The sequence below is a fragment of the Promicromonospora sp. NPDC050880 genome (assembly GCF_044456525.1).
Taxonomy (GTDB): Bacteria; Actinomycetota; Actinomycetes; order Actinomycetales; family Cellulomonadaceae; genus Promicromonospora.
Genome location: NZ_JBITFV010000006.1, coordinates 1 through 56748 on the forward strand (window position 1 = coordinate 1; position 56748 = coordinate 56748).

General features: G+C 72.9%; 55 protein-coding genes and 1 riboswitch (1 of these 56 only partly in view). Of the genes, 23 read left to right on the forward strand and 32 right to left on the reverse strand.

The window, feature by feature from the left end; all coding sequences use genetic code 11:
• The 5 genes from ACIBBF_RS12275 to ACIBBF_RS12295 form a co-directional block, all read left to right on the forward strand.
• Positions 1 to 945 (forward strand): polymorphic toxin-type HINT domain-containing protein (locus tag ACIBBF_RS12275; protein WP_397413495.1); only part of this gene is annotated, 945 nt, incomplete at its 5' end.
• Complete coding sequence (locus ACIBBF_RS12280) at positions 942 to 1550, forward strand: hypothetical protein (RefSeq protein ID WP_397413496.1); 609 nt, start codon at positions 942 to 944, stop codon at positions 1548 to 1550. The genes ACIBBF_RS12275 and ACIBBF_RS12280, both read left to right, overlap by 4 nt.
• Before the next feature lie 60 nt (positions 1551 to 1610).
• The gene (locus tag ACIBBF_RS12285; RefSeq protein WP_397413497.1) at positions 1611 to 2834 is read left to right on the forward strand and encodes an SseB family protein; all 1224 of its coding nucleotides are present in this window, start codon (positions 1611 to 1613) and stop codon (positions 2832 to 2834) included.
• An 85-nt stretch (positions 2835 to 2919) separates the two neighbouring features.
• Positions 2920 to 3390, forward strand: coding sequence for a PPOX class F420-dependent oxidoreductase (locus ACIBBF_RS12290; RefSeq protein ID WP_397413498.1), 471 nt, complete (start codon positions 2920 to 2922; stop codon positions 3388 to 3390).
• 35 nt (positions 3391 to 3425) lie between these two features.
• Entirely contained in the window at positions 3426 to 4640 is a 1215-nt protein-coding gene (locus ACIBBF_RS12295; protein ID WP_397413499.1) for a pyridoxal phosphate-dependent aminotransferase, read from the forward strand.
• A 26-nt stretch (positions 4641 to 4666) separates the two neighbouring features.
• Here ACIBBF_RS12295 and ACIBBF_RS12300 read toward each other — a convergent pair whose 3' ends face one another.
• From ACIBBF_RS12300 to ACIBBF_RS12320, 5 genes are all read right to left on the reverse strand, one after another.
• Positions 4667 to 5611, reverse strand: a complete 945-nt coding sequence (locus ACIBBF_RS12300; RefSeq protein ID WP_397413500.1) for a phosphotransferase family protein — start codon at positions 5609 to 5611, stop codon at positions 4667 to 4669.
• The gene (locus tag ACIBBF_RS12305; protein ID WP_397413502.1) at positions 5611 to 7770 is read right to left on the reverse strand and encodes an intein-containing Rv2578c family radical SAM protein; all 2160 of its coding nucleotides are present in this window, start codon (positions 7768 to 7770) and stop codon (positions 5611 to 5613) included. Before ACIBBF_RS12305 ends, ACIBBF_RS12300 begins: the two co-directional genes overlap by 1 nt.
• Before the next feature lie 63 nt (positions 7771 to 7833).
• The gene (locus ACIBBF_RS12310; RefSeq protein WP_397413504.1) at positions 7834 to 8430 is read right to left on the reverse strand and encodes a hypothetical protein; all 597 of its coding nucleotides are present in this window, start codon (positions 8428 to 8430) and stop codon (positions 7834 to 7836) included.
• A 148-nt stretch (positions 8431 to 8578) separates the two neighbouring features.
• Positions 8579 to 9895: a histidine--tRNA ligase gene (gene hisS, locus ACIBBF_RS12315; protein ID WP_397413505.1), complete on the reverse strand. Its 1317-nt coding sequence runs from the start codon at positions 9893 to 9895 to the stop codon at positions 8579 to 8581.
• A 109-nt stretch (positions 9896 to 10004) separates the two neighbouring features.
• Entirely contained in the window at positions 10005 to 10655 is a 651-nt protein-coding gene (locus ACIBBF_RS12320; protein WP_397413506.1) for an MBL fold metallo-hydrolase, read from the reverse strand.
• Positions 10656 to 10857: 202 nt separating this feature from the next.
• Between ACIBBF_RS12320 and ACIBBF_RS12325 the strand changes: the two genes are divergently transcribed.
• From ACIBBF_RS12325 to ACIBBF_RS12340, 4 genes are all read left to right on the forward strand, one after another.
• The gene (locus ACIBBF_RS12325; protein ID WP_397413508.1) at positions 10858 to 11628 is read left to right on the forward strand and encodes a peptidylprolyl isomerase; all 771 of its coding nucleotides are present in this window, start codon (positions 10858 to 10860) and stop codon (positions 11626 to 11628) included.
• On the forward strand, positions 11625 to 13544 hold the full coding sequence (locus ACIBBF_RS12330) for a DUF349 domain-containing protein (RefSeq protein WP_397413509.1): 1920 nt from the start codon (positions 11625 to 11627) through the stop codon (positions 13542 to 13544). Before ACIBBF_RS12325 ends, ACIBBF_RS12330 begins: the two co-directional genes overlap by 4 nt.
• 68 nt (positions 13545 to 13612) lie before the next feature.
• Positions 13613 to 14224: a hypothetical protein gene (locus ACIBBF_RS12335; RefSeq protein WP_397413511.1), complete on the forward strand. Its 612-nt coding sequence runs from the start codon at positions 13613 to 13615 to the stop codon at positions 14222 to 14224.
• A 9-nt stretch (positions 14225 to 14233) separates the two neighbouring features.
• Positions 14234 to 15325, forward strand: coding sequence for a DNA polymerase domain-containing protein (locus ACIBBF_RS12340; protein WP_397413512.1), 1092 nt, complete (start codon positions 14234 to 14236; stop codon positions 15323 to 15325).
• 56 nt (positions 15326 to 15381) lie between these two features.
• Here the strand turns inward: ACIBBF_RS12340 and ACIBBF_RS12345 are convergent, their stop codons facing one another.
• Complete coding sequence (locus ACIBBF_RS12345) at positions 15382 to 15651, reverse strand: Rho termination factor N-terminal domain-containing protein (RefSeq protein WP_397413513.1); 270 nt, start codon at positions 15649 to 15651, stop codon at positions 15382 to 15384.
• A 113-nt stretch (positions 15652 to 15764) separates the two neighbouring features.
• Between ACIBBF_RS12345 and ACIBBF_RS12350 the strand changes: the two genes are divergently transcribed.
• The 3 genes from ACIBBF_RS12350 (at position 15765) to rox (ending at position 19054) form a co-directional block, all read left to right on the forward strand.
• On the forward strand, positions 15765 to 16328 hold the full coding sequence (locus ACIBBF_RS12350; protein WP_397413514.1) for a dihydrofolate reductase family protein: 564 nt from the start codon (positions 15765 to 15767) through the stop codon (positions 16326 to 16328).
• A 15-nt stretch (positions 16329 to 16343) separates the two neighbouring features.
• The gene (locus tag ACIBBF_RS12355) at positions 16344 to 17501 is read left to right on the forward strand and encodes an ATP-dependent DNA ligase (RefSeq protein ID WP_397413515.1); all 1158 of its coding nucleotides are present in this window, start codon (positions 16344 to 16346) and stop codon (positions 17499 to 17501) included.
• A 119-nt stretch (positions 17502 to 17620) separates the two neighbouring features.
• Positions 17621 to 19054 (forward strand): rifampin monooxygenase, encoded by a 1434-nt coding sequence (gene rox, locus ACIBBF_RS12360; RefSeq protein ID WP_397413516.1) that lies wholly within the window; start codon positions 17621 to 17623, stop codon positions 19052 to 19054.
• Between the two features lie 65 nt (positions 19055 to 19119).
• Here the strand turns inward: rox and ACIBBF_RS12365 are convergent, their stop codons facing one another.
• The 15 genes from ACIBBF_RS12365 to ACIBBF_RS12435 all read right to left on the reverse strand — a co-directional run bounded on the left by ACIBBF_RS12365 (position 19120) and on the right by ACIBBF_RS12435 (position 32866).
• Complete coding sequence (locus tag ACIBBF_RS12365) at positions 19120 to 21453, reverse strand: RelA/SpoT family protein (protein WP_397413517.1); 2334 nt, start codon at positions 21451 to 21453, stop codon at positions 19120 to 19122.
• Positions 21454 to 21529: 76 nt separating this feature from the next.
• The gene (locus ACIBBF_RS12370) at positions 21530 to 22102 is read right to left on the reverse strand and encodes an adenine phosphoribosyltransferase (protein WP_397413944.1); all 573 of its coding nucleotides are present in this window, start codon (positions 22100 to 22102) and stop codon (positions 21530 to 21532) included.
• Between the two features lie 23 nt (positions 22103 to 22125).
• Positions 22126 to 23217, reverse strand: coding sequence for a protein translocase subunit SecF (gene secF, locus ACIBBF_RS12375; protein WP_397413518.1), 1092 nt, complete (start codon positions 23215 to 23217; stop codon positions 22126 to 22128).
• The gene (gene secD, locus ACIBBF_RS12380; RefSeq protein ID WP_397413519.1) at positions 23217 to 25091 is read right to left on the reverse strand and encodes a protein translocase subunit SecD; all 1875 of its coding nucleotides are present in this window, start codon (positions 25089 to 25091) and stop codon (positions 23217 to 23219) included. The genes secF and secD overlap by 1 nt, the downstream gene beginning before the upstream one ends.
• A gap of 81 nt (positions 25092 to 25172) precedes the next feature.
• Complete coding sequence (gene yajC / locus ACIBBF_RS12385) at positions 25173 to 25616, reverse strand: preprotein translocase subunit YajC (RefSeq protein ID WP_397413520.1); 444 nt, start codon at positions 25614 to 25616, stop codon at positions 25173 to 25175.
• Between the two features lie 138 nt (positions 25617 to 25754).
• Entirely contained in the window at positions 25755 to 26846 is a 1092-nt protein-coding gene (ruvB, locus tag ACIBBF_RS12390; RefSeq protein ID WP_397413521.1) for a Holliday junction branch migration DNA helicase RuvB, read from the reverse strand.
• On the reverse strand, positions 26839 to 27465 hold the full coding sequence (gene ruvA, locus ACIBBF_RS12395; protein ID WP_397413522.1) for a Holliday junction branch migration protein RuvA: 627 nt from the start codon (positions 27463 to 27465) through the stop codon (positions 26839 to 26841). The genes ruvB and ruvA overlap by 8 nt, the downstream gene beginning before the upstream one ends.
• A 109-nt stretch (positions 27466 to 27574) precedes the next feature.
• A complete protein-coding gene (gene ruvC, locus ACIBBF_RS12400; protein WP_397413523.1) occupies positions 27575 to 28141 on the reverse strand; it encodes a crossover junction endodeoxyribonuclease RuvC in 567 nt (188 codons plus the stop codon).
• 45 nt (positions 28142 to 28186) lie between these two features.
• Positions 28187 to 28948 (reverse strand): YebC/PmpR family DNA-binding transcriptional regulator, encoded by a 762-nt coding sequence (locus ACIBBF_RS12405; protein ID WP_397413524.1) that lies wholly within the window; start codon positions 28946 to 28948, stop codon positions 28187 to 28189.
• Between the two features lie 82 nt (positions 28949 to 29030).
• Positions 29031 to 29666 (reverse strand): pyridoxal 5'-phosphate synthase glutaminase subunit PdxT, encoded by a 636-nt coding sequence (pdxT, locus tag ACIBBF_RS12410; protein ID WP_397413525.1) that lies wholly within the window; start codon positions 29664 to 29666, stop codon positions 29031 to 29033.
• A 41-nt stretch (positions 29667 to 29707) separates the two neighbouring features.
• Positions 29708 to 30214 carry a hypothetical protein gene (locus ACIBBF_RS12415; protein ID WP_397413526.1) on the reverse strand — a complete coding sequence of 169 codons (507 nt, stop codon included), beginning with the start codon at positions 30212 to 30214 and terminating at the stop codon, positions 29708 to 29710.
• A complete protein-coding gene (locus ACIBBF_RS12420) occupies positions 30207 to 30860 on the reverse strand; it encodes a hypothetical protein (RefSeq protein WP_397413527.1) in 654 nt (217 codons plus the stop codon). Before ACIBBF_RS12420 ends, ACIBBF_RS12415 begins: the two co-directional genes overlap by 8 nt.
• Complete coding sequence (locus tag ACIBBF_RS12425) at positions 30857 to 31507, reverse strand: signal peptidase I (RefSeq protein WP_397413528.1); 651 nt, start codon at positions 31505 to 31507, stop codon at positions 30857 to 30859. Before ACIBBF_RS12425 ends, ACIBBF_RS12420 begins: the two co-directional genes overlap by 4 nt.
• Before the next feature lie 17 nt (positions 31508 to 31524).
• A complete protein-coding gene (locus ACIBBF_RS12430; RefSeq protein ID WP_397413529.1) occupies positions 31525 to 32061 on the reverse strand; it encodes an alternate-type signal peptide domain-containing protein in 537 nt (178 codons plus the stop codon).
• A gap of 262 nt (positions 32062 to 32323) precedes the next feature.
• Entirely contained in the window at positions 32324 to 32866 is a 543-nt protein-coding gene (locus ACIBBF_RS12435) for an NUDIX hydrolase (RefSeq protein ID WP_397413530.1), read from the reverse strand.
• Positions 32867 to 32909: 43 nt separating this feature from the next.
• On the opposite strand from ACIBBF_RS12435, the gene ACIBBF_RS12440 reads away from it, so the two are divergent.
• Positions 32910 to 33812: a sigma-70 family RNA polymerase sigma factor gene (locus ACIBBF_RS12440; protein WP_397413532.1), complete on the forward strand. Its 903-nt coding sequence runs from the start codon at positions 32910 to 32912 to the stop codon at positions 33810 to 33812.
• Positions 33813 to 33891: 79 nt separating this feature from the next.
• Positions 33892 to 34806 carry an NADP-dependent oxidoreductase gene (locus ACIBBF_RS12445; RefSeq protein WP_397413533.1) on the forward strand — a complete coding sequence of 305 codons (915 nt, stop codon included), beginning with the start codon at positions 33892 to 33894 and terminating at the stop codon, positions 34804 to 34806.
• A 72-nt stretch (positions 34807 to 34878) separates the two neighbouring features.
• On the opposite strand, the gene hrpB is transcribed toward ACIBBF_RS12445, so the two are convergent.
• Positions 34879 to 37410 (reverse strand): ATP-dependent helicase HrpB, encoded by a 2532-nt coding sequence (gene hrpB / locus ACIBBF_RS12450; RefSeq protein ID WP_397413534.1) that lies wholly within the window; start codon positions 37408 to 37410, stop codon positions 34879 to 34881.
• Between the two features lie 43 nt (positions 37411 to 37453).
• Between hrpB and ACIBBF_RS12455 the strand changes: the two genes are divergently transcribed.
• The 3 genes from ACIBBF_RS12455 (at position 37454) to ACIBBF_RS12465 (ending at position 40485) form a co-directional block, all read left to right on the forward strand.
• Entirely contained in the window at positions 37454 to 38308 is an 855-nt protein-coding gene (locus ACIBBF_RS12455; protein WP_397413535.1) for a hypothetical protein, read from the forward strand.
• Positions 38305 to 39003 carry a hypothetical protein gene (locus ACIBBF_RS12460; RefSeq protein ID WP_397413536.1) on the forward strand — a complete coding sequence of 233 codons (699 nt, stop codon included), beginning with the start codon at positions 38305 to 38307 and terminating at the stop codon, positions 39001 to 39003. Before ACIBBF_RS12455 ends, ACIBBF_RS12460 begins: the two co-directional genes overlap by 4 nt.
• A 96-nt stretch (positions 39004 to 39099) precedes the next feature.
• Positions 39100 to 40485 carry a helix-turn-helix domain-containing protein gene (locus ACIBBF_RS12465; protein ID WP_397413537.1) on the forward strand — a complete coding sequence of 462 codons (1386 nt, stop codon included), beginning with the start codon at positions 39100 to 39102 and terminating at the stop codon, positions 40483 to 40485.
• 41 nt (positions 40486 to 40526) lie between these two features.
• On the opposite strand, the gene ACIBBF_RS12470 is transcribed toward ACIBBF_RS12465, so the two are convergent.
• Positions 40527 to 40658 (reverse strand): hypothetical protein, encoded by a 132-nt coding sequence (locus ACIBBF_RS12470; protein WP_397413539.1) that lies wholly within the window; start codon positions 40656 to 40658, stop codon positions 40527 to 40529.
• A gap of 375 nt (positions 40659 to 41033) precedes the next feature.
• On the opposite strand from ACIBBF_RS12470, the gene ACIBBF_RS12475 reads away from it, so the two are divergent.
• The 3 genes from ACIBBF_RS12475 (at position 41034) to ACIBBF_RS12485 (ending at position 44914) form a co-directional block, all read left to right on the forward strand.
• The gene (locus tag ACIBBF_RS12475) at positions 41034 to 42113 is read left to right on the forward strand and encodes a HesA/MoeB/ThiF family protein (RefSeq protein ID WP_397413540.1); all 1080 of its coding nucleotides are present in this window, start codon (positions 41034 to 41036) and stop codon (positions 42111 to 42113) included.
• Positions 42110 to 43342, forward strand: a complete 1233-nt coding sequence (locus ACIBBF_RS12480) for a hypothetical protein (protein WP_397413541.1) — start codon at positions 42110 to 42112, stop codon at positions 43340 to 43342. The genes ACIBBF_RS12475 and ACIBBF_RS12480 overlap by 4 nt, the downstream gene beginning before the upstream one ends.
• Positions 43343 to 43414: 72 nt before the next feature.
• Entirely contained in the window at positions 43415 to 44914 is a 1500-nt protein-coding gene (locus ACIBBF_RS12485) for an SDR family NAD(P)-dependent oxidoreductase (RefSeq protein ID WP_397413542.1), read from the forward strand.
• A gap of 109 nt (positions 44915 to 45023) precedes the next feature.
• Positions 45024 to 45141: riboswitch (TPP riboswitch) on the forward strand.
• Between the two features lie 157 nt (positions 45142 to 45298).
• On the opposite strand, the gene pdxS is transcribed toward ACIBBF_RS12485, so the two are convergent.
• From pdxS to ACIBBF_RS12525, 8 genes are all read right to left on the reverse strand, one after another.
• A complete protein-coding gene (gene pdxS, locus ACIBBF_RS12490; protein ID WP_397413543.1) occupies positions 45299 to 46213 on the reverse strand; it encodes a pyridoxal 5'-phosphate synthase lyase subunit PdxS in 915 nt (304 codons plus the stop codon).
• 147 nt (positions 46214 to 46360) lie between these two features.
• Positions 46361 to 46948, reverse strand: a complete 588-nt coding sequence (locus tag ACIBBF_RS12495) for a hypothetical protein (protein ID WP_397413544.1) — start codon at positions 46946 to 46948, stop codon at positions 46361 to 46363.
• Complete coding sequence (locus tag ACIBBF_RS12500) at positions 46945 to 48141, reverse strand: glycosyltransferase family 4 protein (protein ID WP_397413946.1); 1197 nt, start codon at positions 48139 to 48141, stop codon at positions 46945 to 46947. The genes ACIBBF_RS12495 and ACIBBF_RS12500 overlap by 4 nt, the downstream gene beginning before the upstream one ends.
• 23 nt (positions 48142 to 48164) lie before the next feature.
• Positions 48165 to 49118, reverse strand: coding sequence for a phosphatidylinositol mannoside acyltransferase (locus ACIBBF_RS12505; protein ID WP_397413545.1), 954 nt, complete (start codon positions 49116 to 49118; stop codon positions 48165 to 48167).
• On the reverse strand, positions 49118 to 49738 hold the full coding sequence (gene pgsA, locus ACIBBF_RS12510; protein WP_397413546.1) for a phosphatidylinositol phosphate synthase: 621 nt from the start codon (positions 49736 to 49738) through the stop codon (positions 49118 to 49120). Before pgsA ends, ACIBBF_RS12505 begins: the two co-directional genes overlap by 1 nt.
• Complete coding sequence (locus ACIBBF_RS12515; protein ID WP_397413547.1) at positions 49738 to 50304, reverse strand: HIT family protein; 567 nt, start codon at positions 50302 to 50304, stop codon at positions 49738 to 49740. The genes pgsA and ACIBBF_RS12515 overlap by 1 nt, the downstream gene beginning before the upstream one ends.
• Complete coding sequence (thrS, locus tag ACIBBF_RS12520) at positions 50304 to 52331, reverse strand: threonine--tRNA ligase (protein ID WP_397413548.1); 2028 nt, start codon at positions 52329 to 52331, stop codon at positions 50304 to 50306. The genes ACIBBF_RS12515 and thrS overlap by 1 nt, the downstream gene beginning before the upstream one ends.
• A gap of 127 nt (positions 52332 to 52458) precedes the next feature.
• Positions 52459 to 52644, reverse strand: coding sequence for a hypothetical protein (locus ACIBBF_RS12525; RefSeq protein ID WP_397413550.1), 186 nt, complete (start codon positions 52642 to 52644; stop codon positions 52459 to 52461).
• Positions 52645 to 52913: 269 nt separating this feature from the next.
• On the opposite strand from ACIBBF_RS12525, the gene ACIBBF_RS12530 reads away from it, so the two are divergent.
• Together ACIBBF_RS12530 and ACIBBF_RS12535 are read left to right on the forward strand one after the other, a co-directional pair.
• Positions 52914 to 54689 (forward strand): cation:proton antiporter, encoded by a 1776-nt coding sequence (locus ACIBBF_RS12530; RefSeq protein WP_397413551.1) that lies wholly within the window; start codon positions 52914 to 52916, stop codon positions 54687 to 54689.
• Positions 54690 to 54699: 10 nt separating this feature from the next.
• Positions 54700 to 55386, forward strand: a complete 687-nt coding sequence (locus tag ACIBBF_RS12535) for a tyrosine-protein phosphatase (protein WP_397413553.1) — start codon at positions 54700 to 54702, stop codon at positions 55384 to 55386.
• A 53-nt stretch (positions 55387 to 55439) separates the two neighbouring features.
• Here ACIBBF_RS12535 and ACIBBF_RS12540 read toward each other — a convergent pair whose 3' ends face one another.
• A complete protein-coding gene (locus ACIBBF_RS12540) occupies positions 55440 to 56336 on the reverse strand; it encodes a S1 family peptidase (RefSeq protein ID WP_397413554.1) in 897 nt (298 codons plus the stop codon).
• A gap of 338 nt (positions 56337 to 56674) precedes the next feature.
• Between ACIBBF_RS12540 and ACIBBF_RS12545 the strand changes: the two genes are divergently transcribed.
• Positions 56675 to 56748, forward strand: partial view of an MBL fold metallo-hydrolase gene (locus ACIBBF_RS12545; protein ID WP_397413555.1) — the 5' end (the start) only. Its footprint extends 757 nt past the window's final position; only the first 74 of its 831 coding nucleotides appear in the window; it begins with the start codon at positions 56675 to 56677; its stop codon lies beyond the right edge, outside the window.

Here is a 56748-nt window from a genome sequence, read left to right on the forward strand (position 1 = left end):
GCGAATATCACGTTGGCTGCCACGGGTGAGCGGTCGTGGGCGGAGGCGGGGATCGCGATCGCGGGTGCGGCGTTGTCTCTGATCGGTCTGGGTGGCGCGGCGAAGGCTGCGATGGGGTTGTCCAAGAGCATCGCCAAGGGTGCGTTCAAGGGCGGCTTCAAGCAGGCGATGAAGAAGGGGTGGTGCAAGCTCGGGTTCGGTGCCTGTTTCGTGGCCGGTACCCCGGTCCTCACCGTGGACGGGGTCAAGCCGATCCAGGACATCGTGGTCGGGGACAAGGTCTGGACCCGGAACCTGGACACGGGCCTGGACGAGCTGCAGCTGGTGGCCGAGACGTTCGTGCACCAGGCCCTGGCCCTGTATCACCTGACCATCGACGACCAGCGGGTCTCGACCACGGCCGAGCACCCCTTCATGACCGCCGACCGGGGCTGGCAGATGGCCGGCAACCTGCACCCCGGCGACCTGCTGGTCACCCCAGAGGGCACCACAGTCCTGCAGGCGGTGCAGGTCGAGGAACACGACCTCGCGGACATCGTCGAGGTCTACAACTTCCACGTCGAGAACACCCACACCTACTACGTCCTGGCCGGCGACACACCCCTCCTGGTTCACAACGCCCACGGCGACGACGCCGTCCGCGCACAGGTCAACAAGCACATCGACGACTACGTGGAGGGCGCCGTCGACAGCACAGACGCGGGTGCCCGGATGACGAACGTCAGGACGCCCGGCACGCACGACGAGTACGTCCGCAAGCTCACGGACGACGGATGGAGCAGTCGCACGACGGGGCGGGACAATGAGATCACCCTCCTGGAGAAGGACGGGCACAAGGCGGCCGTTCGCGAGAAGGCCGGCAGCTGGGAGGGGTGGACCTCTGAGTACACGACACCCGGCAACAAGAAAGCAGATCTCAAGATTCGATTTGGGGCGTCCGAGTGACCTACACCTTTGCGCGTGACCGAGCAGAGTACGACGCGGCCCTGGCCGACATGGCTCGGGTGGTCGATCCCGGGGTGCGACTGCCGGCCTGGCCGTTCCGGTCCAAGCAGGGCCAGGTCGACATCTGTGAGTACAACGAGTTCTCCGACGACGACTTCACGAAGGCACTCGAAGTCCTGGCCCGGGCCCATGGTGACGACCGCATCTCGATGGTCGTGGTGGACCCGGACCCGGAGGAATACCACATCCGGGACCACGGCCACTTCCCATGCTTCACCGTGCCGACCGACGACATCCAGGGCTCGTACTGGGACGCGGTGTCCTACGAGCCGCAGGACGATCCGGGTGCCGCAGTGCTGTACGCCGACACGTTCACCATCTTCGGCAACTCGGGACGATGGGCCGTATGGGGGCAGCGGGACTGGGAGGTCGCGGTCATCCACGCGGAGGGCACGGCGCGCCCCTGGCGCGAGGGTACCGACATCTTCGTCTCTCCCGAGACCGCGGTCTCCAGGTTCATCCAGCCCGACCTGGGTGGCTCGAGATGGTCACGGGACGAGACCGACAGCTTCGTGGCGCGGATGAGCGAGCCGGAAGTCAGATGAGCCGACGGCGACCCATGCCACAAGTTCGTTTCGTAGGGCCCAGGATCGAGGAGTCCGAGCATGACAGAAGCATCTGAAGGGCGGCCCACCGCTGACGAGGGTCCGGCCCCGGCTACCGTCGACCCCCAGTCCGACGTGGGCTCCCCCGCGCTCGCCCGGGCACTTGCCACCGGCGACCGCGCCGCCGTCGCACGATCGCTCCGGGAGGATGCCGTCGTCGTCCCCGTGCTCGACCGCGAGGACGGCACACCCCAGGTGCAGGTGTTCCCAGCCCCGGAGGGTGCGGACAAGCCGTACCAGGTGTGCCTGTTCTCCTCGACCGAGACCCTCGCGGCATTCCTCGGGGACGCCCCCGAGCGGGCCTTCAGCCTGCGCCGGCGGGAGTCCCTGGCCCCGTTCCTGACCCGGCACGGTGCGGCGCTCCACCAGGTGCACCTCGACCCGGCCGGGCCGCACCCGATGGTCGCCACCGTCGAGGAGATCCTGACCGCCCTCGACCCGCAGCCCCCCGCCGACGACCCCACCGGCCTCTTCGACGAGACCGGCACCGGCATCAGCGGCGAGGCCCTGCACGCCCTGGGCACGGTCGAGGAACCGGGCGGCTTCCGCGGCCTCGGTATCGAGCTGAACCTGCCCGAGCACTGGGCCATCATCGAGCTCGACGAGCCGGAACGGCGCGAGCGGCAGATCCGCGACATCGTCAAGCAGCAGACCGCCAAGCTGGGCGACCGCTCCGCTCCCCTGCGCCGGGACCTGCGCGAGAAGCTCATCGAGGTCGCGGACAAGGCCGAGGCGGCGGGCGGCAAGGTCATGGCCTACCTGCTGCTGCCCGGCCAGGAGGCGACCCTCGCACTCAACCTGACCCTCTACTGGCACGACCTCGGCCCCGAGGCCGGCTCGTCGTCGCACCTGCAGCGCGTGCAGGACCGGATCGGCGGAGAGCTCGGCCCGGACGACGCGCTGACCCGCACCGAGACCCTGTCCGGCCCGTTCCTGCGGCATGTCCGCCTGGGCCAGGGGTCCGAGGAGGTCGGCGGTCAGAACCTGCCCCTGCTCCTGGTCGACTACTGGGCAGAGGCCCCCGGCCGGCAGTCCGTGGCGCGGCTGTCGTTCTCCACCCCGCACGTCGGCATCCGCGACGAGATGCTACGGCTGACGGACAAGGTGCTGTTCTCCACGGAGTGGATCCTGGGGCAGCCGACCGAGGACGCCCCGGCGGCGCCGGACTCCGACGGCGCACCTGCCCCGGTCGCCCCGGCATCACCCAGCCCCGCGGCCGTCTGACGCCGTCCGCCCGGCCGTCCACCCGCGAGGTGGCGGCCGGGCACCACCGGCCCGGGTGTGGGTGGTGCCGCGTACGCTGGCGCCCATGCCCAGGACGATCGCCACCAACACCACCGTGACCCGCGACGAGCTGCTGGAGTTCCTCCGCTCGCGCCGCAACGGCATCCTCGTGACCGGCCGGGCCGACGGCGCCCCGCAGCTCAGCCCCGTGACCTACGGCGTGGACCCGGAGGGGCGGGTCGTCGTCTCGACCTATCCCGAGCGCGCCAAGGTGCGGAACCTGCGCAAGCGGCCGGCGGCGTCGTTCCTGGCGCTCGGCGAGGGCTTCAACGAGGCCTGGGTCCAGGTGGACGGCACGGCGGAGGTGCTGGACATCCCCGAGTCCGTGGAACCGCTCGTCGACTACTTCCGCGCCGCGGCCGGCAAGGAGCACCCCGACTGGGACGAGTACCGCGCGGCGATGGTCGAGCAGGGCAAGTCGCTGGTGCGCATCACGATCGAGCGCTGGGGGCCGGTGGCTACGGGCGGGTTCCCTGCGCGGCTCGCGGACGGGTGACCGGTTCCGGCCGCCTGGTCTGAGACCATGAGCCGGTGCGAGAGATCAGACAGAGCCGCAAGCTGAAGTCCGTCCGGTACGACGTCCGGGGCCCCATCCTGGAGGAGGCGTACCGGCTGGAGGCGGAGGGTCACAAGATCCTCAAGCTGAACATCGGCAACCCGGCGCCCTTCGGCTTCGAGGCGCCCGAGGCGATCCTCGCGGACATGATCCACCACCTGCCGGAGGCCCAGGGGTACAGCGACAGCCGCGGCATCTACTCCGCGCGCACGGCGGTGGCGAACTACTACCAGACGCACGGCCTCGACACCCGGGTGGACGACGTCTACATCGGCAACGGCGTCTCCGAGATGATCGGCATGGTGCTGCAGGCACTGGTCGACGATGGCGACGAGATCCTGGTGCCCGCTCCCGACTACCCGCTGTGGACCGGTGCGGTGAGCCTGCAGGGCGGCAAGCCGGTGCACTACCGCTGCGACGAGTCCAACGGGTGGAACCCCGACCTGGAGCACATCGAGTCGCTCATCACGCCCGCGACCAAGGCGCTGGTCGTCATCAACCCGAACAACCCGACGGGCGCCGTCTACAGCGAGGCGATCGTGAAGGGCATGGCGGACCTGGCGCGCGAGCACGACCTGGTGCTCCTGAGCGACGAGATCTACGAGAAGATCCTGTTCGACGACGCCACGCACCACCACACCGCGACCTACGCCGGCGACGACGTCCTGTGCGTCACCTTCAGCGGCCTGTCCAAGGCGTACCGGATCTGCGGCTACCGGTCGGGCTGGGCCATGATCTCCGGGCCGAGGCACCGGGCCAGGGACTTCCTCGAGGGGCTCACCCTCGTGTCGAACATGCGCATGTGCGCCAACGTGCCGGCGCAGCACGCGATCCAGACGGCGCTGGGCGGCTACCAGTCGATCGAGGCGCTGATCGTGCCGGGCGGCCGGTTCTACGAGCAGGCCATGCTCGCGGACAAGCTGCTCAACGACATCCCCGGCGTCACCTCCGTGCGCCCGCGCGGTGCCCTGTACTGCTTCCCCCGCCTGGACCCCGAGGTCTACGGGATCGAGGACGACGAGGCGTTCGTCATCGGGCTGCTGCGGGACAAGAAGATCCTGGTCACGCACGGCAGCGGGTTCAACTGGCCCGAGCCGGACCACTTCCGTCTGGTGACGCTGCCCGACGTCGATGTGCTCACGGAGGCGATCGGCCGCATCGCGGAGCACCTCGAGACGCTCCGCACGTAGCTGACGCCGGACGGCGCGCGGCGAGGTCAGGGCACGGCGTGCACGTCTTCCGTGCGGGCGATCGCACGCAGGTGCTCGCGCGCGCGGCGGACCACCGGCGTGGTCACCGGGCGGGCCGCGAGCTCGACGAGGGCGACCAGGTCGGCGGCACGGGCCAGGTCCGTCGCCGCAGCGGGGTCGGGCCGCGACCCGGTGGCCCGCCCGACGGCGGCGCACCAGCCCTCCAGGACGCCCTCGACGTAGGCGGGCTCCCGGTCGAAGCGCAGGAGGTTGCCGAGGTCTGTCGCCGGGTGGCCGGCGTGCGCGTACTCCCAGTCGAGCACGCCGGTGACGCGCAGCGCGACGGGGTCGACCAGCAGGTTCTTGGGGTTGAGGTCGCTGTGCACCAGGCACGGCGGCGCGCCCTCCAGGGCAGGGCCCACGCGCTCGGCCACGGCGCGCAGGGCCGCGGTCTCCGCCGCGGACCATCCGGCGGCCGCCAGCCCGCGCGCGTGGTCGTCCACCCAGCCGGGCAGCCGCAGGCGGAACGGCTCGATCCGCAGCGTCGCGTCCGCGAAGAGCCCCACCTCGGGCATCCGGACGCCGGCGAGCGTCCCGGCGACGCCGCCCAGCGCCCGCCCGAGCGTCCTCAGGTCGTCGTACCGGGCCGCGGTGACCAGTCGCCCCAGGACCAGGTCCCCGCGCTCGCCCGGCAGCAGCTCCGTGAGGAGCAGACCAGGGACGGGCCCGTCGCCGTCGTACGCCCCGTGCACCTCCGGGACCGGCAGGAGGCCACGGACCTGGCGCAGGAGCGCCGCCTGGATGCCCGCCGCCTGCGGGGCATGGTGCGCCGCGGCGAGGTACCGGGCGACGAGCGGTTCGCCGCCCGCCGCTGCCGGCACGGCGAGGAACGTCTCCCCCGACCAGCCTCCGGCCAGCGGCTCCAGCGTGCGACCCGCCAGGCGCGGGTCCTCGTGCGGTGAGTGGCGCATCAGAACAGGGTCTCGCTCCCGACGTCGTCGCCCAGCGACGCCGCGCCGACCCCGTCCGCACGCACACCCGTGAACGCGCCCCGCGGGTAGTCGCCCTCGGTGTGCTGGTCGGCGGCGTCCGCACGTGCCCCCGCGGCCCGGGCCCGGTGCATCGCGGCCCCGCCGAGCCCACGTTCCGCGATCAGCGGCCGCACCCGCGCCCACAGCCAGTCCCGGTAGCCGCGGTGGGCGTACGCACCACGCGCGTAGACCCGGCCGTACCCCTCCACGAGGTGCGGGTGCATGCGGCCCAGCCAGTCCAGGTACCACTCACGGGCACCCGGGCGCAGGTGCAGCGGGAGCACGGTGACGCCGGTCGCTCCGGCGTCGACCAGGTCGTCGAGCAGCTGTTCCAGGTGCGCGAGCGAGTCGGTGAGCCAGGGCAGCACCGGGGCGACCATGACGCCGCAGGGCAGCCCCGCGGCCCGGATCGCCCGGATGAGGTCGAGCCGGGCGCGAGGCGTCGGCGTCCCTGGTTCGACCGCCTGCTGGAGCTCCTTGCCCGCCGGGGTGTCGGCGAAGGCCAGCGACACCCCCAGCCCGATGTCCACCCGCTCGGCGGCCCGCACCAGCAGCGGGAGGTCCCTGCGCAGGAGCGTGCCCTTGGTCAGGATCGAGAACGGGGTGCCGGAGTCCGCGAGCGCCTGGATGATGCCGGGCATGAGCCGGTAGCGGCCCTCGGCGCGCTGGTAGGGGTCGGTGTTGGTGCCGAGCGCGACGGCCTCGTGGGTCCAGGACCGCTTGGTGAGCTCGGCGCGGAGCACCTCGTCGGCGTTGACCTTGACCACGACCTGGGAGTCGAAGTCGTGGCCGGCGTCCAGGTCGAGGTATTCGTGGGTGGGCCGAGCGAAGCAGTTGTGACTGATCACGCCGTTGGCGATGAAGTCGCCGGTCCCGGTGGTGATGTCAACCATCTCCGTCTTCGACCCGAGGTTCTCCACAGCAACTATCCGCAGCGGCGCGGAAGTCTTGACCGCACTGCCGATGATTCTGAGCTTTTGCGTGATCACCGGGTTCGTCAGCGCGAAGAAACGACGGCGGCCGGACGGACCGCCGACGACACGAACGGTGGCCACTCCGATGCCGTTGGCAGGCTCCCGGACGGACGGAACACCCAGCACGCCCAGGGAGTCCGTCGTCATGGTGAGCATCCGTTCGTCCGAGTTGGAGATCCGCAAGACCCGGCCGTCGCAGCTGCCCTCCGCATCAAAGATCCCGGCAAGGAACCCTGCGTGCCACTCCCGGGTCGGCTCGCTCGGCCATTCGATCATGGCGCGGATCGCTGCCACGTCTGCCCTCTTGGACGTGAAGATCCCGTCGATCGCCTGCCGCGTCGACGTGGCGGCCGAGAAGGGACGGCGGTTCGTCGCAACGCCCGCAGCCGCGAGATAGGACTGCGAACGAGTCAGCGCCTCCTGGTCTACCAGCGCGAGGCGGAACATCGTGATCCGGCCGTTCGGATACGTCTTCTCGAAGAGCATCCCGTCGCCACGGATCATCCCCGTGAGATATCCCTGCCGGTAGTCGGTGGTCTCCGGCGGAGCCGTGTATGCGGCGGCAACCATTCCCAGCCCGAATCCTTGCAGCCGGTTGGTGGTCGTGAGGTATGGCCGTTGTCCCTCACCCTTGGGCAGCGGTGCGACGTACTTCCAGCCGCGCTCGGTGAGGAACCGATGGTCGCCGCTGGCCACTATCTCCGTGCCGTCCTCGAGCGTGATCCGATAGGCGTCCTTGGTCGAAGCCCGGCGCGCCAGCACCTCTGTCTCCACGAAGCGCCGGTACGCGCCCTCACGACGGGTCCCGACGATCCGGTCACCTGCCACCACGTGCCGGATCGGCTTCTGTCTTCCGTCGGCCATGAGAACGAGGGTCGACGGATCCACGCAGTAGGTGCAGGCATGGCTGCATCCGCGGTACGGGTTCACCGTCCAGCGGAACGGCATCTGCGAGGCGGCCGGGACCTTCGAGAGCGCACTCTTGGCGAGCACCTCGTGGAAGGTCACGCCCGCGAACTCCGGCGACCGGACGGTGCGCAGCAGCCCCGCGGTGCGCAGCCCGGGCAGCTCGAGCCCGGGCAGCGCGCCGTCGTCGTTCGAGATCGCCTGACCGTGCCAACGCATGACATGATTCGAACATCCGTTCGAACGATCGTCAAGTCGCCGGACGCGCCTCGCCCCGCACCGTCAGGGCAGGGCCCCCGCGCAGGTCGCCACGGCGGCGCCCCCGGCCACCACGACCGTCTCCACCCGCCACAGCCCCCGCTCCTGCGCGGGCACGGGGCGCGGCGGCTCGACCGCGAGCAGGCCGCCGACGGACACCTCGCCGCGTACGGCCGGGTAGGTGGCGCCGGCGGCGTCCGTGAAGACGACCTCGACCGTCGAGCCCGCAGGCGCCGCGACCTCGACGCGATCCCGCGGATCAGGAACCCGCACACCCAGGACGTCGCGGTACCGGTCCACCCAGGCCACGGTCACGACGCTCCCCGCCGGGCAGCCGAGCACGGACCGCTCGACCGCCGCCGGGGACAGCAGGAGCACGGCGGTACACCCCATGAGCCCGGCACCGAGCACGATGGCGGACCCGGCGAGCCGACGACGGGTGCCGTGCCCCTGCCGCAGGCGGTTGCTGTCTACGGCCGCACGCTCGCGCGCCGCGAGGTACGGGGTGCGCGTCCGGACCCCTCGTGCACGACGGCGCCGCGCCGCACCCGTCACTCCGACGAGCGACTGCTCCCAGCGGTCGCCGAGAGCTCTGTCGTGCAGCCGTCCCGAACCTGCCATCAACCGGCCCCCTCGGCCAGACCGTGGCCGATGACCGGCCAGCGACGTCGAACGGGGCCCTGATCGGTCCCGCAGCGAGGCTAGTCGATGCAGACGGATACTTTTCGGGCAAACCAGGCAGGCGGGTCCAGTTCACCCGTCCCAGGGGTCAGCGGCGGGTCCAGGTGGCCGGGTCCGCGACCTCCTGGTCACCGGTCGCCATGTTCTTCACCTCGTGGTCGCGGCCGTCCTCGAAGGGCGGGAACCACACGAACGGGATGCCCTTGCGCGAGGCGTACTTCAGCTGCTTGCCGACCTTGTCCGCCTGGTGGTAGGTCTCCACGTTCAGCCCGCGTCCGCGCAGGGCCGCGGACGTCGCCAGCGCGTCCCCCCGGCGCTCGTCGCTGGGGATGACCACCAGCACGTCCGTCGGGCTGCTCGGGCCGGTCTCCAGCTTCCCCTCCGCCACCAGCTTCGCGAAGATGCGCGTCAGGCCGATGGACAGCCCGACGCCGGGGAGGCTCTGCCGCGTGAAGCTGCCCGTCAGGTTCTCGTACCGGCCACCCGCGGCGATGCTTCCGTAGCCGGGGAAGTCGAGGAACTTCGCCTCGTACACGGTGCCCGTGTAGTAGTCGAGGCCGCGCGCGACGGACAGGTCCGCCGTGACGGTGCCGGCGGGCAGGTCGGCGAGCGACTCCAGGAGCTGGCCCAGCTCACCCAGCCCCTCGTCGAGCAGGTCGGACTTGACGCCCAGCGCCCGGATCTTCTCGATCACGGAGACGTCCGTCCCGCGGATCAGGGCGAGGTCACGGCAGGCGGCCACCTGGTCGGCCGTGAGTCCGACCTGGGTGGAGAGCAGCTCGGCGACAGCGTCCGGACCGATCTTGTCGATCTTGTCGGTCACCCGGATGACCGCCATGGTGTCGTCGATGCCGAGGCCCTCGTAGAACCCCTGGAGCACCTTGCGGTTGTTGACGTTGACGGTCCAGGCCGGCAGGTCGAGCGCGGTGAGGACCTCCACGACGATGCGCAGCAGCTCCGCGTCGAAGTGCAGCGGCACGGTGTCGATGCCGATCACGTCGATGTCGCACTGCGTGAACTCGCGGTAGCGGCCCTCCTGCGGGCGCTCGCCACGCCACACGCGCTGGATCTGGTACCGCTTGAACGGGAAGACCAGCTTGCCCGCGTTGGCCGCGACGTACCGCGCGAACGGCACGGTGAGGTCGAAGTGGAGACCGATGCTCGCGTCCGACTGGTCCTTCGAGTCCGCCTGGAGCCTGCGGAGCGTGTAGACCTCCTGCGAGGTCTCGCCCTTCGACTGGAGCACGTCCAGGCGCTCGACCGACGGCGTCTCGATCGAGCTGAAGCCGTAGCTCTCGAAGATGCGCCGGATCTCGTCGAGCCAATGCAGCTCGACCAACCGGACCTCGGGCAGCCACTCGGGGAAGCCGCTGATCGGGTCGGGGCGGACGAGCTGTTCGGCCATGCTGAGGTGCTCCTCGTGTGCTGTGGATGGACCCGCTTCTCGGGGCCCGCGGGACCGGCGACGGCAGCGACTGCTCACGCCACCGCGGACCGGCCTCGATTCTAGGCGCTCAGGCGGCCAGGAACGGGTTGGTCTCGAGCTCGTGCCCCACCGTGGTGGCCGGCCCGTGCCCCGGCACGACGGCGAGCGCCGGGTCGAGGCCGCGTACCACGTCGTGCAGGGTCCGGGTCATCACGGCCGGCGAGCCGCCGGGCAGGTCGGTCCGGCCGATCGAGCCGGCGAACAGGACGTCGCCGGCCAGGACGGTGTCGTCGAGGCGGTAGAGGGTGGAGCCCTCGGAGTGGCCGGGTGCGTGCAGGCCGTGCAGCGTGACCTCGCCGAACGTGAGCAGGGCCGAGCCCTCCGGCGTGCCGAACGGCTCGATGCGTGCGGGCTCGCGGTAGTCCGCGCGGTGCAGGCCGAGTGCGGACTCCAGGGCGGGGCTGAGCGTGCCGAAGGGGTCGGCGAGGCGGTAGGCGTCGGCCTCGTGCAGCACCATCGGGACGTCGTAGCGGGCGCAGAGCGCCCCGGCGTCCCAGGTGTGGTCGGCGTGGCCGTGGGTGGCCAGGACGGCGCGCGGCGTCAGCCCGGCGTCGTCGACCAGCCGCGCGACGGCGTCCGCGACGCCCGCGCCAGCGTCCACCACCACGCAGTCGCCGCCCGAGGACACCACGCAGCAGTTGGTGCCGAACACCGGTGCGACCACGACACGAATCTCCACGGACCCACGCTATCCCGCCTCGTGGGCCGCTCGCGGGGCCCTGTTCACCCGCCGGCGGAACCGCTCGGACGGTATGAGCTGGCATCCGATGCCTACACTGTCCCCGCACGGGGTGATTCGCCCCGGATCCGGCGGTGAATCGGTCCAGCGGGGCCGCGTCCGGGTCGAGGCGGGTCCGAGAGAGCACGGAGAAGGGAACGCGGTGGCGTCCACCAAGCAGCGGCAGCGCGCGCAGCAGGCCAAGCAGGACCGCAAGCGCGAGCAGCGGCAGGCGGCCAGGCGCGCCCGCAGGCAGCGGTTGTGGACCCTGATCGCCCTGTTCACGGTGCTCGCGCTCGTGGGTGCCTTCGCCGTGGCGGCCCTCATCGACGGCAACGCGCCGGACGAGGCCGGCGCCTGCCCCGCCGGCGTCGAGGAGGCGCGCGAGGGCTACGAGCTCGCCGACCCGTCCGTCGCCGAGGACCGCACCTGGACCGTCACCCTGCAGGCGTGCTCGGGCGACACCCAGGCCGACATCGTCCTGGAGCTCGACGGCCACGAGGCCCCGCAGGCCGTCGCGAGCTTCGTCACGCTCGCCCAGGACGGCTACTTCGACGGCACCGGCTGCCACCGGCTGACCACCGAGGGCATCTTCGTGCTCCAGTGCGGCGACCCGACCTTCACCGGCTCCGGCAGCCCGGGCTACAGCTTCGGCCCGATCGAGAACGCCCCGGACGACGACGTCTACCCGGCCGGCACCGTCGCCATGGCGCGCCGCGGGGGCGACGCGGAGTCCATGGGCTCCCAGTTCTTCCTCGTCTACGAGGAATCGACCATCCCGTCCGACGCAGCCGGCGGGTACACGGTCTTCGGCACGATCACATCCGGCCTGGACTTCGTCCAGGCAGTCGCTGACGCGGGAGTGACGGGCGGTGCCGCTTCTGACGGCGCGCCCGCCACCCCGGTCACCATCGAAGGAGTTGAGACCCAGTGAGCGAACCCACTTCACGCTCGTCCGAGCCCGTCCAGCAGGACGCGCCCGCCGAGCCCGTGGCCGAGACTCCGACCGCAGCAGAGGCACCCGCCGAGGCGGTGAACGAGGCGGCCGAGGCACCCGAGGCGGAGACCGCTGCGCCGGATGCTCCTGAGGCCGAGACCGAGGAGGCACCCGCCGAGGAGGCTCCTGAGGCGACCTCGCCCGCGGAGACCGCCACCGAGGAGGCGTCCACGGAAGCGACCCCCGCCGACGACGCCGCCGTGCCGGAGGCTGCCGCTGACGAGGCTGCCGCTGACGAGGCCGGCACCGACGAGGCCGTGGTCGAGGCTCCCGCCGAGGACGCTCCGGCCGAAGAGGCGCCCGCCGCCGAGGCGCCCGCCGAGGAGGCACCCGCCGCCGAGGAAGCAGCCGAGGCACCCGCCGAGGAAGCACCCGTGGCAGAAGCCCCCGCCGCTGAGGCGGAGGCCGCCGAGGAGGCGCCCGCCACCACCACGCCGGCCCCGGCACCCGCGGCCCCGAAGCCGTCGGCGATCCCGTCGCCGGCCGCTCTGGCCCGTCCCCGGCCGCCCAAGCCGGGCGCGCCGGCGGCTCCCGCCGCGCAGTCCGCGCCGGTCGCACCCGCGCCGGTGGTCCCGGCTGCCGCCGACGCCGCCGCGCACGCCGAGGCCGAGACCTTCGGCCGCGTGGACGACGAGGGCACCGTGTACGTCCGTGAGGCCGCCGGCGAGCGCGTCGTCGGTCAGTTCCCCGGGGTCACCACCTCGGAGGCGCTGGCGCTGTACGTGCGCCGCTACCTGGACCTGAACGCGAAGGTCGGGCTGTTCGAGGCCCGTCTGGACAGCGCCGACCTGTCGGTGCGCGAGATCGACCAGACCCTCCAGAAGCTCGGTGAGGAGACGGCCGAGCCGGCCGCCGTCGGCGACCTGGACGGTCTGCGTGCCCGTGTCGAGGCCCTGCGCGGCCGTGCCGCCGAACGCCGGGCGGCCCTGGAGGCCGCACGCGCGGCCGCGAAGGCGGAGGCCGTCGCCGCGCGCACCGTGATCGTGGAGGCCGCGGAGAAGATCGCCGCGACCGACCCCGCCAAGATGCAGTGGCGCCCCGCCGGCGAGGAGCTGCGTGCCCTGCTGGACCGCTGGAAGGACGCGCAGCGCTCCGGGCCGCGCATCGACCGCCCCACGGAGGAGTCCCTCTGGAAGCGGTTCAGCCACGCCCGCACCGCGTTCGACCGCGAGCGCCGGCACTTCTTCGCCGACCTGGAGCAGCGCAACAACGCCGCCAAGATCGAGAAGGAGAAGCTGGTCTCGGAGGCCGAGGCGCTGTCCACGAGCACGGACTGGGGCTACACCGCTGGCGCGTACCGCGACCTCATGGCGCGCTGGAAGGCCGCGGGCCGGGCGTCCCGCAAGGACGACGACGCGCTCTGGGCCCGCTTCCGGGCGGCCCAGGACCGGTTCTTCCAGGCCCGGGACGCCGAGAACGCCGTGATCGACGCGGAGTACGGCGAGAACCTGAAGGTCAAGGAGGAGCTGCTCGCGGAGGCGGAGGCACTGGTCCCGGTCAAGGACCTGAACAAGGCCAAGGCAGCCCTGCGCGGCATCCAGGAGCGCTGGGAGGAGGCGGGCAAGGTCCCGCGCGGTGACATCCAGCGCGTCGAGGGTCGCCTGCGTGCGGTCGAGACCGCGATCCGCGACGCCGACCAGGCGCAGTGGCGGCGGACCAACCCGGAGACGCGCGCCCGTGCCGAGGGTGCCGCCGCGCAGCTGGAGGCCGCGATCGCCGGCCTGGAGGCGGATCTCGCGGACGCTCAGGCCAAGGGCGACAAGCGCAAGGTCTCCGAGCTGGAGGCCGCCGTGACCGCGCGCCGGTCCTGGCTCGAGCAGGTCGTCAAGGCCGCCGAGGACTCGCGAGGCTGATCCCCGGTCGTCCACAGCGGGCCCGGTCGCGCTCTGCGCGGCCGGGCCCGCTGTCGTAGGTTCTCGGGGTGTCGTCCTCGCTCGCCGCGCTCCTCGACCCCCGGCCGGCTCCCGTGCCGCTGGTGGTCACGCCCGCGCACGTGGGCGGACCGGTGGCCTGGTCCGACCTGATGCGGTCGGGCGCCCTGACGGAGCTGTACGACGGCGCGGCCGTCGGCCCGGCGTCGGCCGTCGACGCGCGGCACCGCGCCCTGGCGCTCGCGCCCGAGGTGCCGGCCTCCTGCGTGCTGGCCGCCGCGACCGCCGCGTGGGTGCACACGGGGGTGTACGACGGCGCCGTCACGCCGGCCTGGCCCGCGGGCGCCCCGGTGGAGGTGGCGTACTCCCCCGGCCGGCGCTGCCCCGTGCCGCGGCCCGGCAGGGTCGCCCGCCGTGCGCCGGGCCTGGCGGCGGACATCGTGCGGCCCGCGGGCGTGCCGGTCACGAGCCCGGACCGGACCGCCGTCGACGTGGCGCGGACGGTGCCGACGGAGGCCGCCGTGCCCGTCCTCGTCGCGCTGGCGGGCCACGGCGCGGACCTCGGACGTGCGGCGCGGTTGCTCGACCGGCGCGCCCGGGTGGTGGGCCGGCCGGCGGCGCACCGGGCGCTCGCGGCGGCGCGCGCGCTGCTGGAGCGCTAGTTTCGGGTCATGGCCGCATCCAAGTCACCCGCAGTGGAGCTCGATGTCGCAGGCCGCACGGTGCGCGTCACGAGCCCGGACCGTGTCGTCTTCCCCCGGGGCATCACCAAGCTCCAGGTCGTGGAGTACTTCGTCGCCGTCGCGGACGGCATCACGGGTGCGCTGCTGCACCGGCCCACCACGCTGGAGCGCTGGCCCAAGGGCTGGCACGAGGGCGCGCACCTGGCCACCCGCATGCCCAAGCCGAACGACCCGAAGGGGGACGGCTTCTACCAGAAGCGCATCCCGCAGGGCGCCCCGGACTACGTGGAGACCGCGACGATCGCGTTCCCCTCGGGCCGGACGGCGGACGAGGTGTGCCCCACGGAACCCGCGGTGGTGGCCTGGGCGGCCAACATGGGCACGCTCACGTTCCACCCCTGGCCCGTGCGGCGGGACGACGTCGAGGCGGTGGACCAGCTCCGGATCGACCTGGACCCCCAGCCGGGCACGGACTTCGACGACGCCGCCGCGGTGGCCCCGCACCTGCGGGAGCTGCTGGGTGAGCTGGACCTGGTGGGGTACCCCAAGACCTCCGGCGGGCGGGGCCTGCACGTGTTCGTGCCGCTGGAGCCGCGGTGGACGTTCACGCAGGCCCGGCGCGCCACGATCGCCGTCGGGCGGGAGCTGGAGCGGCGCCTGCCGGGACGGGTGACCACGCGCTGGTGGAAGGAGGAGCGGGGCGAGGCGATCTTCGTGGACTACAACCAGATGGCCCGTGACCGCACGATCGCCTCGGCGTACTCGATCCGCGCCAACGCCCGGGCCACGGTCTCGATGCCCCTCGACTGGGACGAGGTGCCGGACGTGCACCCGGACGACTTCGACGTGCTGACGGCCCCGGGCCGGTTCGCGGAGCGGGGCGACCTGTTCGCGCCGCTCCGTGCCGACCGGGACCCGGCCCTGGACTGCTCGCTGGACGCGGCGCTGGAGCTCGCGGCCCGCGACGAGGCCGACGGGCTCGGCGACCTGCCCTACCCGCCCGAGTACCCGAAGATGCCGGGCGAGCCCAAGCGGGTCCAGCCCAGCCGCGACAAGGACCGGGACCGGTCCGCGGACTGAGCCTCGCGGACCGGTCCCGTGCCGGTCTCGGTTCGCCCGGTCTCATCGCCCGGGTCTCAGTGGGACCGCAGCGCCTTGATGAGCTCCCCCTTGCGCATCGACGAGCGGCCGGGGATGCCGATCTCGGCGGCCCTCTTGCGCAGGTGCTCGACCGTCCAGTCGTCGTAGTCGCCGGCCTTGCCGCCCTTGCGCCCGACGCTCTTGCGGGACGAGGCCGCCGCGGCGTTCGCGATGCGTGCCGACTTCTCCTTCGAGCTGCCCTCGTCGCGGAGCTTCTCGTACAGCTCCTTGTCCTTGACGCTGGGTCCGGGATCACGCTTCGGCATGGTTGCACCTCCCGCTCGGGACGATTGCTCACTTTCCACGATGGCCCAGGTCACGCTGACTCGCACCCGCGCGGATCGATGAGTTCCGGCCCGCTCCGTGGTCGGATAGGGCCATGGGAACTCTGCGCTACTCGGCGAACATGTCCGCCGACGGCTACACGGTCGACACCGAGGGAAAGTTCGACTGGGCCATGCCCTCCGACGAGGTGCACGCCTTCATCAACGAGATGGAGGCCGACGTCACCACCTACGTCCTGGGCCGCGACATGTACCGCACCATGGTGTTCTGGGAGACGTACCAGGACCAGCAGGGCGCCAGCCCCGTGTACGCACAGTTCGCGGACCTCTGGCGGCGGGCGGACAAGTTCGTGGCCTCCTCGACGCTGCCGCAGAAGGCCGTCACGTCCCAGCGCACCCGGATCGTCCGCGACCTGCGGCCCGCCGACCTGCGGCGCATCGCGGACGAGCGGCCCGGCGTCACCTCCGTGGGCGGGCCGACCCTGGCCGCGGAGGCGATCCGCCAGGGGCTGGTCGACGACTACCGCCTCATCGTGTTCCCCGAGGTGGTGGGTGGTGGCCGGCCCGCGCTGCCGCCCGGCGCCCGCCTCGGCCTGTGCCTGACGGACATCCGGGCGTTCTCCGACGGGTGCGTCTACCTGCGGTATGCGCCGCGCTGAGGCAGGCTCGTCCTCGTGACCACTGACCACCTGCCCGTGCAGCCCCCGGTCCGGCCGATGCTCGCCAAGAGCGTGGCATCGGTGCCCGCCCAGTCCGGGTCCGACGACGCACCCGCCTACGTCTACGAGCCGAAGTGGGACGGCTTCCGCGCGATCGTGTACCGCGACGGCGACGAGGTGCGGATCGACTCGCGCAACGCCAAGCCGATGGACCGGTACTTCCCGGACGTGGTCGCGGCGGTGCGCGAGGCGCTGCCGGAGCGGTGCGTGGTCGACGGTGAGATCGTCATCGCCCGGGCCCCCGAGGGTGGCGCGGCGCACCTCGACTTCGACCTGCTGTCGCAGCGGATCCACCCGGCGGCGTCACGCGTGACGATGCTCGCGGAGACGACGCCGGCCGCGCTCGTGGTCTTCGACGTCCTGGCGCTGGGCGGCGACTCGCTCATGGAGCGGCCGCTGACCGAGCGGCTCGAGGCCCTGGACGGCCTGGGGCTGACCGGCCCGCTGGTGTTCGCCACGCCCCGCACGCTGGACGCCACCGTGGCGGCCGAGTGGTTCGCGTCGTTCGAGGGCGCCGGCCTGGACGGCGTCGTCGCCAAGCCCGCGGACGGGCCGTACGCGCCCAACAAGCGCGCCATGCTGAAGATCAAGCATGCGCGCACGGCCGACGTCGTGCTGGCGGGGTACCGGCTGCACAAGACCTCGACGCCGGAGCAGCCGCTGCTGGGCTCGCTCCTGCTCGGCCTGTGGGACGACGCCGCGCCTGCGCCACGCCTGCAGTTCGTCGGTGTCGCGGCGTCGTTCTCCGCCGCCCGGCGCGCGGAGCTGGTCGCCGAGCTCGCCCCGCTGGTCGTCGAACCCGGGACCCCGGAGGCGGACGCGCACCCGTGGCACGGCTGGGCGGACCCGGCCGCGGGCGAGCCGAGCGACCGGCTGCCCGGCGCGCAGTCCCGCTGGAGCGCGGGCAAGGACCTGTCGTTCACGCCGCTGCGGCCCGAGCGGGTGCTCGAGGTGGGCTACGACCACATGGAGGGCAGCCGGTTCCGGCACACCGCCCAGTTCAAGCGGTGGCGACCGGACCGCGAGCCGGCGTCGTGCACCTACGAGCAGCTCGAGGAGCCGGTCCGGTTCGATCTCGGAGAACTTCTGCCCGGAGCGCCCGGCACCGCCTGAGACCCTCCACCTTCAAGATATAGCGCCATGGGGGGCTTGCGGCAAGGGCCCGGGCATGCCGCAGAATCGTCGGCCGGCGGGCCGCAGCCCGCCGGGACGAGGCTGACCGGGGGAGCTCGATGACCGACGTGATCGTGGTGGGCGGCGGGCCCACCGGCATGATGCTGGCGGCGGAGCTGCGCCTGCACGGGGTGGACGTGCTCGTGCTGGAGCGCGACACCGCCCCCACCGAGGTGGTGCGCGCACTGGGCCTGCACGCACGCAGCATCGAGGTGATGGACCAGCGCGGCCTGCTGGACCGGTTCCTCGCTCTGGGCACCAGGCATCCGCTGAGCGGGTACTTCGCGGGTATCACGCGACCCGCCCCCGACGACCTGGACACCACCTACCCGTTCGTCCTCGGCATCCCGCAGCCGGCCGTGCACCGGCTGCTGACGGACCGGGCGATGGAGCTGGGCGCCCGGGTCCGTCGCGGCGCCGAGCTGACCGGCCTGCACCAGGACGACGCCGGGGTCACCGCCGAGCTGACCGACGGCACCCGGCTGCACGCCCGGTACCTGGTGGGCTGCGACGGTGGCCGCAGCACCGTGCGCACGCTGCTCGGCGTCGGTTTTCCGGGCGAGCCGGCCGACGTGGAGTGGCTGCTGGGCGAGGTCCGGATGACCGCACCACCCGAGGAGGTCGCCGAGGTGACGGCACGGGTCCGCAGGACGCAGCGCGGGTTCGGCGCCGGTCCCGTCGGGGACGGGCTGTTCCGGGTGGTCGTGCCGGCGGACGGGCTGGCCCCGGACCGGACCGTGCCCCCGACCCTCGACGAGCTCGCACGCCAGCTCCGGACGCACGGTGGCACGGACTTCGGCGTCCACTCGCCACGCTGGCTCTCGCGCTTCGGCAACGCCACGCGACAGGCCGAGCGGTACCGGACCGGACGGGTGCTGCTCGCCGGGGACGCCGCGCACGTGCACCCGCCGCTCGGCGGTCAGGGCCTCAACCTGGGCATCCAGGACGCCTTCAACCTCGGCTGGAAACTGGCCGCCCAGGTGAACGGCTGGGCACCGGACCACCTGCTCGACACCTACGACGCCGAACGGCACCCGGTGGCGGCAGACGTGCTCGACACGACCCGCGCCCAGGCCGAGCTCCTGTCACCGGCGCCCGGCCCGCAGGCGGTCCGCCGGCTGCTGGCGCAGCTCATGGATCTCGACGACGTGAACCGCTTCCTGATCGAGAAGATCACCGCGACCAGGATCCGGTACGACGTCGGGGAGGGGCCCGACCTGCTGGGGCGCCGCCTGCGCGACGTCGACCTGACGACCGGCCGTCTCTACGACCGGATGCACGCCGGCCGCGGGCTGCTGCTCGACCGGACCGGCGAGCTGTCCGTCGCAGGCTGGGCCGGCCGCGTGGACCACGTCGCCGACCGGGGCGCCGCCGGGCCCGACGTCCCGGCCGCGCTGCTGCGACCGGACGGCCATGTCATCTGGACCGGCGCGGCGAGACCGTCCCTGGAGACGTCCCTGACCCACTGGTTCGGCCGCCCCACCGCTCGTTGAGTGCGGGACATTCGCCCTTTTCTGTGTGCCAGAAGGGCGAATGTCCCGCACTCAACAGCGTGGGACTAGACCGGGAGCTGCGGGCGTTCGACCGGCTTCGTGCCCGTGATGCGGTGCACGTCGAACACTCCCTCGACCTTGCGGACCGCCGACAGGACCGTGGCCAGGTGGGCCGGCTCGGCCATCTCGAAGATGAACCGCGAGACCGCCAGCCGGTCGTCCGACGTCGAGACGAACGCCGACAGGATGTTGACGTGGTTCTCGGACAGGACGCGCGTGACGTCCGAGAGGAGCCGCGAGCGGTCCAGCGCCTCGACCTGGATCTGCACCAGGAACATCGTGTTGGCGCCCTGCGTCCACTCCACCTCGACGAGTCGCTCCGGCTGCTTGCGCAAGCCGTCCAGGTTGACGCAGTCGGTGCGGTGCACGCTGACGCCCTGGCCGCGGGTGACGAACCCGACGATGTCGTCACCCGGCACCGGGGTGCAGCACTTGGCGAGCTTGACCCAGACGTCCGAGGACTCGGACCCCTTGAGCACGACGCCCGGGTCGCCCGAGCGCACGCGGCGCGCCGTGAGGCCGCCCGGCCGGGCTGCCTCGGCGACGTCCTCCTCCGCGCCGTCCGCGCCGCCGAGCGCCCGGACCAGCTTCTCGACCACGTGGGCGGACGAGATCTGGCCCTCGCCGACGGCCGCGTACAGCGCGGACACGTCCTGGTAGTTCATCTCGTTCGCGACCCCGACCAGGGCCTCGTGCGACATGAGGCGCTGGATCGGCAGGCCCTGCTTGCGCATCGCCTTGGCGATCGAGTCCTTGCCGGTCTCGACGGCCTCCTCGCGGCGCTCCTTGGTGAACCACTGCCGGATCTTGTTGCGGGCACGCGGCGACTTCACGAACCCGAGCCAGTCGCGGCTGGGCCCCGCCGTCTCGGACTTGGAGGTGAGGATGTCGACGACGTCGCCGTTCTCCAGCGGCGAGTCCAGCGGCACCAGGCGGCCGTTCACGCGGGCGCCCATGGTGCGGTGACCCACCTCGGTGTGCACCGCGTAGGCGAAGTCGACCGGCGTCGCGCCGCCCGGCAGGGCCATCGCCTGGCCCTTGGGCGTGAAGACGTAGACCTCGTCGCCGCCGATCTCGAAGCGCAGCGAGTCGAGGAACTCGGCCGGGTCGGCGGTCTCGCGCTGCCAGTCCACGAGCTGGCGCAGCCAGGCCATGTCCTGGTTCTTCGGGTCGGCGCCGCCCGCCGGCGTCTTCTCCTTGTACTTCCAGTGCGCGGCGACGCCGTACTCGGCGCGGCGGTGCATGTCGTGCGTGCGGATCTGGATCTCGACGGGCTTGCCACCCGGGCCGATCACCGTCGTGTGCAGCGACTGGTACATGTTGAACTTCGGCATCGCGATGTAGTCCTTGAACCGGCCCGGGACCGGGTTCCACCGCGCGTGCATGGCGCCGAGCGCCGCGTAGCAGTCGCGCACGGTGTCCACGAGGACGCGCGTGCCGACCAGGTCGTAGATCTCCGCGAAGTCGTGCCCGCGCACGATCATCTTCTGGTAGATCGAGTAGTAGTGCTTCGGCCGGCCCGTCACGGTGGCCTTGATCTTCGCGCTGCGCAGGTCGGACTCGATCTGGCCCTTGACCACGCCGAGGTACTCCTCGCGTGCCGGGGCCCGCTCGGCCACCAGGTGCACGATCTCGTCGTACACCTTGGGGTACAGGGTCTGGAAGGAGAGGTCCTCCAGCTCCCACTTGATCGTGTTCATGCCCAGCCGGTGGGCCAGGGGCGCGTAGATCTCGACGGTCTCGCGCGCCTTGCGCTCGGCGGACTTGGACGGCACGTACTTCCAGGTGCGGGCGTTGTGCAGCCGGTCGGCCAGCTTGATGACCAGCACGCGGATGTCCTTGGCCATCGCCACGACCATCTTGCGCACGGTCTCGGCCTGCGCCGCGTCGCCGTACTTGACCTTGTCGAGCTTCGTGACGCCGTCCACCAGCAGCGCGACGTCGTCCCCGAAGTCGGCGCGCAGCGTCTCCAGGGCGTAGTCGGTGTCCTCCACCGTGTCGTGCAGCAGCGCCGCCGCGATCGTCGTGCCCTCGAAGCCGAGCTCCGCGAGGATCGTGGAGACGGCGACCGGGTGCGTGATGTACGGGTCGCCGCTCTTGCGCATCTGCCCGCGGTGGGCCTTCTCGGCCACCACGTAGGCCCGCTCGATGAGCGCGACGTCGGACTTGGGGTGGTTGCTGCGGATCGCCTGGAGCAGCGGCTCGATCGCGGCGGGCGTCCCGCCCCCGACGTTGCGCACGCCGAGGCGCGCGAGCCGGTTGCGCATCCGGTTGCCGCCGGGCGGTGTCGGCGGGTTCTTCTCGGGCACCGGAGCGCGTGACACCGTGTTCTCAGCCATGTACGCGCCTCCTTCCCCGGGTCCGACCCCGGAGTCGCCAGTCTAGCCCTGGACCTCTATTCCCCGTCCGGCACGGTCATCCGTCGGACGGCGTGCCCACTCGCAGGAGGGTATCGACGTTGTGCCCGGTCAGCCTGTCCCGGCCGTGGAGTGCGTCCAGCTCCAGCAGGAAGGCGAGCCCCGCGACCACTCCCCCGCACTTCTCGACCAGCTGTGCCGCGGCCGCCGCGGTCCCGCCGGTGGCCAGGACGTCGTCAATGATGAGAACACGCGCACCGGGGTCGAGTGTTCCCGACCGCAGCTCGATCGACGCCGACCCGTACTCCAGGTCGTACGAGACGCTGTGAGTGGGCGGCGGGAGCTTGCCGGCCTTGCGCAGGGGCAGGAAGCCGAGGCCGAGCGCATGGGCCACGGGGGCGCCGAGCAGGAACCCGCGGGCCTCCATGCCGGCCACGACGTCGACGCCGTCGGCCAGCGCCAGCCGCGTGAACGCCTCCACGACGTCGGCCAGCCCCTCGGCGTCGGCCAGGAGGGGCGTGATGTCCTTGAAGAGGATGCCCGGGGACGGGAAGTCAGGGACGTCCGCGATCAGCTCGCGGACGCGCGTCGCCCTCTCCGGCAGCAGTCCGGAGAGGGCGACGTCGGTCATGTCATCTGTCACGAGGCGTGAGCCTACCGGCGCCGCCTGGGCTGAGCGGCCTGCCCCTGGTGATGCCCGGGCACGAGCTGCGCCGAGCCGGACGCCGCGGCGGCCAGCACGCTCTCGTCCGCGCCCTCGGCGATCAGGCCGGCCCGCAGGTCCATGACCTTCTTGGTGTGGGCGGCGATCTTGGGCTCACGCTCACGGAGCGCCACGTCCAGCGGCGTCGCCAGGAACAGCGACGACAGGGCACCCGCGGCGATACCGACGAACAGCGACAGCGAGATGTCCTTCAGCGTGCCGGCCCCCAGGAGGAACCCGCCGACGAAGAGGATGCCCGCGACGGGCAGCAGCGCCACCACCGAGGTGTTGATGGACCGCACCAGGGTCTGGTTCACCGCAAGGTTGGCGCGCTCGCCGTACGTGCTGCGGGTCTGCTCCAGGACGTGGTCCGTGTTCTCGCGGACCTTGTCGAAGACGACCATCTTGTCGTACAGCGAGAAGCCGAGGATCGTCAGGAAGCCGATGATCGTGGACGGGGTGACCTCCCAGCCGATCGCGGCGTACACGCCCGCCGAGACCAGCACGTCGGCGAGCATCGCCACGATCGCGGCCACCGACATGCGCCACGCCCGGAAGTAGATCGCCATGAAGATCGCAGCCGCGGCCACGAACGCCACGGTGCCCCACAGCGCCCGCAGGCTCACCGACTGCCCCCAGGTGGGGCCGATGAAGTTCGAGGTGACCTCACCCACCTGGACGCCGTACGCGTCAGCCAGAGCCTCGGCCACGCGGTCGGTCTGCTCGCTGTCCAGCTCGGAGACCTGGACGCGCACCGCGGAGGCGCCGACGGTGGAGACGTGCGGCTCCTCCCCCGGGGCCACGGTCGCGACCGCGTCGATCGCCACGTCCTCGTCCGTCGTCGACGCGCCCGAGACGGTGAACTCGGACCCGCCGCGGAAGTCGATGCCCAGGTTCAGGCCCTGGAAGACCAGCACGAGGATCGAGGCCACCGAGAACAGCCCGACGATCGAGAACCAGATGCCGCGCTTCTGGATGATCGGGTACGACCGGCGTCCCGTGTAGAGGTCGTTGCCCCACTGAGCGAAGCCGCCTGCAGCCATCAGTGCTTCTCCTCGTTCTGAGCCTGCTGGGTCGACTCGACCGACCCCGCGGCAGCCTTGCGCTCGGCGGCACGCCGCTCCGCGATCGTCATCCTGCGGCCGTCCTCGGTCATCCGGGGCGCGGGCGACACGGACTGCGCCGTGACCAGCTCCCGCTCCGGTACCTCGGCGTCGGTGCCGCCGGCCGGAGCGGCGTCGGGGCCGGAGAACCGGCCGGCGCCCCGGTACCGCGGCGTCACCTCGATCCGGTCGGGCGACAGGCCCGAGGCCTTGTGCCCGTCCCGGAAGAACGGCACCTTGGCGAGCAGCTCCATGACCGGGTGCGTGAACCAGATGACCACCATGACGTCGATGATCGTGGTCAGGCCGAGCGTGAACGCGAAGCCGCGCACGCCACCGACCGTCATGAAGTACAGGATCACGGCGGACAGCAGGTTCACGGCCTTGGCCGCGTAGATCGTCCGGCGGGCACGGAGCCAGCCGCGCTGGACCGCCAGGCGCAGCGACCTGCCGTCACGTAGCTCGTCACGGATACGTTCGAAGTACACGATGAACGAGTCCGCGGTGAAGCCGATGGCCACGATCAGACCCGCGACACCCGGCAGGGACAGGCGGTAGCCGATGCCCCAGCTCAGCAGGGCGATCACCACGTAGGTCATGGCGGCGGCCACGACCAGCGAGGCGACGGTGAGCAGGCCGAGGGTGCGGTACTGGAACAGCGAGTACACGACCACGAGCGCCAGGCCGATGAGGCCGGCGAACAGACCGCGCTGGAGCTGCTCGGAGCCCAGGGTGGCCGAGATCTGGTTCTGGCCCTCGACCTCGAACGTCAGCGGCAGCGAGCCGAAGCTGAGCTGGTTGGCCAGCGTCGCGGCCGAGCTCTGGGTGAAGGAGCCCGAGATGCTCGCCTGCCCGTTGGTGATCGGCTCGTTGATGCTCGGCGCCGAGACGACCAGGCTGTCCAGCACGATGGCGAACTGGTTGCGCGGCTGCTCCAGGGAGACGAGGCGCTCGGTCGTGGTCCGGAACGCCCGGGCGCCGTCCGAGTTGAGGTCGAGGCTGACGCCCCACACGTTCGACACGGTGCCGTTCGAGTTGGGGATGAGGCCGGAGGTCGCCGAGCTGAGGTCGGTACCGTCCACCTCGACGGGGCCCAGCACGTACTTGGCGACACCCGTCTGGTCACACGTCACCAGGGGCAGGTCCGGCCGGTCGCCACCGCCGCCCTGCAGGTTCTTCGGGTCCGTGCAGTCGAGCTCGTCGAACGCGGTCTGCACCGACGGCGTGATCTGGGCCAGGTCCGACGGGTCGGTGGCGGCCTCGACGGCCGCCTCCTGCTCGGCGATCTCCTCCTCGGTGTACCCGCCCGGAGCGGTCTCGCCGTCAGCGGCCTCCTCGTCGGCGGCGTCGCCGGACGCGGACGGGCTGGCCGAGGGCTGCGCCGTGGGGGTCGGGTTGCCGATCGTCAGGACGGGCCGGAACTTCATCTGGGCGGCCTTGGAGATCAGTGCGACGGTCTCGTCGTCGACCTCGCCCGGGATCTCGACCACGATCTGGTCGGTGCCCTGGCTGGAGATCTCGGCCTCGGTGACGCCGTTGGCGTCCACCCGCTGCCGGATCACTCCGATGGCCTCTTCCATCGCCTCCGGGGTGATCTCGGAGCCGTCCGAGGTCACCGCCTTGAGGATGACCTGGGTGCCGCCCTGGAGGTCGAGGGCCAGACCAGGTGCGAGGCTCGCGCCGTCCGGATTGTCGCTCGACTTGCCGTCGAGCTGCCAACCAGCCAAGAGGGCGCCGAAGGGCAGCAGGATCGTCAGGATCGTGAGGAGCACGATCGTGCGAACCGGCCGCGAGCGCCGGGTGTCAGTCGCCAACGTCTGTCTCTTCTCGTGTGCGCGCCGGGGTACGTCCGGTGCGGGTTCGGCGCCGTCCGGGGTCACCGGACGGCGCGGCCGTCACTTGCCGTCCGCGTCGGCGTCCCGTCGCTGCTGCTCCCGGTACTCGCGCTGAGCGGTGTCCAGGCCGGACAGGTCGTCGGGAACGTCGTTCGCGTCCGGGCTGATGGTACTTCCCGTTTCGCCGTTCGATGTGACGTCGGCCTCATCGGCCGCGTCGTCGTCGTCCGCGTCCTCGGCGACGGGCTCGTCGATCTTCTTCGCGATGGCGGCACGGAGCCATGTGGTGGGGCTGCCCGGGAAGGACTCGATGGTCACCTGGTCGGTGGACTCGTCGACGTCGATGACGGTGCCGATCATGCCGGAGGCGGTCATGACCTTGGTCCCGACGGTGAGGTTGTTCCGGAACTCCGCGGCCTCGCGCTGCTGCTTGCGGGTACGGGAGGACATGAAGAACATCACCACGAGGAGGATCGCGATGAGGATGAGGAATGAGGGGTCCACAGTGGATGGTCCTGTTCGATTGCTGGGTCGGGTGTGCCACGCACGCACGTCACGCACAGGTACGACGAGGATCCAACCCAGTGTAGTGCGCGGTGGGCTGATCCTCGGATCGCGGCGGACGGCGCCACAGGGACAACGTCAGGGATCCAGCAAAGTTCCCTGGTCCTCGGCCGCGGTGCCCCCTGCCGCGGCGGCGCCGGGCTGCGCGGGCGGCGTCAGCCCCAGGTGCTCCCAGGCCGCGAGCGTGGCCACGCGGCCGCGCGGCGTGCGCCCCACGAGCCCTTCGCGCACGAGGTACGGCTCGGCGACGGTCTCGACCGTCTCCGCCTCCTCGCCCACGGTCATGGCCAGCGTGGACAGGCCCACGGGCCCGCCGCCGAACCGCGTGCACAGCGCGGTGAGCACGGCGCGGTCGAGGCGGTCCAGGCCGATGGGGTCCACCTCGTAGACCTCCAGGGCGGACTTCGCGGCGTGCAGGTCGAGGCGTCCGTCGCCGCGCACCTGCGCCCAGTCGCGCACGCGGCGCAGCAGCCGGTTGGCGATGCGGGGCGTGCCGCGGGAGCGGCCGGCGATCTCGTGGGCGGCCGCGTGCTCCAGGTGGACGCCGAGCAGGCCGGAGGAGCGCAGGATCACGCGCTCCAGCTCGGCGGCCGAGTAGTAGTCCATGTGGCCGGTGAAGCCGAACCGGTCGCGCAGCGGGGCGGGCAGCAGGCCGGACCGGGTGGTGGCGCCTACCACGGTGAACCGCGGCAGCGCCAGCGGGATCGCGGAGGCACCGGCGCCCTTGCCCACCACGACGTCGACCCGGAAGTCCTCCATCGCGACGTACAGGAGCTCCTCGGCGGGGCGGGCCAGGCGGTGGATCTCGTCGATGAACAGCACGTCGCCCTCCTCCAGGGAGGACAGGACGGCGGCGAGGTCGCCGGCGTGCTGGATGGCCGGCCCGCTGGTGAGCCGCAGGTGCGACTCCAGCTCGCCCGCGATGATCATGGCCAGCGTGGTCTTGCCGAGGCCCGGCGGGCCGGACAGGAGCACGTGGTCGGGCGGGTTGCCGCGGGCCAGGGCGGCCTGGAGCACGAGGGAGAGCTGGTCGCGCACCACCTGCTGGCCCACGAAGTCGTCGAGCCGCTTGGGACGCAGCGCGGCCTCGGCGGCCCGCTCCACCTCGTCGGCGCTGGGCGCGACGATCCGGCCGCCGGCGCCTCCCGTGTCGGTGGAGACGTCAGCCACGGTGGCCTCCCAGCAGGCGCAGCGCGGCGCGGAGCGTGGTGGCGACCTCGTCGGCGGCCACGACCTCGGCCCCCGCCTCGGCGAGCACCTTCGCGACGGCGTCGTCGGCCTGCTTGGCCGGCCAGCCGAGGCCCGTCAGTGCCTCGACGACCCGCTCGGTGTGGTCGCCGGCGACCGTCGCCGCAGCGGTCGCGGCCTCCGCCGGAGCGCTGCCGGAGGCGGGGCCCAGGCGGTCGCCGAGCTCCAGCACGATGCGCTGGGCGCCTTTCCTGCCGATGCCGGGCACGCGGGTCAGCGCGGCGAGGTCCTCGGTGGCGACGGCGCGGCGCAGCGCGTCCGGGGTGTGCACGGCGAGCATCGCGAGCGCCAGGCGCGGGCCGACGCCGGAGACCGTCTGCACCGCCTCGAACACGTCACGCTCGTCGGCGTCGCCGAACCCGTAGAGGGTCATCGAGTCCTCGCGGACCACCATGCTCGTGGCGACACGCGCCGTCTCGCCGACGCGGAGCCCGGCGAGCGTGGTGGGCGTGGCATGCACCAGGTAGCCGACGCCGCCGACGTCCACCACCACGCGGTCCAGGCCCACGTGGGCCACGGTCCCCGTCAGCGAGGCGATCACGGGCTCCCCTTTCACGATCGAACGTTCGTGCGAGGAGCCTAACAAGCGCGGGGCCGCGTTCCCGGGCAGGCACGCCGCCGGGAGCCGGCGCAGGGGGGAGGCCGAAGGGTCAGCGCCGCGGACGCTGCCGGGCGGCCTGCTCGGCGGCGGCCCACGCCCGCTGGGCCGGGGTGAGCTCGTGCCGGTCGCCGCCCTGGAGGGCCCCGGACGGCCGCCAGAGGTGGCAGACGGCGAGCGCGAGGGCGTCGGCGGCGTCGGCGGGGCGGGGCGCCTCCTCCAGGTCGAGGATGCGGGTGATCATCGTCGTCACCTGCGCCTTGTCGGCGCGGCCCGAGCCGGTCACCGCGGCCTTCACCTCGGACGGCGTGTGCAGCGCGACGGGCACGCCGCGGCGGGCCGCGGCCACCATGGCCAGGCCCGCCGCCTGGGCGGTCCCCATCACCGTGCCGACGTTGTGCTGGGCGAAGACCCGCTCGACGGCCACGACGTCGGGGACGTGCTCGTCGAGCCACGCGTCCAGGCCTTCGGCCACCTTCAGCAGCCGCAGATCGGTGGACAGGTCCGCGTCGGAGCGGATCACCCCGACCGCGACCATCCGGGCCCGGCGACCCGGCAGCGAGTCGACGACACCGACGCCGCACCTGGTCAGACCGGGGTCAACACCGAGAACGCGCACGGAGGAACCCTCTCACGCGCGCCCCCGGGGGCCCGGCAGGCTCGCCTACTCCTCGTCGTCGAGGGCCGCCATGACCTCGTCGCTCGCGTCGAAGTTGGCGTAGACGTTCTGCACGTCGTCGCTGTCCTCGAGCGCGTCGATGAGGCGCATGATCTTGCGGGCGCCCTCGACGTCCACCTCGACCTGCATGGAGGGGTGGAAGATCACGTCGGCGGAGTCGTACTCGATACCCGCCTCCTGGATGGCCGTGCGCACCTGCACCAGGTCGGTGGCCTCGCTGAGCACCTCGATGACCTCGCCCTGGTCGGTGACCTCCTCGGCGCCCGCGTCGAGGGCGGCCAGCATCACGTCGTCCTCCGTGACGCCGTCGGCCTTGGGCACCACGACCAGGCCCTTGCGGGAGAACAGGTACGACACCGAGCCCGGGTCGGCAAGGTTGCCGCCGTTGCGGGAGAACGCCAGGCGCACCTCGGAGGCGGCGCGGTTCTTGTTGTCGGTGAGGCACTCGACGAGGACGGCGATGCCGTTGGTGCCGTAGCCCTCGTACATGATCGTCTGGTAGTCGACGGCGTCGGCGCCCTCGCCGGAGCCGCGCTTGACCGCACGGTCGATGTTGTCGTTGGGGACCGACGACTTCTTCGCCTTCTGGACCGCGTCGAACAGCGTCGGGTTACCGGCGAGATCGCCGCCGCCCGTGCGCGCCGCGACCTCGATGTTCTTGATCAGCTTGGCGAAGAGCTTGCCGCGCTTGGCGTCGATCGCGGCCTTCTTGTGCTTGGTCGTGGCCCACTTGGAGTGACCTGACATGCCTTTACCTGACTCCTTGCGTTTACGGTGACTCGTGTGCGGTGACTGGTGCAGTGGCGTCGAACGGTAGCGGGACGACCGCTCAGCCGCCCGCAACCATGCCGGCGAACAACCCGTGCACGCGCGTGTCCCCCGTGATCTCGGGGTGGAACGCGGTGGCGAGCAGCGGCCCCTGCCGTGCTGCGACGATTCTACCGGCGGCCGCCACCGGACGGCCCTGCGTATCCACAGCCGGGATCCGCGCGAGCACCTCGACGTCGCTCCCGGCCTCCTCGATCCAGGGGGCGCGGATGAACGCGGTGCGCACCGGTCCGCCGTCCCCGGCGTCCGAGATGCCCGTGAACTCGAGGTCCGTCTCGAACGAGTCGACCTGCCGGCCGAACGCGTTGCGCCGCACCACCACGTCCATCCCGCCGACCGTCTGCTGGTCCGCGGTGCCGTCCAGGATCCGGTCGGCGAGCAGGATCATCCCCGCGCACGAGCCGTACACCGGCAGGCCTTCCTTGATGCGGGTCTGCAACAGGTCGCGCAGCTCGAAGATCCGCAGCAGCTTGTCGATCGTCGTCGACTCGCCGCCGGGCAGCACGAGACCGTCCACGGCGGTCAGCTCGGCGGGCCGGCGCACGGTCACGGCGCGCGCGCCCACGGACTCGAGGGCTACCAGGTGCTCGCGGACGTCGCCCTGCAGGGCGAGGACGCCGATGGTCGGGATGCTCACAGCCGTCCATCCTACGGCGCGGCCCGCAGGGCTCCCGGCGTTCAGGAGGTGCACTCCAGCGTCAGCCCGGGCGGTACCACGATCACCCCCGCCTGCACCGTCTCGGTGGCCACCGGCGCGGTCCACGACGTGCCGGGCAGCGATGCGGTCACGCGGACCGTCAGCGTGCCGCCGAACAGCCCGCCGAAGAGCTGCTGCAGCACGGCCTGGTCGATCACCACGGTGCGGGTGGCGCCGTCGTCCGTCACCGGCGCCGCCACGTCGTTGATCGTGGCCGTGTAGTCGAGGGCGTGCGGGGTACTGGTCTCCGGCCAGGTGATCGCTGCCGTCTCGAAGACCTGCCCGTCGGTGTCGGTGCAGGTGGTCGCGGTGGCCGGCAGGGCCCAGGCCGGGACGGCGTCCGCCGGGCCCGTGGTGGTGCCCCCGGCCGCCCAGGCTGCCCACGCGACCCCTGTGCCCGTGCACAGCGCCAGGGCCACGAGCACGGCCACCGTGATGCGCCGTCGCCGCGACAGCGCGCGGGGTACAGCCCCGCCCCGGTCACCCACGGCGCGCTCCCTTGCGCAGCAGCACACCCAGGACGACCGCGGCGGCCGCCAGCAGGGTCGGCAACAGCAGGTTCGCGCCCGTCCGCGGCAGCGTCCCCGGGCCGCCCGCCCCGGGCACGGCGCCACCGCCCGCACCGCCGTCGCCCGCACCCGGCCCGACGCCCCAGAGTGTCACGACGAGGTCGAGGTGCACCGTCCGGTCCTGTGTCGAGCTGCCGGCCGCGGGATCGAACCCCACCTCGACCCCGATCGGCAGCTCCTCGCCAGGTGCGAGGCTCGTGACCGCCGAGACCGGGCCGTCCGTCCACGCGCCGTCCCCCAGGCGCGTGCGCACGTCGAGCGCGTCCGCCAGGGGCAGGCCCGCGCCGGCCGGCCCACCGTCCAGGCGTACCGTCACCGCCACGTCCGCGGCCTCGCCGGACCCGTTGCGGGCGTACAGCGTGCCGGTCGCGACGTCGCCCGGCACCCACACCAGGCCGGGATCGAGCAGCGGCGCCGTGACGACGGGCGCCCAGGTGTTCCCGTCCACGCTCAGGAACAGCCGCTCCGCATCGCCGTCCGGCACCGCGGACGCCGGCCCGGCCGGTCCTCCGAGGGCCGCCCCGGCCACGAGCCCGGCGACGAGCACCGACGCCGCCCACCTCATGGCACTCCCCCGGCCCCGCCCGCGGCGGTGTGCTCGCGCACCACCGGCCCCTCCTCGGAACGCCCCGGCCCCTCGCGGGGACCGCCGCCGTCGGTCACCCCAGGGCCGACGGCGACGGGGCCTGCGGGCGCCCGCGCGGACCGTTCGCGCGCGGCGCGGAACACCTGCCACCCCGCGTAGCCGAGCAGCAGCACGGCCACGACGGCACCGACCGCCGCACGCTGCCCGGTGAACACCCCGGCCACGTACCCGAGGTAGGGCACGTGGTACCAGACCGCGCCACGCACCTGGGCGTCCCGGACGGGCACCACGTCGGGCACGTCGTTCGCGTCGCCCTGAGTGACGTAGGTGCGCTCACCGCCGACCGTCGAACCGACGCCGACGACGCGGTGCGTCACCATCCCTTCCTGACCCGACCGGAGCTGGTAGGTGATGACGGTGCCGGTGCCGATCCGCCCGGCGTCGACCGGGCGCGACACGACCAGGGTGCCGACGGGGAGCGTGGGCTCCATGGAGTCGGTGAGCACCACGAAGGGGGTGGCGCCGGCCGCCCGGGGCACGATCACCCCCAGCAGGAGCGCGGCGCCCGCCACGGCCACGACCACGGCCGCGAGCGCACGCCCCGTCAGACGAGCTGCTGTCCGCACGGTCTCGGCACCACCGGTCAGGGTGCGGGGACGAGGTGGGCCTGTGTCACCTGGACCGTGACGTCCTCCAGGGCTGCGGTGAGCGCCTGGGTCTCGTTGCCGGCGTCGTCCGGGAAGGTGGCCGCGACCGTGACCACGAGGTCGGAGGCCGCCTCGACGGGTACCGGCTCGGCCAGCGGGAGGGTGACGGGGGCACCGTCCAGCGTGGCCCCGGAGACGGCGACGTCCAGCACGGCGGTCAGCGCGTTGTCCTCCGCCCAGGTGGGGGCGGTCACCGTGATGTCGCCCAGCGCGAGGTGGTCACCCGTGCCGCCCACGGTCAGGGCGCAGTCGGTGGTCACGGTGTCGCCCGGCACGATGCCCTCGGTGACGGCACCGCCGCCGTCGAGCGTCCAGTCGCCGCACGCACCGTCGGTCATGGTCAGGGTGCCCGAGGTGACGTCCGTGCCGGTCGCGAGGCCGTCGTCCGTCCAGAACGCGAGGGTGCCGGCACCGCCGAGCAGCAGTGCGGCGGCGCCACCCGTCGCGAGCGCGGCCTTGGTGAGTCTCTCCATGACTGGAACCTTCCGTGGTGGGTGCCCCCGCGCCACCACGCTAAACAGGCTTCATTGCGATGCGCGCGGCATGTCAGCGCGCATTCCTGGTTTTCACCCGCAGTACTGTTCTTCAGCGTCCGAATTGCACGGCAGGCGTTGCATTTGCGCAGTTCGGACGCCCATGCATCGGCATATAAAATGCTCCAACAATGCATGATAAATCACAGAGAAAATGCGTCGAGCGTCATTCCGACCACGTTCGCGCACAGACCGGGGGCGCTCAGTCGTCGAGCTGCACGCCCAGGTGCCGCACCTCGCCGTCCCAGCCGGCCAGCAGGTGGTCGACGACGTCGGGCAGCTCCGGCGGGAAGACCTCCAGCGGCTGGGCCCGCAGCTCCGCGGGGGTGAGCCAGGCCATCTCGTCCAGCAGCTCCCGCTCGGCCTGGGTCCACCCCTCCGCCGAGACCTCGACGGCGTGCGCCACCCGGGCCAGGTAGAAGACCTCGTGCTGACGGCAGGTCTCCGCGAAGAAGTCGAAGATGCCCGTCCGGGTCAGCACCGGGCCCACCAGGTCCTCGGCGGCCAGCACGACGCCTGCCTCCTCACGGGTCTCGCGCAGCGCCGCCTGCACGGGAGTCTCTCCCGCGTCGATGCCGCCGCCCACCGTGAACCACCAGGACCGTTCCGGCTGGTTCACGTCGTGGCCGCGCACCACGAGCACCCGGCCGGCGCCGTCGACGAGGATGACGCGGGCCGCGGAGCGCTCGCGGACGCCGTCCGGCGCCGGGACCCAGTCGTCGCCGAGCGCGGAGGTGAGGGACATGCGGGCCAGGATAACCGCAGCGGTCCGGGGTCATGATGGGCGTATGACGCAGGTGTGGCCGGTCACGGGCCTGGATCGTGACCGTCTGGTGGGGCTCGCCTACCGGATGCTCGGCACGGTCGCGGACGCCGAGGACGCCGTCCAGGAGGCGTTCGTGCGCTGGTACCGGCTGGACGAGGGCGCCCGGGCGGACGTCGGCAACACGGTCGGCTGGTTCGCCCGGACGACGAGCCGCGTGTGCCTGGACGTGCTGAAGAGCGCGCGTCGGCGCCACGAGCTCTACACCGGCCCTTGGCTCCCCGAACCCGTCCCCGGCGGCCGGTTCCAGGTACCGGCACCGTCTGGCGGCGACCCTGCGGAGCGGGCCCTGGCGGCCGAGTCGGTGGGCATGGCGCTGCTGAGCGTGATGGACAGCATGACGCCGGCCGAACGTGTCGCCTTCGTGCTCCGGGACGTGTTCGACTACCCGGTGGCCGACGTCGCGGACATCCTGGACCGTTCCCCGGGCGCCGTGCGGCAACTCGCGTCGTCCGCGCGTGCCCGCGTGGCCGCGCACGGGCCGGAGCCGTCGGCCGGCGAGGCGAGCGCCCCGCTGACGGCGGCGTTCCGACATGCGGCCAACACCGGCGACGTCGCGACGCTCGTGCGGCTCCTGCACCCGGGCGTCACTCTGCGGTCCGACGGCGGCGGGATCGTCCGGGCCGCCCTCAACCCCGTGCACGGCCCGGACAAGGTGGCGCGCTTCGTCGTGGGCGTGCTCGCGCGGCAGAGCCCCGTGCGGCTCGTGAGCCGGACGACGGACGCCGGCCCGGTCCTGACCTTCGAGCACGATGGTTCGGTCAGCGGCGTGCTGGAGCTCGTCGTCCGTGACGGTGCCGTGGTCGACGTGCTGATCCAGTGGAACCCGCACAAGCTCACGCTCTGGCGGGACTCCACCGGAACCTGACGCCAGGGCCCCGCATCTCGTCTACCCGGTGAAGCACACCTCGCCCACAGGACGAGACGACCGAACGGGAGAACATCAGATGAAAGCCATCACCGTCACCGACCGGGACGCCGGCACCGCCGGGATGCGGCTCACGGACCAGCCGGAACCGAGCGCGGCGGAGAACGACGTCGTCGTGCGCGTGCACGCCTCCGGCTTCACGCCGGGCGAGCTGACCTGGCCGGCCACGTGGACCGACCGCGCCGGCCACGACCGCACGCCGAGCATCCCGGGCCACGAGCTCGCCGGCGTGGTCACCGGGCTCGGGTACGGGACCACCGGGATCAGCGTGGGACAGCGCGTGCTCGGCCTCGCGGACTGGACGCGCGACGGCACGCTCGCCGAGTACGTGGCGGTCGAGGCCCGCAACCTCGCACCGCTGCCGGCCGACGTGGACTTCGTCACCGGCGCGAGCCTGCCGATCTCCGGGCTCACCGCGTGGCAGGCCCTGTTCGACCACGGACGGCTCGAGGCGGGGCAGACCGTGCTCGTGCACGGCGCCGCCGGCGGCGTCGGGTCGGTCGTCACCCAGCTCGCCCGCGAGACGGGCGCGTACGTGATCGGGACCGGACGCACGGCCGACCGGGCAACGGCGACCGACTTCGGCGCGCACGACTTCGTGGACCTCGGCACCGACGACCTCGCCGCCGTGGGGCACGTCGACCTCGTCCTCGACGTCATCGGCGGCGAGATCGCCGACCGGTCCGTCGACCTCGTCCGGCCGGGTGGCACCCTCGTGTCGATCGCCGAGCCGCCCGCCCGGCAGCCGGAGGGCGGGCGGTCCGTGTTCTTCGTCGTCGAGGTCGACCGCGCCCAGCTCGTCGAGATCGTCCGCCGGGTCCGCGACGGGCGCCTGCGGACGAACGTCGCGGCCGTGCGGCCGCTCGCCGAGGCGGTCGAGGCACTGAACCCGACGGCGCGAGTCGCGGGCAAGACGATCATCACCATCGCGTAAGGGCCTCCCGCCCGGCAGGACGCCGGGGGCGCTCGCCCCCGGTGCTCCCGCCGGCCACTGCAGGTACCCGGCTCACCGCCGCGGCTTCGCCCTCTTCGTCGGCACCGCCGTCAGCGGATCCTCCGGCCACGGATGCCGCGGGTAACGAGCCCGCATGTCGGCCCGGACCTGCGGATAGCCCTGCTTCCAGAACGACGCGAGGTCGCTCGTGATCGCCACCGGGCGCTGCGCGGGCGACAGCAGGTGCAGCACCACCGGGACGCGGCCGTCCGCGACGGCCGGGGTGACGGTCCAGCCGAACACCTCCTGCAGCTTCACGGCGAGGACCGGCGGCCCGGCGCCGTCGTACGCGAGCCGCACCTCGGAGCCGGACGGGACCCGGAGCCGTTCGGGCGCGAGCTCGTCGAGCCGGACGGCCTCGGGCCAGGGCAGCAGGCGCCGCAGGGCCGAGGTGACGTCGATGCGGGACAGGTCGCGCGCGGCCCGCACCGACGCGAGCTCGGTGCCCAGCCAGTCGTCGAGGCCGGCCAGCAGCGCGTCGTCGTCGACGGCCGGCCACGGGGCGCCGAGGTGCGCGTGGCAGAACGCCAGCCGGTCGCGCAGCGCGACCGCGGCCTCCGACCAGCGCAGCACGGACAGGCCGCTGCGCCGGATGCCGTCACGGACGGCCGCCTGCACCTGCAGCGGGTCCGGCTGCGCCAGCGGCGCGTCGTTCAGGACGATCGCCCCGAGCGTCTCGACCCGCCGCGTCACGATCCGCCCGTCGGCCCAGCGGATCTGGTCGGCCCTCGAGACCAGCTCGGCGGCGACGTCCCGCGCCGTGGCCTCGTCGATCGGCGCCGCGGCACGGATCCGGGCGTCGGCGCGGCCCGGCGCCCGGTCCGCGACCGCGATCGCCAGCCAGGGCGTGGCCCGCAGCGGCGACTGCGGGTCCAGCGCGGCGCCCGTGCCACCCGACATCTGGTAGGTGGCCGAGTCGCTCCCCCGGGCGCGCGCGATCCGGTCCGGGTACGCCAGGCCCACCACGATCCCGGCCGCGAGATCGTCCGGGACGCGCTGCTCCTCGCGGCCGGGCCCCGCCTCTCCACCCGCCGGGGAGCCACCCGGCGTACCCCGGCCGAGCCGCCTCACCTCCTCGCGCCACCGCGCCGTGGCCGCACGGTCGTCGCCGCGACGCAGGGCCCGCCACCGAGCGGGCAGGTCGTCGCCGGAGCCCCGGCCGGAGTCGTCCGAGAGCAGCGCGACGACCTCGCGCGCCCGGTCGGCACCGACCCGCGCTGCCCCGTCCAGCAGCGCGCGGGCCAGCCGGGGGTGCGCCCCGACCGCCGCCATCCGCCGGCCCCGCCCGGTGATCCGGCCCTCCTCGTCCACGGCATCGATGCGGCGCAGCAGCTCACCGGCCGCGGTCATCGCCGCCGGCGGCGGCGGGTCGAGCAGCGTCAGGCCGGCGCCCCCGGGCGCACCCCAGGCCGCGAGGTCGAGAGCGAAGGACGCCAGGTCCGCGATCGCGATCTCCGGCGCCGGATGGTCGTCGAGCCGGGCATGATCCGTCGCGGACCAGCACCGGTAGACCCGCCCGGGCGCCTCACGCCCGGCACGACCCGCCCGCTGCTCGGCCGAGGACCGCGAGACCCGGCAGGTGACCAGCGCACCGAGGCCACGGGACTGGTCGGTGCGCGGCTCCCGGGCCAGACCCGAGTCGACCACGACCCGGACCCCGGGCACGGTCAGCGAGCTCTCCGCGACCGACGTCGTCACCACGATCCGGCGCACGGCGGACGGCGCGAGCGCCCGGTCCTGCTCGGCGCGGGACTGGCGGCCGAACAGGGGCAGCACGTTCTGGTCGGCCAGCCGGCGCGCCACCCCGTGGATCTCGGCCTCCCCCGGCACGAACACGAGCACGTCGCCCTCGTTCTCGGCCAGCGCCCGCCGGACGACGGCGGCGACGTGGTCCAGCAGACGGGGGTCGACCCGCCCGCCGGGGAGCAGCGGGGTGGTGACCGGCGGCGGGGTCCACTCGACGGCCACGTCGAACAGCGCGGCGGACGCGGTGACCACGGGCGCCGGCTCCTCCGCACCCAGCGCACGGCTCAGCCGCACCGTGTCCGCCGTTGCGGAGGTCGTGACGATCGCCAGGTCGTCCCGGAGGTTCGTCCGGACGTCGAGGGCGAGCGCCAGCAGCAGATCGGCGTCGAGGTGCCGCTCGTGGCACTCGTCGATCACGATCGCGGAGACACCCGGCAGCTCCGGGTCCTGCTGCAGACGCCGGACCAGGAGCCCCGTGGTCACCACCTCGACGCGCAGCCCCGCGCCGCCGCTGCGCTCGCCGCGCATCGCGTGGCCGATCCGCTGCCCGAGCGGTTCGCCGACGAGGTCCGCGAGCCGGGCGGCGGCCGCTCGGGTCGCCATCCTGCGCGGTTCGGCCACGACGACCGTGCCGCCGAGGGCGTCCGCCAGCGCGAGCGGCAGCAGCGAGGTCTTGCCCGACCCGGGCGGCGCGACCAGCACCGCGGCGCCGCGCGACCGCACGGCGTCGACCGTGGCGGGCAGGACCGCCCGGACCGGCAGGTCCGCCCCGGGCACCGACGAGTCAGGGAGCAGCACGCCCCGACCGTAACCGACGAAGCCCCTGCGAGAATGCGTCCTCGTGAACCACCTGCTGGACCTCGGGTCCCGGAAGTTCTGGCGGCTGGCCGGCAGGCCGGTCGACCTGGCGGGCGACCACTCCTGGTTGCGCGCCCCGACGAGCCGGTCCGCCACGGTCGCGGACGGCTGGCTCGCCGCCGAGGCCGCGCACCACGGCGGCACGGTCGACGACGAGGCGACCTCGGCCGTCTCCACCCCCGGCCTCCTGCCGACGATGGCGGTCCTCGACGGGCCAGGCTTCGACGCCGCACGGCTCGACCCCCGGATCCGCGACTTCTACGAGCACACCGCCGCCTGGCACATGGAGGTGTGGTCCGGCTGGTCCCCGCTGTTCTGGCCGGCCGGCGAGCTGGTCGCGCGGTTCTTCGGCCGCCGGGTCGAGCAGCTCTCCCTCCCGATGCGCCCGCTCGACGTGGCACACGGCATGGACAGCAGGGTGCGCGTGATCCGCGACCGGCACGGCGCGCAGGTCGGGGCCGCGTGGCTCCGCACGCTGCGGCCGTCGGGCCGCTACGTGTTCAGCGGCTGCTACTCGGCGCGCCGGCTCCCCGGCGCTGCCGGGCCGAGCGTCCACGTCGCGTTCCCGCTCGAGTCCGGCAACGTGCAGGTCTTCCTGCGCCCGGCCGTCACCGACGAGGGCGGGCTCGTCCTGGAGTCGCCCCCGGGCCGGTTCGGGCAGGACGGCGCGTACGTCACCGTCCGCGACGGCGGCCGGGACTTCGCGGCACGCATCCCCCTGCACGAGACCTTCCGCCTGTACCGCGACCCGTACGGTGTGCTCCGCACGGACCACGAGCTGCGGATGTGGCGCACCTGGATGATGCGGCTGCACTACAGGATGGAGCGCGACCGATGATGCACACCTTCCACCTCGCCGAGCTGCCCGCGGCCGTGACGGCACGCGCGCTCGCGCGACCACCGTCGGGCACCACGACGCCGGGGCTGGACCACGCCGAGTGCCTGGCCCTCATGCGACTGGGCGCGCCCACGGTCTCCGCGGACCGGCTGCAGCTGCGGCGGATCGCCGTCTTCGCACAGTGGCGCGACGAGCACGCCGTGGACCGCTTCCTGTCCGACGACGCCCTGGGCCGCCACCTGGCGACCGGCTGGCACGTCCGGCTGGAGTACCTGCGCCGCTGGTCCCACCTGGCAGCGCTGCCCGGCCTGCCCGCCCGGTCGGGCACCTGGGACCAGGACGAACCCGTGGTCGCGGTGACCGTCGCGCGGATGCGGCTGCCCGAGGTGCCCCGGTTCCTGCGGTGGGGCAAGCCCGTCGAGCGTCAGGTGCGCGACCACCCCGGCGCCACGCTCGCCCTGGCCGCCTTCCGGCCGCCACGCACCATCGCCACGTTCTCCGTGTGGCGCACCGTGCGCGCGATGGAGGCGATGGTGCACGGCCGCTCCGACCTCCCCGCGGCCCGGCGGCACGCCGACGCCATGGTCGAACGCCGGCGGCGCGACTTCCACCACGAGTTCGCGACGTACCGCTTCCGTCCGCTCGCGGAGCACGGCACCTGGGAGGGCCGGACGGGGATCGTCCCGACAGCCTGATCCGGGGTCAGGTTGCAGGAACCTGCACGACGGCCGGGCACCGAGCGCTCAGGATGGGCGCGGAAGGCCACGTCGTTCACGTCCCTCGGGAGCCGCATGACAGTGCACAGCTCGGAGCACGACCTGCTCGCACAGCTCCGCCGCCGGGCGGGCCTGACCCAGGAGGAGCTCGCCGAGCGGGCCGGCCTGGCCGTGCGTTCGGTCAGCAACATCGAGCGCAGCGCCGTCGGACGGCCACGGGTGAGCACCCTGCGCGCGATCGGGGCGGGCCTCGGTCTCGACGACGCCCGGGTCGGGGAGCTGCTCGACTTCTACCGTCGACGGTGGGCGCAGCCGGCCCCGGAGCGGGCCCGGGCCGAGCCGGCCGTCCCGGTGCCCGCCCCGGAAGCCCTCGGGCCGGCCGGTGCGGCGCCCACCCAGCTGCCCTCCCCGCCGTCGACGTTCTCCGGGCGATCAGAAGAGCTCTCGGCGCTGGACACCGTGCTGACCGGCCCCGGCGGCGGGCACCGCTGCGTCGTGCTCGACGGCCCGGCCGGCGTCGGCAAGACCGCCCTCGTCCTGGCCTGGGCCCATGCCCGGCACGGCGCGTTCCCCGATGGTCAGCTGTACGCCGACCTGCGTGGCTCCACCGGGCGGCCGCCGTCGGCCGAGGACATCGCGCGCCAGTTCCTGACCGACCTCGGGACCCCGGACGCCGACGTCCCGTCGTCGTCCGTCGCCCGCACGGCGCTGCTGCGTCAGGTGCTGGCTGCGCGGCGCGTGCTCGTCGTCCTCGACGACGCCGCATCCGCCCAGCAGGTCCGGCCCCTGCTACCCGGTCCGGGCGCCTGCACGACGGTCGTGGCCAGCCGCCACCAGCTGCGCGGGCTCAGCATCCGTGACGAGGCCCGGCACGTCGGCGTACCCCCGATGCCCGCGGGGGTCGCCGCCCGGCTGGTCCGCACGCTCCTGGGGGACGAGCGTCTGCGTGCGGCGCCGGGGGCGGTCGACGCGATCGTGCAGCGCTGCTCCGGGCTTCCGCTGGCGCTGCGCATCGCCTGCGACCACCTGGTCCGCCGGACCACCGCGCAGGCGCCCGCGGCGCTGGCGGCCTGGCTGGCCGAACCGGCACCGCTCGACGCCTTCCGCACCGCGGACGACGCCGAGTGCGACCTGCGCGCAGCCTTCACGGCGTCGTACCGGCAGCTCTCGGACGAGGCGGCACGGTACTTCCGGCTGCTGGGGGTCCCGCCACGCACCCGGCTGTCGCGGGACGCCGTCGCGGCGCTCTGGGACCTGCCGCTGCGGACCACGGACACCATCCTGGCCGAGCTGGCCTCGGCGCACCTGATCGAGGAACCGTCGCCGGGCCGGTACGAGCTGCACGCGCTGCTGTGGGAGTTCGCGCGGGAGACCGGCATCGACCACGACCCCGAACCCATCCGGCGGGCGGCCCTGCGCGGGATCCTGGAGCACTGGGCCACCCGCTCAGCTCGCGGCTGATCAGACGCCGCGAGCCGGGCGACCGGTCGTCGCGGGCGCCGTCACGGCGCGCCGACACACCACTGGAGCTCCTTGGGGCACTGCGCGCTCGCCGGCGCCGCCAGCGACAGCCCGCCGGCCACGACCATCAGCATCGTCGTGGCGACCACCAGGAATCGCTTCACCGTCGTCATGGGCTTCTCCTCACTCGTCCGCACCCTCACCGTGGGTGACGCAGGAACGGTGCCACGGTCTGCCCGGCACGTCCCAGGAAGTCTTGCCGGGCAACCCACGTTGCCTGCGCTGCTGCCGGTCGAATTGCCGGAGCAACTTCCTGGTCCTGGCCACCGCGCACTGCCTTAGATGGCCCAGTCCGAACACCCAGGAGGGAGGCCAGTCATGACGATCGTCGTTCGTAAGGTCGAGCCGGTGAAGGCGACCCAGTACCCGGACCCGCCCGGCGACAGCTGAGCAGCACTCCCGCACCAGGGGCCGGCCCCGCACGCCTCCCGTGCGACGGGGCCGGCCCTCGGCACATCCACTCGGTACACGACGACAGGGAGCCCTCGATGATCGCGCTGAAGAACTGCCGATGGGAACGGTCCGGCGAGGTCTTGACCCTCATGGCGGACCAGAGCCGGACCATCGAGCTCGACGACCCGACCGGGGACGTCGCAGCCCTCCTGGCCGCCCTCCGCGAAGGTGCGGAGGACGCCGCCGCGCTCACGGCCCGGCTGCGCGCGTCGGGGCACGACACCGACGTCGCCACGGTCCGGACGGCGATCGAGGCCCTGGACGGGCTGAGGGTGCTGGAACGCCCCGAGACGTCGATCGACCGGCGGCCCACAAAGCACCGGGACTACAGCAACCTCGCGTACTTCGACCTGTTCAGCAGCCTCGACGTCACGGCGGAGGACTTCCGCAGCCGCCTGGCCGACGCGCACGTGGTGCAGCTCGGCGTCGGCGGCCTCGGGTCGAACGTGCTGCAGTCGCTGTGCGGGCTCGGCGTCGGCCGCCTCACGCTGCTGGACAACGACCTGGTGGAGCCCGCGAACTTCGCGCGCCAGTTCGTCTACCGCGAGGATCAGGTCGGCACCCCGAAGGTGGAGCGTGCCGCGCAGTGGGCCCGGGCCTTCAGCTCCGACATCGACGTACGCACGGTGAGCCGCTGGGTGGGCGGGCCCGACGACGTCAGCGACCTGCTGACCGACGCCGACCTCGTGGTCTCGGGCGTCGACCAGCCGAACGACATCGACCTCTGGGTGAACGAGGCCTGCGTGACGGCCGGCGTCCCGTGGATCCGCGGCGGCATGTTCGGCACCATGGTGATCTACTTCTCGGTCGACCCCGGCAGGACCGCGTGCTACCGGTGCAGCCGGGCCGCGTCGGACCGGGGCGTCGTCCGCCGGCTGAGCAGCGGCCTGGACCGCGTCAACCGGGGCATCGGCCCGGCGGCCGCGCTGGTCGGCTCGCTCGTGGCCTTCGAGGCGCTGCGCTATCTCACCGGGTTCGCCCCGCCGTACGCGGCGGGCGCGTCCGTGATCCTCGACACCGCCGACGGCTGCCGCCAGACCCGCACGGAGTGGGCCCGCGACCCCGGCTGCCCGGCCTGCGCCCGCACCCCCCGCGCGATGGCAGGCGCCTCGTGAGCGACGTCGGCACCACCACCGTGACCCTGCGCGACCTCACCGTCACCGACGACGGCGAGGAGTGCATCATCGGCGACCCGTCCGCCGGGAGCTACATCAACGTCCCCGCCGTGGGTGGTGTCGTGGTCCGGTCCCTGCTCGCCGGGCGGACCGTCGCCGAGGCCACGGCGGAGGCCGAGGCGTTCGCCGGGGAGACCGTGGACGTCGCGTCCTTCGTCGACACGCTCGACGAGCTCGGGTTCGTCGCCCACGACGGAGCGTCCGGCGGCGCCGGTCCCGCACCGACCGCGCCCGTCCAGCAGCGCACCTGGTTCACCGGGGTCGACGCGCGGGTGGCCCGATGGTTCTTCGGCCGGACCGCCTGGACCGTCTACGCCCTCGCTGCGCTGTTCGCCCTGATCACCCTCGTCGCACGGCCGGACCTGCTCCCGCACTCGACGGATGCGATCATCGTGTCGGACTTCGGGATCAGCGCGCTGATCGTCCTGCCGGTGGGCTGGTCGATCACGGCTCTGCACGAGTACTGGCACTGGCTCGCGACGCGGGCACTGGGCCTGCAGTCGAGGTTCGGGATCGACGTGCGGTACGGGGTGCTCCTCGTGTTCGAGACGGACCTGACGCAGATCTGGAGCGTGGCCCGGCGCCGGCGCTACGGGCCCCAGCTGGCCGGGATGGCCGTCCAGAGCGTGCTGCTGGCCGGGACCCTGCTCGCCGAGGTGCTGTGGCGGGACGCGCCGTTCCTGCGGCTGCTCGTGCTGCTCAACCTGTCGACGCTGATGTGGCAGGCCATGGTCTTCCTGCGCTCCGACCTGTACGCCGTGCTGGTGACCGCCACGGGGTGCACCAACCTGTGGGAGACGACCCAGCTGCGCGCCAAGGCGATGTTCCGCCTGATCAGCTCCTCGGAGCAGCGGGCCCTCGACGACGCCTCCCCGGCGGACCGCCGCGTGAGCCGGTGGTTCGTGCACGTGTGGCTGATCGGTCCGGTGTTCGCCGCCGGCTACCTGGTCTGGTACCTGCTGCCGTGGGTCGGCGAGGCGGCCGCCTGGACCGCGGCGGGGCTGGCGACGTCCCCGGCGACCGGGCGGTTCTGGTGGACCGCCGCCTCCGCGGTCGCGCTGTTCGGGCCCCTCGTGCTGACGGCGGTCGTCGCGATGAAGGCGGGGGTCCGGGCGCTGCGAACGCGGAAGGGCGCCGGACACGCGGCGACGGCCCAGCGCGCCGCGTGACATTCCAGACAGTCCGCATGCGGCGGCCGGAAGAAGCCGGGTCCCGGCCCAGGAGCCGGTTACCCTACGGCGGTGCCGACCAACACGGGGATCGATCCGGACGAGCTTGCCACCACCCTCCGGGTGCTGGGCAGGCTCCACGACCTCGCACCCGACCATCCCGACGTCCAGACGGTCAAGCAGGCGACCGGCTACATGTGGAAGCTGCTCAAGAAGTCGCGCAAGGCCGCGGTCCGCGGGGAGATCCAGGCACACGACCGGAGCATCATCGAGAAGACGGCGACCGGTTCGCCGGCGCGGATCGACGACGAGACCGCCGGCATCCCGCTGGTCTCCTCCGCGCCCGGGGCGTTCGCCGGGGAGCTGCGTGCCGCCCGCGGCTGCTACATCTGCAAGACGGACTACACGCTGGTCGACTCGTTCTACCACTGGCTGTGTCCGGACTGTGCTGCGAAGAGCCACGTGCGGCGTGACCAGCGCACGGACCTGACCGGCCGGCGCGCGCTGCTCACCGGCGGCCGGGCCAAGATCGGCATGTACATCGCGCTGCGCCTGCTGCGCGACGGCGCCCACCTCACCGTCACCACCCGCTTCCCGAAGGATGCGGTGCGCCGCTTCTCGGCGATGCCCGACGCCGCAGACTGGCTGCACCGCCTCAAGATCGTCGGCATCGACCTGCGCGACCCCACCCAGGTGATCGCCCTGGCCGACGATGTGGCCGCGGCGGGTCCGCTCGACATCCTGATCAACAACGCGTGCCAGACGGTGCGGCGGTCCCCGGGGGCCTACTCGCAGCTCGTCGCGGGTGAGTCCGCGCCGGTGGTCCCGCTCCCCTTCGGGCTCGAACCGCCGGAGATGGTCACGTTCGACCACGTGTCGGAGGCGCACCCCGCCGCGATCGCGGGCGCGCTCGCCGCCCTGTCGGTCGCCCACCACGAGGGCGAGTCGCAGGACGACGCCGTCGCGACGCACACCGCGGCATCCCTGACGGCGCTGGCGCTCCGAGCAGGCTCGGCCTCCCTCGACGCCCACCTGGCCGGTACGGCGGTCGACGCCGGCGGGCTGCTCCCCGACGTCCAGGAGAACAACTCGTGGACCCAGGTCGTGGACGAGGTCGACCCGCTGGAGCTCCTGGAGGTCCAGCTCTGCAACGCGATCGCGCCGTTCCTGCTCATCTCCCGGCTGCGGCCGGCGATGCGGGCCGCGACGGCCAAGGCCCGCCGCGGGTACGTCGTGAACGTCTCCGCGATGGAGGGGCAGTTCTCCCGCCGGTACAAGGGCGCGGGGCACCCGCACACCAACATGGCCAAGGCCGCCCTCAACATGCTGACCCGGACCTCCGCCGGGGAGATGTTCGAGAAGGACCGGGTCCTGATGACCGCCGTGGACACCGGGTGGATCACGGACGAGCGCCCGCACCACGAGAAGCTGCGGCTCGCCGCCGAGGGCTGGCACGCTCCCCTCGACCTGGTCGACGGCGCCGCCCGCGTCTACGACCCGATCGTCCAGGGCGAGGCCGGGACCGACCTGTACGGCTGCTTCCTCAAGGACTACGAGCCGTCACCCTGGTAGCACCGGCCTCGCCGGCAGCCCGGGGGGGCGTTCCGGGCCGAGGTACGAACCAGGGACCAAGGTCCCTACCCTGCCGGCCCCGGCCAGGCGCACACTGGAGGCAGGCCTGCGAGACAGGCGAGGGAGCCGAGAGGCTGAGAGGTCAGAAGGTCGAACGACCGGCTGGCGACCCCCACTACCTGATCCGGACAATGCCGGCGAAGGGAAATCGCCTCGCAGGTCCTTTTCATGCCCTGACAGCACCGGCTCCCATCAGGTCGGGCTCGCTCCGCGTCGAGATCATCCTGGGAAGATCCTGAGCCACGAGGAAAGGCCCCGCAGACACAAGGTCCGCGGAGCCTTCTCCGCTCCGTCAGGGCCGAACTGCGCCCTGAGGACAGAACATCACCAGCCGCGCTCGGCCAGCCGCACCGGCGCCGGCTCCTCCTCGACGTTGATGCCCACCATCGCCTCGCCCAGCCCGCGCGAGACCTTGGCGATCACGTCGGCGTCGTCGAAGAACGTCGTCGCCTGGACGATCGCCTTGGCGCGCTGCGCCGGGTTGCCCGACTTGAAGATTCCCGAGCCGACGAACACACCCTCGGCGCCGAGCTGCATCATCATCGCGGCGTCCGCCGGGGTGGCGATGCCGCCCGCGGTGAACAGCACGACCGGCAGCTTGCCGGTGGTCGCGACCTCCTTGACCAGCTCGTACGGCGCCTGCAGCTCCTTGGCGGCGACGAACAGCTCGTCCTCGGGCAGCGAGGTCAGGCGGCGGATCTCCTGGCGGATCTGACGCATGTGCGTGGTCGCGTTCGAGACGTCGCCCGTGCCGGCCTCACCCTTGGAACGGATCATCGCCGCACCCTCGGTGATGCGGCGCAGCGCCTCGCCGAGGTTGGTCGCACCGCACACGAAGGGCACGGTGAAGCCCCACTTGTCGATGTGGTTGGCGTAGTCCGCGGGCGTCAGCACCTCGGACTCGTCGATGTAGTCGACGCCGAGCGACTGCAGCACCTGGGCCTCGACGAAGTGCCCGATGCGCGCCTTCGCCATCACGGGGATCGAGACGGCCTCGATGATGCCGTCGATCATGTCGGGGTCGCTCATGCGCGACACGCCGCCCTGCGCGCGGATGTCCGCGGGCACCCGCTCCAGCGCCATGACGGCCACCGCGCCCGCGTCCTCGGCGATCTTCGCCTGGTCGGGCGTGACGACGTCCATGATCACGCCGCCCTTGAGCATCTCGGCCATGCCGCGCTTCACGCGCGCGGTGCCGACCGTGCCCACGGTGTTCTCGCCGGTCACGGATTCAGTCACGGTTACCTCGCATAGTTCTCGCCGGTGGGATCGACGCCGGTCGTTCCGGGCGCGGTCGGCGCCCTGTCCCGATCCTATCGCCCGCCCCCGACGACCCTCACCGCCCGTTCGCCCAGCGGTCACCCGCCGTCCGGCCCGCCCGGGTGGTCACCCGCCATTCGGCTCCAGCGCGTGCGGCAGCACGTCGTCCAGCTCCACCGTGCGCGGCATCGGCGCCCGGCCGGCCAGGTGGAAGAGCCGCACGTACCAGAGGCGGCGCACGCGCCGGGCCTGGGCGACCGCCTCGTTGTGGAACCGGCGCGCGAGCGTGGCCCGGTACCAGGCGGCGCCGAGCGCCTCGACGACCTCGGCCGACGGCCCCTCCAGCAGCGCCCGCGCGGCCTCGGGCGCGCCCAGCGCCTCCCGCAAGGTGGCCGTCAGCCCCGACTCGGCGCGCTCCCGGTCCGCGCCGAGGCCGTCCATCTTGAGGGCCGCGGCCGGCGCGGTGACCGGCCCTGCGTCCGACGCCGCGTACGCCGCGTCCGCCACCAGCACCGAGCTCGCCGGGTCGAGCGCGCCGGAGACCGCCAGCTCCGTCGCCGCCGACGCCCGCCGCACGAGCTGCGCGTCCAGTGCGATCCGCGACGCGGCGACCTTGCGGTGCAGCCGGTCGACGCGGGACGCCCCGCGCCAGGCGAGCAGCAGGCCCACGGCGAGCGCCCCCAGGGCGACCAGAGCCACCTCCGACCAGGTCATGCGTCACCTCCGACCCGCCGGGGGAACAGCCCCATGACACGGCCGACGACGTCGCCGCCGATGGCGTGGTCGGCGGCGAGCGTCATGTCGTAGACCGCCAGCACCTGCTCGGTGACCCCGGACCAGTCGAACCGCTGGACCCACTGGCGGGCGTGGGCGCGGTAGCCGTCGCGGCGTGCGGGGTCGGCGAGCAGGGCGAGCACGGTGGCCGCCAGGTCGTCGGGGTCTCCGGTGCGGAACAGCGCCCCGGCGGCGCCGTCGTCCAGGACGCGCTGGAACGCGCCCAGGTCGCTGGCCACCACCACGGACCCGGCGCTCATCGCCTCGACCAGCACGATGCCGAAGCTCTCCCCGCCGGTCTGCGGTGCGATGTAGAGGTCGGCGGAGGCCAGCAGGGCGGCCTTGTCGGCGTCGGACACCCCGCCCAGGAACTCGACGGAGGAGGCCAGGCCCCCGAGCGCCTCGCGCGTCTCCGCGACGGCGCCGTTCCCACGCCCCGCGACGAGGAACCGGGTGCCGGGCACCTGGACGAGGATCGCGGGGATCGCGCGTACGAGGACGTCCAGGCCCTTGCGCGGCTCGTCGAGCCGGCCGAGGAACGCGACGGTGGGCGCCCCCGGCGTCCCGGTCCACGCGGGCCGGCGGGGGCTGCTCGCGAACTGCTGCGTGTAGACGCCGTTGGGGATCACCACCGCGTCGCCGCCGAGGTGGTCCACGAGGGTGCGGCGGGCATCCTCGGAGACGGCGATGCGGGCCGCGATCTTCTCCAGGGACTGCCGCACGAGCGGGTAGGCGACCTGGAGGGCGCGCGAGCGCACCTGGGAGGTGTGGAACGTGGCCACGACGGGCTCGGTGGCCTGCCAGAGCGCGAGCATGGACAGCGACGGCACCATCGGCTCGTGCAGGTGGACGATGTCGAAGGGCCGCCCCCCGATGCCGCCCTCCAGCCAGCGGCGCACGCGGGTCGCGGTCACCGGGCCGAACGTGAGCCGGGCGACCGAGCCGTTGTAGGGCACGGGCACGGCGCGGCCGGCAGCGGTGACGACGTCGGGCAGCTCGGTGTCGTCGCTGGACGGGGCCAGCACGGAGACCTCGTGGCCGGCGGCCTGGAGCGCCTCGGCGAGGTCGCGCACGTGGAACTGGACGCCCCCCGGGGCGTCGAAGGAGTACGGGCAGACGATGCCCACCCGCAGGTGGCCGCGCCGCCGCGGGGTTCTCACCCGGCCGCCTGCCCGCCGGACGCGCGCCGCCGCGCGGGCCCGAGGTCGGCGACGAACACGCGCTGGAGCATGTGCCAGTCGTGGGTGTGCTCGACGATCGTCTCGGCGAGCTGGTCCACCCAGCCCTGCGTGAGCAGGCGGGCGCGCTCGTCGCGCGGCAGCCCCGGGTCGGGCACGGGCAGGGGCGGGTGGAAGCGGATGACGAGGCCCCAGGGGGTGCCCGCTGCCCGGCGCCGTTCGCCGCGCAGCCGCTCGTAGGTGATGCCCACGGCGTGCACGGGGACGCCGGCCTCCAGGCCCACCAGCGCCGGACCCGCCGCCACCCGGGCGCGGTGGCCGGCGAGGTCCACCTCGATGCCCGTCGAGGTCAGGTCCCGGTCGCTGAGCAGCGGGAGCAGCCGGCCGCCCTCCTTGGCGCCGCGGACCAGGGCGCCCAGCACGTCGCCCTGGCCGAGGGGCAGCACGTCGATGCCGAGGGAGCCGCGGAACCGCACGAACTCCTCGAAGAGCTCGTCGGGCTTGAGCCGCTCGGCCACCGTGAGCACGCCCGCGAGGTTCTGGGAGGCGTAGGCCCCGGCCAGGTCCCAGTTGCCGAGGTGGCCCAGGGCGAGCGACACGGCGCCGCCGTCGGCGATCACGGGCCGCACGTGCTCGTCGTAACCCTCCAGGCGGACACGGGCCCGCAGGCGCGCGGGGGTGACGGCCTGCAGGGTGAACGCCTCGCGGAAGTAGCGCATGTAGCTGCGCATGCCGGCGCGCGACAGGCGGCGGACGGCGGCCGCGTCCAGGTCGGGCCGTACCCGGGCGTAGTTGGCCTCCATGCGGCGCACGCTCTTGCCGTGCCGCAGCCAGGTGACGTCGGCCACCAGGGTGAACAGGCCGCGCAGGACCGGTTCGGGGATCTTCGTGGCGTTGCGCCACGCGAACGTGTAGGCCGCCGCGACGTTCATCAGGCCTCCTTGCGCGCGAGCTGCGCCCGCACCGTGGCGATGCGCTGCACCACCGTCACCAGGCTCGCGACGGCGAGCAGCGTGAGCACGACCTCCAGCACGACCACCGGCAGGCCCACCTGCAGGAACGTGAACGGGACCAGGGCCAGCAGCAGCCGGTCGGCGCGCTCGGCGATGCCCACCTGGGCGGTGGCGCCCACACCCTCGGCCCGGGCACGCGCGTACGGGACGACGCTGCCGAGCACCAGGCAGGCCAGCGCGGCGGCCACGCCCCACAGCCCGTGGTGCTCGTCGGGGTGCAGCACGAACCAGAGCGTGATGCCCGCGAACACCGCGCCGTCGGAGATGCGGTCGAGCGTCGAGTCCAGGAAGGCGCCCCACGGACCGGACCGGCCTGACTGGCGCGCCATGACGCCGTCGAGCGAGTCGAACAGGACGAAGAAGCCCACCAGCAGGCCGCCGACCAGGGTGTGCCCGGTGGGGAACAGCGCCAGGGCGACCGCGGTGACCACCGCCGTGCCGGCGATCGTGACGGCGTCGGGCGAGACGCGCAGTGCGAGCAGCAACCGGGCCAGGGGCGTGAACAGGGTGGTCATGAAGGAGCGCAGGCCCCGCAGCATCAGTTCTCCTCTCCGCCCCCCGCGGCCCCCCACGCCTCGGCGAGCCGGCGGCGCGTGTCCGCCAGCAGCTCCGGCAACGACTTGGTCTGTGCCACCACGGGCAGGAAGTTCGAGTCCCCCAGCCACCGCGGCACCACGTGCTGGTGAAGGTGCGCGGCGATGCCGGCACCCGCCACCTCGCCCTGGTTGATACCAAGATTGAAGCCTGCGGGCGCGTGCACGGCGCGCGACACGCGCATGGCCTGCTGAGTCATCCGCGCAAGTTCGTCGGTCTCGGCGGGATCAAGGTCCGTGTAGTCCGAGACGTGCCGGTACGGGAGCACCATCATGTGCCCCGTGTTGTACGGGTAGAGGTTCAGCATCACGTAGCACCGCTCCCCGCGGGCGACGACGAGCCCCTGCTCGTCGTCGCCCTGCGGGATGCGGCAGAACGGGCAGTTCTCCGGGCTCCCGTCGGCGGGCTTGGCCTCCCCGCCGATGTACACCATCCGGTGCGGCGTCCACAGCCGCTGCAGTCCGTCCTCGGGCGGGCCGAAGCTCGCGGCGTCCTCCGCGACGGGCGCCATCAGGCCTGCTGCGAGCGCTCGGCCACGGCCGCCACGATGCGCTCGACGGCGTCGGCCACGGGCACGCCGTTCTCCTGCGTGCCGTCCCGGAACCGGAAGGAGACCGCGCCGGCCTCGGCGTCCTCGCCGCCCGCGATGAGCGTGAACGGCACCTTCTCCTTGGACGCGTTGCGGATCTTCTTGGCGAACCGGTCGTCCGACAGGTCGATCTCGACGCGGATGCCGCGCGCGGTGAGCTGCGCGGCGACGTCCTTGACGTAGTCGTCGAACGCCTCGGCGACGGGGACGAGCTTGACCTGGACGGGCGCGAGCCAGGCCGGGAAGGCACCCGCGTAGTGCTCGATCAGCACGCCCATGAACCGCTCGATGGAGCCGAACTTGGCCGAGTGGATCATCACCGGCTGCTGACGCGTGCCGTCCGCGGCGGTGTACTCCAGACCGAAGCCCTTGGGCTGGTTGAAGTCGTACTGCACGGTGCCCATCTGCCAGGTGCGGCCGATGGCGTCCTTGGCCTGCACGGAGATCTTGGGGCCGTAGAACGCGGCGCCGCCCGGGTCCGCCACGAGCTCCAGGCCGGTCTCGCGGCCCACCCGCTCCAGGATCTCGGTGGCGGCGGCCCAGTCCTCGTCGGAGCCCACGAACTTGTCCGGCTTGGAGTCGTCGCGCGTGGACAGCTCCAGGTAGAAGTCGTCCAGGCCGAAGTCGCGCAGCACGCTGAGCATGAAGTCGAGCAGGTGCTTGACCTCGCCGGGCGCCTGCTCGGGGGTCACGTAGGAGTGCGAGTCGTCCTGCGTCAGCCCGCGCACGCGCGTCAGGCCCTGCACGACGCCGGACTTCTCGTACCGGTACACCGACCCGAACTCGAACAGACGCAGCGGCAGCTCCCGGTAGGAGCGCCCGCGCGAGGCGAAGATCAGGTTGTGCATCGGGCAGTTCATGGCCTTGAGCCGGTACTTGGACCCCTCGAGGTCCATCTCGGGGAACATGGTGTCCGCGTAGTACGGCAGGTGGCCCGAGGTGTGGAACAGCCCGTCCTTGGTGATGTGCGGCGTACCGACGTAGGAGAAGCCCTCCTCGATGTGCCGCTGGCGCACGTAGTCCTCCATGACCCGCTTGATCACGCCGCCGCGCGGGTGGAACAGCGGCAGGCCCGAACCGACCTCGTCGGAGAAGCTGAACAGGTCCATCTCCGCGCCGATGCGCCGGTGGTCGCGCCGCTCGGCCTCCGCCAGCCGCTCCAGGTACGCCTTGAGCTCGTCCTTGGACGGCCAGGCCGTGCCGTAGACGCGCTGCAGCATCGGGTTCTTCTCGCTGCCGCGCCAGTAGGCGGCGGCCGAGCGCATGAGCTGCACGCCGTTGCCGATCAGGCGGGTGTTCGGCAGGTGCGGCCCGCGGCACAGGTCCTTCCAGACCACCGTCTCGCTCTCCCGGCCGGCGCCCCGGACGTTGTCGTAGATGGTGAGCTCGGCGCCGCCCACCTCGACGTTCTCGCCGTTGTCGTCGTCCGAACCGCCCTTGAGGCCGATGAGCTCCAGCTTGTAGGGCTCGTCCGCCAGCTCGGCGCGCGCCTCCTCCTCGGTGACGACCCGGCGGCGGAAGGTCTGGCCCTCCTTGATGATGCGGCTCATCGTCTTGTCGAGGGCCTTGAGGTCCTCGGGCGTGAACGGCGTGGCGACGTCGAAGTCGTAGTAGAAGCCGTCGGTGACGGGCGGGCCGATGCCCAGCTTGGCGTCCGGGTTGACCTGCTGGACCGCCTGGGCCAGCACGTGGGCGGCGCTGTGGCGCAGCACGGCCAGGCCGTCGGGCTCGCCGATCGTGACGGGCTCGACCTTGTGCCCGGCCGGGATCTCCCGGTCCAGGTCCCACAGCTCGCCGTCCACGCGCACGACGACGACGTCGCGGCGGTCGCCGTACAGCTCCACGCCGGTGGTCGTGGCCGTGGTCGTCGTCGCCTGCGTGGTGTTCTCGGCCGTGTTCTCGCCACCGGCGAGGTCGGCGGGGCTGGGCGGCGATACGACGTCGGACACAGGAGTGCTCCTTGGGACGGAAGACGAAATGGATCGAGGGGCACCGTCCGCGGACGGTGCCCCTCGATCGTACCGATACAGTGCCGGTCCCGTACCCGCGGTCACGCCGCGAGCAGGCCGGGCGGGTTCAGCTCTGGCCGAAGTCCTTGGCCTTCTCGCCGAGCGTGTCGATCGCACCGTCTGCCTGGTCCGGCGCGAACTCCTTGAGCTTGTCGGTAGCGGCGTCGACGTTCTCGTCGGTGAGCTGCTCCTTCGCCTTCGCCACGTTGTCCGGGTCGGTCACGAACTCCTTGGCCTTGTCAAAAAGCCCCATGTTCGACTCCTCTCGCCAGGCACACCTGCGTGCGCCCCCTGCACGACGACGGGGTCCCGCCGCCGTCTCGAAACTACGCGCACCCGCAGGCGCGCGCACGGCAACGCTGGTGCGGCGCCGGAGCGAACCTACACACAAGGTACGGACGCCGCATTCGCACCTGGACGTTCCGCACGACCCGGACATCACACTCGACGCCCCCTCCCGGACCGGCAGGGCCGGGGACGACGAAGTCGGCACGGGACGCCGCCGTCTCGTACGGTCAGCCCGTGGAGAACGTCGAGTACCTCACCATCGCCGTCGTCGCGGCAGCCCTCGTCATCGCCGTCACGGCGCTCGCGCCCCGGGCGGGCGTCGCCTCTCCCCTGGTGCTCGTGGTGCTCGGCGCCGGGTTCAGCCTGCTGCCCTGGGTGCCCGCCGTCGAGGTGCCACCCGAGCTGATCCTGGGCGGCGTGCTGCCGCCGCTGCTGTACTCGGCGGCGGTCGGTCTGCCCTCGATGGACTTCCGGCGGGACTTCACGGCCATCGGCGGCCTCTCCGTGACCCTGGTCGTGATCAGCTCGGTGCTGCTCGGGCTCCTGTTCCGGGTCCTGGTCCCGGGCATCGACCTGGCCACGGCCATCGCCCTGGGCGCGATCGTCAGCCCCACCGACGCCGTGGCGACGTCGATCGTGAAGCGGCTCGGGGCGTCGCCGCGCAGCGTCACGATGCTGGAGGGCGAGTCCCTGCTCAACGACGCCTCCGCGCTCGTGCTGCTCCGGTCGGCGATCGCCGCCACGGCCGCGTCAGTCAGCCTGTGGGAGGTGGTGGGCGACTTCGCGTACGCCGCGGCCGTGGCCGTCGCCATCGGGGCACCGGTGGGCTGGCTCGGTCTGCGCGTGCGCAAGCGGCTCGGCCACGCGGCCCTGAGCACCGCCGTGTCGTTCGTGGTGCCGTTCGTGGCCTACCTGCCGGCGGAGGAGCTGGGCGCGTCCGGGCTGGTCGCCGTCGTCGCGGCGGGCCTGGTGACCGGCAACGGGGCGGCGCGGCACCTGCGCCCGCAGGACCGCATCGCCGAACGCTCCAACTGGCACACGGTCGAGCTGCTGCTGGAGGGTGCGGTCTTCCTCGCGATGGGCATCGAGCTGTTCGCCCTGGTCGAGGACGTCGAGGCCGGCGACGGGTCCGTCTGGCGGGCCGCCGTCGTGGCCGCGATCGCGAGCCTGGCCATCCTCGTGGTGCGCACGGCCTTCGTGACACCGCTGATCGGCATCCAGGCCCGCCGGGCGCGGCGCGGCGAGGCCGTGCGCGACACGCTCACGGCGTTCCAGGACCGGATCGACGAACGGGCCGCGGCGACCCCGGCCGAGCCGACGCCGCAGGACGGCGGCCGCCGCGCGCGCCGCCGCTCGACCGCCGCCCGCCTGGAGCGCATCCAGGACACGCTGCGGCGGCGGCGGGCCGACATCGACTACGACCTGTCCCGGCCGCTCGGCTGGCGCGAGGGCACCCTGCTGGTGTGGGCGGGCATGCGCGGCGTGGTCACGCTCGCGGCGGCGCAGACCCTGCCCCACGAGACGCCCAACCGGTCGTTCCTCGTGCTGGTCGCCTTCGGCGTCGCGTTCGGCACCCTCCTGGTCCAGGGCAGCACCCTGCCCTGGGTGACGCGACGGCTCGGCCTGGTCGGCCAGGACACCACCAGCGACCTGCCCGCCCTGCGCCGCGACACCGAGGAGGCCGCCCGCGCCTTCCTCGCGGACCCGCGCCGGCCCGACGGCACGCCGTACGACGAGGGCGTGGTGGCCCGCGTGCGCAAGGACATGGTGCGCGAGCACGAGTCGCAGGACGAGGACGCGATCCTCACCAAGGAACGCTTCGTCCAGTACCGGGAGCTGCGCCTGGCCACCATCGCCGCCCAGCGCGAGGAGCTGCTGGCCGCCCGCTCCGCCGGCACCTACGACTCCGCCCAGCTCGGGAACGTGCTGGACCTGCTGGACGCCGAGCAGATCGCCGTCGAGATGCGCAAGGGCAAGGTGCCCCTTCGCGAGGACGACCCGGAGCGCTAGCCTCCCGGGCGTGACGGACTACTCACCGCTCCATCTCGAATGGCCCGGCTGCCTCAACGTGCGCGACCTCGGCGGGCTCCCGCTCACCGGCGGGGGCACGCTGCGCCCCCGGGCGCTCGTGCGCTCGGACAGCCCCAGCTTCCTGACCGACGACGGCGTGACCGCCGCGACCACGTACCGGCTGGCCCGGGTGATCGACCTGCGCCGGCCCGACGAGGTCGAGCGGTACCCGAGCCCGCTGGCCGACCTGCACCTGCCCGTCCAGGGGCCGGGCGACCCGATCGAAGGGCCCTGGGTGCACCTCTACGCGGGCCTGCTGGACCGGCGCCCCGAGCTGTTCGCGCGTGCCGTCGCGGCCGTCGCGGACGCCCCCGAGGGGCCCGTGCTGGTGCACTGCGCCGCCGGCAAGGACCGCACGGGCCTGGTCGTGGCGCTGGCGCTGAGCCTCGTCGGCGCCGACCCGGACGCCGTGGCCGGCGACTACGAGGCCACCAACGCACGCCTCGCGCCCCGCTACGCGGCGGAGGCCGACGACCGGGAGATCCTGCCCGGGCGCGAGACGCCGCCCACCCGGCAGGTCATCGTCGGGGCGCTGGAGCACCTGCGCACCCGGTACGGCTCGGTCGAGGGCTACCTCACCGGCGCGGGCCTGACCCCGGGGCACGTACGGGCGCTGCGGGTGCGGCTGGTGGGCTGACACCGTCCGGCGGCGCCGACCGGGGGTGGTCGGCGCCGCCGGACGGTCGGACGTCAGTAGATGCTGACGCCGTACGCGCTGAGCGCCTCGGTGACGGGCTGGAAGAACGTGACGCCGCCCGTCGAGCAGTTGCCGCTGCCGCCCGAGGTGATGCCGAGGGCGACGGACCCGTCGTACAGCGCACCGCCCGAGTCCCCGGGCTCGGCGCAGACAGTCGTCTGGATCATGCCGCGCACCGTGCCGCTGCCCTGGTAGTTGACGCTGACGTTCAGCGCCGTGACCGTGCCGGAGTGCACGCCGGTCGTAGAGCCGTCGCGCGTGACGCGCTCGCCGACGTACGCGTTGCCCGCCGTGAAGCCGCCCGGGTGGGACAGCGAGGCGTTGTCGTAACGGACGAGCGCGTAGTCGTTGCCCGGGAAGCTGGAGCCCACGGTCGGGCCGATCAGGGTGCTCTGCGACGAGTTGGTGTACCACGTGGGTACCTCGTCGCCGCAGTGGCCGGCGGTGACGAAGTAGTACTGACCACCGCTCTGGACGTTGAACCCGAGCGAGCAGCGGTACCCCGAGCCGTAGATGGCGTCACCGGAACCCAGCAGCGGCTTGAACACGCCGGGGGCGCGCCGGATGGTCAGGTCGTCCGCGTTCGCCCCGGCCGCCTTGCGGACCGTACTGAGCTCGGCCGCGGAGACGGTGGAGTCGGCGGTGACGACCACCGTTCCGGTGGCCTCGTCCGTGTACCAGGCCACACCGTCGACGTCGGCCGCGCCCACGGCGGCGTGGACCGTGGCGAGCTCAGCCCTCGTGGGCCTGTCGGGCGCCGCGGTGGCGGCGGGTCCCGCCAGGGTGGAGGCCGCGAGCCCGAGCCCCGCGGCGAGTGCGATCAGACGGATCTTCCTGGCGGACGTGGTGCCTGCGGTACCGGGGCGGAGCGTGGTGCGAGTGAACCTCATGGCATCCTCCTGGGTCGACGGGCACGCTGGCGGCGTGCCCTGCTCGGCGGGAACGGGGCACCGTCGCCCGCCGTCTCGCTGGCCGAGAGTATTGCCCCTTCATAATTCACCCCACAAGGGCTCGAACCAGATGTAACTGGCCGGAAACGAAATCTGCGCCTGGCAAACCCTTTCACCCGCGACACCTTGCGATCTGCGGGGTGAAACACGGCCCATCACCCTCTTTTCGCCCTGCGTCGACGTGGGGCCGGAGAATCGATGACTTCTCGCTTCAGGACCGGTCTCACCCTTCAGAAGCCGCTCGCACGCGGGCCAGCCACGAGAGAGCGAGATGACACATGCTGACCGAGGTCGCGAAGGATGTGCTGACCCATCAGAGCGCGCTCCTGCGGAACAACTCGGTGGTCGTGCG

Bases quoted from the DNA above. Each gene is read 5' to 3' on its own strand.
- ACIBBF_RS12285 (WP_397413497.1), top strand. From the start codon at position 1,611: ATGACAGAAGCATCTGAAGGGCGGCCCACCGCTGACGAGGGTCCGGCC.
- ACIBBF_RS12290 (WP_397413498.1), top strand. From the start codon at position 2,920: ATGCCCAGGACGATCGCCACCAACACCACCGTGACCCGCGACGAGCTG.
- ACIBBF_RS12300 (WP_397413500.1), bottom strand. From the start codon at position 5,611: ATGCGCCACTCACCGCACGAGGACCCGCGCCTGGCGGGTCGCACGCTG.
- ACIBBF_RS12305 (WP_397413502.1), bottom strand. From the start codon at position 7,770: ATGCGTTGGCACGGTCAGGCGATCTCGAACGACGACGGCGCGCTGCCC.
- ACIBBF_RS12310 (WP_397413504.1), bottom strand. From the start codon at position 8,430: ATGGCAGGTTCGGGACGGCTGCACGACAGAGCTCTCGGCGACCGCTGG.
- hisS (WP_397413505.1), bottom strand. From the start codon at position 9,895: ATGGCCGAACAGCTCGTCCGCCCCGACCCGATCAGCGGCTTCCCCGAG.
- ACIBBF_RS12340 (WP_397413512.1), top strand. From the start codon at position 14,234: ATGGCCGCATCCAAGTCACCCGCAGTGGAGCTCGATGTCGCAGGCCGC.
- ACIBBF_RS12345 (WP_397413513.1), bottom strand. From the start codon at position 15,651: ATGCCGAAGCGTGATCCCGGACCCAGCGTCAAGGACAAGGAGCTGTAC.
- ACIBBF_RS12350 (WP_397413514.1), top strand. From the start codon at position 15,765: ATGGGAACTCTGCGCTACTCGGCGAACATGTCCGCCGACGGCTACACG.
- rox (WP_397413516.1), top strand. From the start codon at position 17,621: ATGACCGACGTGATCGTGGTGGGCGGCGGGCCCACCGGCATGATGCTG.
- ACIBBF_RS12365 (WP_397413517.1), bottom strand. From the start codon at position 21,453: ATGGCTGAGAACACGGTGTCACGCGCTCCGGTGCCCGAGAAGAACCCG.
- ACIBBF_RS12370 (WP_397413944.1), bottom strand. From the start codon at position 22,102: ATGACCGACGTCGCCCTCTCCGGACTGCTGCCGGAGAGGGCGACGCGC.
- secF (WP_397413518.1), bottom strand. From the start codon at position 23,217: ATGGCTGCAGGCGGCTTCGCTCAGTGGGGCAACGACCTCTACACGGGA.
- ACIBBF_RS12405 (WP_397413524.1), bottom strand. From the start codon at position 28,948: ATGTCAGGTCACTCCAAGTGGGCCACGACCAAGCACAAGAAGGCCGCG.
- ACIBBF_RS12420 (WP_397413527.1), bottom strand. From the start codon at position 30,860: ATGAGGTGGGCGGCGTCGGTGCTCGTCGCCGGGCTCGTGGCCGGGGCG.
- ACIBBF_RS12430 (WP_397413529.1), bottom strand. From the start codon at position 32,061: ATGGAGAGACTCACCAAGGCCGCGCTCGCGACGGGTGGCGCCGCCGCA.
- ACIBBF_RS12435 (WP_397413530.1), bottom strand. From the start codon at position 32,866: ATGTCCCTCACCTCCGCGCTCGGCGACGACTGGGTCCCGGCGCCGGAC.
- ACIBBF_RS12440 (WP_397413532.1), top strand. From the start codon at position 32,910: ATGACGCAGGTGTGGCCGGTCACGGGCCTGGATCGTGACCGTCTGGTG.
- ACIBBF_RS12445 (WP_397413533.1), top strand. From the start codon at position 33,892: ATGAAAGCCATCACCGTCACCGACCGGGACGCCGGCACCGCCGGGATG.
- ACIBBF_RS12460 (WP_397413536.1), top strand. From the start codon at position 38,305: ATGATGCACACCTTCCACCTCGCCGAGCTGCCCGCGGCCGTGACGGCA.
- ACIBBF_RS12465 (WP_397413537.1), top strand. From the start codon at position 39,100: ATGACAGTGCACAGCTCGGAGCACGACCTGCTCGCACAGCTCCGCCGC.
- ACIBBF_RS12470 (WP_397413539.1), bottom strand. From the start codon at position 40,658: ATGACGACGGTGAAGCGATTCCTGGTGGTCGCCACGACGATGCTGATG.
- ACIBBF_RS12475 (WP_397413540.1), top strand. From the start codon at position 41,034: ATGATCGCGCTGAAGAACTGCCGATGGGAACGGTCCGGCGAGGTCTTG.
- ACIBBF_RS12495 (WP_397413544.1), bottom strand. From the start codon at position 46,948: ATGACCTGGTCGGAGGTGGCTCTGGTCGCCCTGGGGGCGCTCGCCGTG.
- ACIBBF_RS12505 (WP_397413545.1), bottom strand. From the start codon at position 49,118: ATGAACGTCGCGGCGGCCTACACGTTCGCGTGGCGCAACGCCACGAAG.
- pgsA (WP_397413546.1), bottom strand. From the start codon at position 49,738: ATGCTGCGGGGCCTGCGCTCCTTCATGACCACCCTGTTCACGCCCCTG.
- ACIBBF_RS12515 (WP_397413547.1), bottom strand. From the start codon at position 50,304: ATGGCGCCCGTCGCGGAGGACGCCGCGAGCTTCGGCCCGCCCGAGGAC.
- ACIBBF_RS12525 (WP_397413550.1), bottom strand. From the start codon at position 52,644: ATGGGGCTTTTTGACAAGGCCAAGGAGTTCGTGACCGACCCGGACAAC.
- ACIBBF_RS12540 (WP_397413554.1), bottom strand. From the start codon at position 56,336: ATGAGGTTCACTCGCACCACGCTCCGCCCCGGTACCGCAGGCACCACG.